The organism is Rossellomorea aquimaris, assembly GCF_000935355.1.
GTDB lineage: Bacteria > Bacillota > Bacilli > Bacillales > Bacillaceae_B > Rossellomorea > Rossellomorea aquimaris_B.
In genome coordinates this window covers 690,188-747,858 of the sequence record NZ_JXZC01000001.1, presented here as the reverse complement: position 1 = coordinate 747,858, position 57,671 = coordinate 690,188, and the positions used below count along the sequence as shown (strand labels likewise).

The window sequence follows — 57,671 nt, the reverse complement described above, 5'->3', positions numbered from 1 at the left end:
TGATCGATCAATGTCAGCGAATTGATTTGTCAGCCACCATTCATTCTCCTCGATCTGCTGCTGAACAGCTTCAATCATTCTTTCGAAATAATCCACTTTCATTTTTTCAGATTCCATTAATTTTTCTTTGGATTCTTCAAATCTAAGAATTAATTGATCCCTTTCAACCGACAGTCCTTCTAATTTTTCTGCTTTTGTCAATAAGTCCTGAAAGAGATCTTTTTTTGTTTCTTCCGAATGTGAAAGTGCTCGGTTTAATTCTTTTAGGTGTGTATCCTTAATAGCTATTTCATTTTCAAGTGAGTAGATAATCCTATCTTTTTCAACTAAATCTGCATTCAAAGTATCTATTTCGCATAGTAAAACATTTTCAGACTCTTTCAATGAATATATTTCTGTTTGAATTTCTTCCAGCTGTTTTCTGACTTCTTTGATTTTATGTTTTTCTATTAAAAGAAATTTCTCTAATTCTTTTTTTTCATTTTCAAGTGTTTGAATATGAGCCCCATTATGCATGATTATCTTGTTTGCATTTTTTAACTCGGATTCTATTTTTTCTTTCGCTTCTGTTAATGAGTTTCTATCCTTTAACAGTTCTGTTTCGTACAGATCATTTACTTTTATTTGTTCGTAGGCAAGCTCTAGTTCACGATTCTTTTGACTGATTTCTTCTTTTAAATGTTCATTCTCAGCGTAAAGGTAGCTGGTTTTTAACTTTTTTATAGTCTGTTTTAGGTTATTAATCTCCGATAGTAAAAAGAAGCTTTCTTGATTTGAAATGTTATATAGTGGATAAACCACTTTTTCCTCATCGATGGTAATCTCCTCCTGGTCAGTTTCTGATACATTAGTCTATGTAATGGTATCGACGATTGTTACAAGCACCCAGTTAATGTAAGGCTGCTAAAGAAAGATGTATACATTTTTCAACACTTAAGCGCCTCTATTGTATGTAGACCAGAAAACCTTTATACTATTATAATGTGCAAGAATGTATATCTTGTGAGATCTTTTTATAATAGAAGATAAGCGGTTTTGTTATAGAGGTAGAAAGGGGATTTTTCATGAATGAAGAACAACGAAAACATGGACAACAATCGAAGTCTGTTATTCCATCGGACCAAAAATCCGAAAAGGATTACAGTAAATACTTCGAAAGTGTCTATATCCCGCCTTCGTTGAAAGATGCAAAAAAGCGTGGGAAAGAAGAAATAAAATATCATAACGACTTTACGATTGATGATCAATTCAGGGGACTCGGAGAAGGCAAGAAATTCTATATCCGTACGTATGGTTGTCAAATGAATGAACATGATACGGAAGTAATGGCAGGGATTTTCATGGCACTTGGCTATGAAGCGACGAATTCGACAGATGACGCAGATGTCATCCTTTTAAATACATGTGCAATTCGTGAAAATGCTGAGAATAAGGTGTTCGGTGAATTAGGACATCTGAAACATCTAAAACGGGAAAAGCCAGAGCTCTTGATTGGTGTCTGCGGATGTATGTCCCAGGAAGAGTCAGTTGTAAATAAAATCCTGAAAACATATCAACAAGTCGATATGATTTTTGGAACGCATAATATCCATCGCCTTCCTAAAATCCTGTCAGATGCTTATATGTCTAAGGCGATGGTCGTAGAAGTGTGGTCTAAAGAAGGGGACGTCATTGAGAACCTTCCGAAAGTTCGCCGTGGCAATATAAAAGCATGGGTTAACATCATGTATGGCTGTGACAAGTTCTGTACCTATTGTATTGTTCCATACACACGTGGTAAGGAACGAAGCCGCCGTCCTGAAGAAATCATTCAGGAAGTACGTCATCTGGCCGCCCAGGGTTATCAAGAGATCACTCTTCTTGGTCAGAACGTGAATGCATATGGTAAAGATATTGAAGATCTTGAATATGGCTTAGGTGATTTAATGGATGACCTTCGTAAAGTGGACATCCCACGTATTCGCTTTACGACTAGCCACCCAAGAGATTTTGATGATCATTTAATCGAAGTCCTTGCGAAAAAAGGGAATCTGGTTGAGCATATTCATTTACCGGTTCAATCCGGTTCCACAGATGTTCTGAAGATTATGGCCCGTAAATACACGAGGGAGCAATTCTTAGAATTAGTACGGAAAATAAAAACAGCGATGCCAGACGTGGCTCTAACAACTGACATCATCGTTGGATATCCGAATGAGACCGACGAGCAGTTTGAAGAAACACTTTCACTATACAGAGAGGTCGGATTTGAATCTGCCTACACGTACATCTATTCTCCAAGGGAAGGTACCCCGGCGGCGAAGATGAATGACAATGTACCGATGGAAGTGAAAAAAGAGCGACTTCAACGATTAAATGCAGTTGTGAAAGAATACTCGGCTGAAGCCATGAAGAACTATACAGGACAGATCGTTGAGGTGCTGGTAGACGGGGAGAGTAAGAAAAACCCAGACATTCTTGCCGGTTATACTCGACGCAGTAAGCTTGTGAACTTCAAGGCTCCTAAAACAGCCATTGGAAAAATTGTGAAAGTTAAGATCACAGATGCTAAGTCTTGGTCACTGGATGGGGAAATGGTCGAAGAAGGCCTAATTGGATCAGAATTTCAAGAACCGGTAGAGGTGAAATAATATGGCAAAGTATACTAAAGACGATATTATGAAACGAGCGGAAGAGCTGGCAACAATGATTGCTGAAACAGAAGAAGTGGATTTCTTTAAACGTGCTGAAGCACAGATTCATGAAAATCAAAAAGTACGTGAAATGATCGCGAGTATTAAGAGTTTACAAAAGCAGGCTGTGAACTTTCAGCATTATGGAAAAATAGAAGCTCTAAAAATGGTTGAAGCAAAAATCGAAAACCTGGAAAAGGAAATCGATGCCATTCCGGTGGTACAACAATTTAAAGAGTCACAAACAGATGTAAATGATTTACTTCAAATTGTTGCGTCCGTTATTTCAAATAATGTGACAGATCATATCATCGAAACCACCGGGGGAGACTTACTACGTGGAGAAACTGGATCACAAGTGAAAAACTCGACGCCTGGAAGCTGTTCTTAATAGAAGAAAAAATAATGACATTACAAAAACGATCTCTGCTTAAAGGAATCTCCCTTTTATGCAGAGATCGTTTTTTTTGCCTGCTCTTTTGCTGATGCTGCCATTTTCGTATTCGTTGAGTTCACGATATTTTCTATGGAGGGAGATCGTGCATTCCGGAACATTCAATGGGTATTCGCATACAATACATTATCTCGCAACAATCCCATTATGTAATTAAATTTACTCGCACAAACACCTAGATAGTCGCATAAGATGAATTGAAAATGAATGAGGAGGTTCGCTCGAATGGCAGAATATAGAGAGATTATTACTAAAGCGGTCGTAGCGAAGGGACGTAAATTCACACAGTCTCATCATACGATTAGCCCGCCGCATAATCCATCGAGCATTTTAGGCTGCTGGATCATTAATCATCAGTATGAAGCACACAAAGTAGGCAAGAAGGTTGAAATTCACGGTTATTACGAGATTAACGTATGGTACTCCCACAGTGACAACACAAAGACATCCGTTGTAACAGAGAGAGTACAGTATACAGATTGCATTAAACTGAAATACCGTGATCCTGATTGCTTAGATGATATTGAAGTATGTGCTCGAGTACTGCAACAGCCGAATTGCTGCGAAGCGGTCATTTCACCAAACGGTAACAATATCATTGTTCACGTTGAACGTGAATTCCTAGTGGAAGTTATAGGAGAAACGAAAGTATGTGTCCTTGTAAATCCTGAAGGTTGTGACGATGAAGACTGGGATTGTGACTTAGATGATGAAGAATTTGAAGAGTTAGATCCAGACTTCTTAGAAGGAGACGAAGAATAGCATTTACTAGGAAGACGGCCTCTTCCTAGTTTTTTCTTCTTCACAGTCTAAGACAATTTATCTCATTATGGATGGGAAATAATACAGGGGGCATCTCTCTAGATGCTCTTTTTTTCGTAAAAAAAACCAATCACTTGTTAGGGTGATTGGTTTTTTTATTATAGAATGAGGAATAAACTGATAAAAGCACATGTAATAGAGGCAATTAAGCCGGTCAGGAGGGGCTTGAATCCTAACTGGGTGATGTCCTTTATTCTCACTTGAAGACCCACTGCTGCCATTACCATGATGATCATGAATTTTGACGAAATCTCCAAGATTGATTCAATCGCTACAGGAATTAAACCAAATGTATGGAGTAAAGAGATTCCCAGAAATAAGAAAATAAACCAAGGGAATACCTTCTTGTATTGAGATTCACCTTCTTTTCTCGTTCTCAAAATAAAAGGTAAACAAAACATGACAGGAATCAAGAATAAAGTACGGGCAAGCTTTACCGTAGTTGCAACCTCTCCCGCTTCATCCCCGAAGGCATACCCCACAGCAATTGCTGAAGATGTGTCATGTACAGCGGTGCCTGCCCATATACCAAACGATAATTCTGACATATGAAGAAGGTAGCCAATGATAGGATAGGTAATAAAAGCAATTAAATTAAAGAATACAATCGTCGATAAAGCATAGGCGGTTTCATTTTCTTTCGCCCCGATAATTCCTTTCACGGCTGAAATGGCGGTTGCCCCGCAAATACTGGTACCGATTCCTATCAACAAGCTTAACCGTTTGTCGATACGAAGCCATTTGCCAATGAAATATGTCACAGTAATTCCAACGGAAACCGAAAGAAATATAACCCATAAAGCTCTCTGTCCAATATGGAGGATATCATACAGGCTCAAACCGACACCAAGAAATACGATGGCCACTTTCAATAGTGTCTTCAGTGTGAATTGTATACCTGGATCGAATGATAAAGGAAGTCTGGTTGCATTCTGAAGAATGACTCCAATTAAAATCGCAAATAACAAACTTCCGATAAGAGGGAAGAGAGTTCCTAAACCTTTAGATAATAAACTGATTAAAACAATGATAAAGATGCCCAAAGCTTCTTTAGGAAGGAAGGAATCTTTTTGTATGTCATGATGCAATGTCCTATAACTCCTTTGTGAAAATCAACTATCCCTAAGTATAGTACAACCTTTTATAGACGTGAACTCTAAAGCACTATCGTTTTATTGTATGTTAAAATAAAAAAGATATTGAAACTTTAGCTGTGAAAGGATTTTTTACATGAAAAAAATTTTAGTCCTGGCAGAAAAACCATCTGTCGGTAGAGATATTGCCAAAGTACTTCAGTGCACGAAAAAAGGAAATGGGTTCCTCGAAGGAAACGAATATATTGTTACTTGGGCCCTGGGGCATCTAGTCACATTGGCAGAACCTGAAAGCTATGATGACCGCTACAAATCATGGAACCTTGAGGATTTACCTATGCTTCCCCCATCCCTCAATCTTGTGGTCATTAAGAAGACAGGGAAACAATTTAGTTCAGTCAAAGCACAAATGAACCGTCAGGATGTAAAAGAAATTATCATTGCCACTGATGCCGGCCGGGAAGGGGAGCTCGTTGCCCGCTGGATCATTGAAAAAGCCCGGGTAAACAAACCGTTAAAAAGATTATGGATATCCTCTGTGACCGACAAAGCAATCAAAGACGGCTTCAACAATCTGAAAGATGCAACTAAATACGAAAACCTATATGCAGCTGCCCAAGCAAGATCTGAAGCTGATTGGTATGTGGGAATGAATGCAACCAGGGCTCTGACTACCAAGCACAACGCACAATTATCCTGTGGACGTGTGCAAACTCCAACATTAAGCATCATTGCTCAGAGGGAAGAAGAAATCAAGAACTTTAAACCACAATCATATTACGGCATACAGGCCACAACAGAACGTGGTACGTTTGTTTGGTCAAACCCTAAAAATAACGATACGAAAACATTCTCTAAACAAGAAATCACGAATGTCATGAAAAAATTGAAAGACCATAAGGAAATCACTATTCATTCAGTGAAAAAATCACTAAAGAAAAATTACGCTCCTTCTTTATACGATTTAACTGAACTCCAAAGAGATGCTCACAAGGCTTTTGGATTCTCTGCTAAAGAAACGCTGTCCATCATGCAGAAATTATACGAGCAGCATAAATTAGTAACTTATCCGAGAACAGATAGTAGACATCTATCAAGCGATATGGTCTCCACGTTGAAAGACCGATTGAAAGCAGTGAACGTTCAACCTTATCGTAAGATGGCTCACAATGCGCTACAGGGCTCTATTAAGCTGTCAAAAACATATGTAGACGACCAAAAGGTGACGGATCACCATGCCATTATCCCGACAGAGGTGACACCCTTCCTCCAACGGTTACAGGACAGTGAAAGAAAGGTCTATGATTTAATCGTGAAACGATTTTTAGCCATATTCTACCCTCCATATTTGTATGAACAAACGACTGTAGAAGCCTCGATTGGTGCTGAAACCTTTCAGACGAAAGGAAAGCGGATTGTAGAAACCGGCTGGAAGGAAGTATATGATTTTAATTCAGAAACAGATCAATTGCTATTAAAAATGCAAGAAGGGGATACGTATTCGATTCTTGCAATGAAAGAAACAGAGGGACAAACAAATCCTCCAAGCCGTTTTAATGAAGGAACACTCCTATCCGCTATGGAAAACCCCAAAAAGTTCATGAAAGAAAGCAACAAAGATCTTCTCGACACCATACATGAAGCGGGTGGGCTGGGGACAGTTGCCACAAGGGCAGATATCATTGAAAAGCTTTTTAACTCAGGAGTGATTGAGCCGAAAGGAAAAGAAATCCTTATTACATCTAAAGGAAAGCAGTTATTGGAGTTGGCACCTCTTGAACTACAATCCCCGACACTTACAGCGGAGTGGGAGCAAAAACTTGAGAAAATCGCAAACGGTTCCCTTAATAAACAGGAATTTTTAAAAGAAATCAAAGACTACACGAAGAAATCAGTAAGTGAAATCAAGAATTCCACTAAGAAATTCTCTCATGATAATCTAACGGGTACGAAATGTCCAGACTGTGGAAATCTGATGCTGGAGATTAAAAACAAGCATGGAAAGAAACTGGTCTGTCAAGATCGCGAATGCGGTCATCGGAAAAATATCAGTAAAAAGACGAATGCCCGCTGCCCCAACTGCCATAAGCGCTTGGATTTAAGAGGGGAAGGAGAAGGGCAAATGTTCACATGTGTCTGTGGACATAGAGAAAAACTATCAACGTTCAATGATCGCAGGAAAAAGGAAAAGAACAGCAAAGCTACAAAAAGGGATGTAAATAAGTATTTGAAAACACAACAGAAGGAAGAGCCTGTCAATACCGCATTAGCTGATGCTTTAGCCAAATTGAAATTGGATCAGTAATTTTATGGGGAAGACTCCCTATTTTGGGAGTCTTCCCTATCTTTTTTCGGTTTTAATTGGTAGAATATTTGTAATTATGAAAAAACGGGGTGAAAGAGATGACAACCTTTACAATTGAAGAATTTTTCAAAGCAATTGAAACCGGTGATAAAGTGACAGTGGAACAGTCTTTGAGAAATGACACAAACCTTTGTAACGCAGATAATGAACATGGATTAACGGCTTTGGGAGTGGCTGCACATTATGGACATATGGAAATTGTCGAGCTTCTGTTGAATTTTGGTGCGGATATTAATTCCATATCGAATTCGAAAGTTTCCTACATACCTTCCAACACAGCTTTGCATGCAGGAATAGCTGGAAAAGCCTCTAAAGAACTGGTGGAATATTTACTAAAGCAAGGAGCGAATGTAAATCAAGCCGATTCATCTGGTCACACACCTTTACATATTGCTGCTTTCGACGGAAGTGAAGAAATCGTATCCCTATTACTGGCTCACGGAGACGGGCAAGAGATACAGTCAGGAAATGATCGTACTCCATTGGAAATTGCCAAGGAAAAGAATAATAAAGAATTTCTAAAGGCTCATGATGAATTTACAAAGGGAAAAATACAGTAGCTTCCAGTATGTGTCATGCACCTCTTTTAAGGGGTGTTTTTATTTTTGCACTTTTCAAATGGGTCTTTTCAATCATTGAATATGTATTATGGTATAAAATTTTTTTGGAATAATGTAATCCCTTACATTACTGGTTTAACAACCATAAGTGTAAAGGGTATTTTTTGTTTTATTCTAAAAAAATAATATTTTTAGAAAATTCTGTTGTTTTTTGTCGTTTATCGTATTAGAATAAACGATAAATTCATTTACTGAAGGGAGGACATCGTGATGCTAACATTTCTTGCATCCATCTGTATTCTAGTAGTAGGTTATTTCATTTATTCAAAGGTGGTAGAAAAGATTTTCGGTGTTGATGATTCCAATGTGACGCCTGCATACAAAAAGAAAGACGGCTTAGATTATATGCCCATGAGCTGGTGGAAAGCGAGCCTGGTTCAATTGTTAAACATTGCGGGGTTAGGTCCGATCTTCGGGGCGATTTTAGGAGCTTTATATGGACCTGTAGCATTTATATGGATCGTGATCGGCACTCTATTTGCTGGAGCAGTTCATGATTACTTTTCAGGAATGTTATCACTTAGGCATAATGGAGCACAGTTTCCCTCTATCGTGGGAAAATATTTAGGAAAGCCCGTGCAATCCGTTATGAACATTTTATCCATCGTGTTGATGGTTCTCGTAGCCGCTGCTTTTACGTCGGGACCTGCACAATTAATGGCTGAGGTAACACCTCTGAATTTTATGACGTCTCTTATCCTTATATTTACATACTTTCTAATTGCGACTATCTTACCGATCAATAAGATTATTGGAAAGGTTTATCCGTTCTTTGGAGCAATCCTTATCTTTATGGCAGTGGCGATCGGAATTGGCTTGTTCTTCTTTGAGCATCCAGTCCCAAATCTAACATTTGAAAATTTACATCCAAATGAACTGCCTCTATGGCCTTTACTGATGGTTACTGTATCTTGTGGAGCAATCTCTGGATTCCATTCCACTCAAAGTCCCATCTTAGCCAGAACCTTAAAAAGAGAAAGTGAAGGTCGGAAAGTATTCTATGGAGCGATGGTAGCTGAAGGGATCATCGCCTTGATTTGGGCTGCAGCAGGTATGGCATTCTTCAATGGAACGGCGGGGCTTCAAGAAGCGTTGGCCGCAGGCGGACCTGCTGGAGTGGTAAATGAGATCAGCAAAACGACGTTAGGAACTTTAGGTGGAATACTGGCTGTCCTTGGTGTAATCATCCTTCCAGTTACAACAGGCGATACCGCTTTAAGATCCTCTAGAATGATGCTTGCAGATTTACTGAAAGATCTGCGGAAGAAAGATGTAGAAGGGAAATGGTTGCCGGTCTTGTTGGTCATTCCTGTGGCAATCCCGACGTTTTTACTTACTCAAATCGACTATACCTTCCTGTGGAGATATGTAGGCTGGTCCAACCAGGTAGTAGCAACCGTCATGTTGTGGACCGCTGCCATTTATTTATTACAGCAGGCAAGGTTCCACTGGATTTGCAGCATCCCTGCATTATTTATGACAGGAGTTGTGAGTTCATATATCTTTTACGCTCCAGAAGGTTTTGGTCTGCCCTATTCAACAGCGATGGTAATCGGCTCAGTCATTTGGTTGGCTGTCTTGATTTGGTTTGTAGGACAAGTAGTAAAATACAAACCTCGCCGACAAAAATTACTAGAGATGAACTCAGTAAATTCATAACGATTATCGACAAAAACAGCCTTTTCAGTAGAGAAGGCTGTTTTTTATTTGGAAATTTCAAATGCAGTTACATAGACTCTCGGGAATAAGATTGAATGAATCCAAAGGGAAGGCTGATGTTTTTGTCGAATGAAAACTGAATTTTTAAAAGATTATAACAAATTATTCTACAAATTTCGTAAAATAAGTATGCTACCTTAAGAGAAACGGACAACAGGATCAATCTGTTTTAAGAATGTACATAGTGACAAATAACACAGGAAGTTAGTGTTACAGAATGTATAGTGCATTCTGAAAATGTACGAGTTAAAATAAAGTGAAAATATTTAAAATTCAGACTTTAATTTCAGCCAGTGAAATCTAGTAAGTGTGAAACAATGGAGCAAAAAACAATGAAAGCGCTTACTATTTTTATAAAATCTAATTGTGTAGGGGGTATTGAAGTGTCAGACTTGGTGAAAATTGGACTTATTCAAGCTTCTCATGATGTCGATGGAAGTGAAGGGGTAGACGTCCATAAAGAGCAAGCGATCAAAAAACATGTGGAACTGGTCCGTGACGCGGCAAAAAAGGGAGCTCAAATCATTTGTTTACAAGAAATCTTCTATGGTCCTTACTTTTGCTCCGAACAAAATCCAAAATGGTATGACTCTGCTGAAGAAATACCAAATGGACCCACAACAAAACAGTTCCAGGCGTTAGCCAAAGAGCTGAGTGTCGTCATCGTTCTACCAATCTATGAGAGAGAAGGAATAGCTACTTACTATAATACGGCAGCGGTCATCGATGCAGATGGATCCTATCTCGGAAAATATCGAAAGCAGCATATTCCTCATGTTGGGGTTGGAGAGGAAGGTTACGGATTCTGGGAGAAATATTACTTTAAACCCGGCAACCTTGGATATCCGGTATTCGATACTGCTTATGCAAAGGTAGGAGTGTATATTTGCTATGACCGTCACTTCCCGGAAGGTGCCCGCTTATTAGGTTTAAAAGGGGCGGAAATTGTGTTCAATCCATCTGCAACCGTGGCTGGTTTATCTGAATACTTATGGAAGCTTGAGCAGCCAGCCCATGCGGTGGCAAACGGCTACTACTTAGGAGCTATTAATCGTGTTGGTTTTGAGGGTCCTTGGAATATGGGTGAATTTTACGGACAGTCCTATTTAGTAGATCCGAGAGGCAGCTTTGTTTCCATTGGGAGCAGAGATAGTGATGAGGTCATTATTGGTGAAATGAATAAGAAGCTATTACGTGAAGTTCGGGATACATGGCAGTTCTATCGGGATCGAAGACCTGAAACTTATAACGATATGACGGCTTTACTTCCTTAATAGATTGAGGCTGACGGTGGACCATCATTGTCAGCCATGGTGTGTTTAATAGTTCATGGAAAATAATAGGAAATGGATAGGGGGAAGTCAGTTTGTCTAACACACTTTCGTTACTCAATCTTGAGAAGAATTTTCTCGAAGCCCATGAGGGATTGACAAAGAGGGAAGCAGTGGAGGAAGCGAATCGATGTTTGTATTGTTATGATGCTCCGTGCATAACGGCTTGTCCCACAAGCATTGATATACCTTCATTTATTAAAAAGATTGCATCCGGGAACTTGAAAGGATCGGCAAAAACAATCATGTCTGCAAATCCTGTGGGTGCGAGCTGCTCACGTGTCTGTCCTACAGAAGAGCTGTGTGAAGGGGCCTGTGTACTGAATCATTCTACCAAGCCAATCATGATTGGAGACCTGCAGCGATATGCAACAGATTGGGCAAGACATAACGACACTGTGCTATTTGAAGCAGGTGCGCCAAACGGGATCAGAGTAGGGATTATCGGAGGGGGGCCTGCCGGCCTATCTGCGGCAAGAGAACTCGCACGCTTCGGTTATGAAGTGACTATTTATGAAGCGGAAAAAGAAGCAGGGGGCTTGAATACTTATGGGATCGTATCTTTCCGCCTTCCCCAGAGCGTATCCTTCTGGGAAGTGGAGCAGGTAAAGAAATTGAAAGTCGATATTCGAACCAACGTGAAAGTAGGTCAAGACATATCTGCAGATGAAATCATACAGAATCATGATTTTGTCATCCTGGCAGCAGGTATGTCCCATGTTCCTGATTTAAGAATCGAAGGAGAAGATTTAAAAGGGGTTCATGACGCCATTGAATTTGTTAAGGCAACGAAAAGTGGCAAGCTGACGAAAGACTATGTAGGCAAGAAAGTGGTGGTGATCGGGGCGGGAAATACAGCCATCGATGGAGCTACCTGTTCTGTCCGCTTAGGGGCAGGAAATGTGAAAATCTTGTACCGACGAACACAAGAAGAAATGACGGCCTATGATTTTGAATACGAATTTGCAAAGCAGGATGGAGTAGAATTCCGGTGGCTGACGGCACCTCAGCGAATTATAGGAAATGAAGAGGGTAAAGTAACGGGAATCGAATGCATCAAGATGGAGTTGGGAGAGCCTGATGAGGATGGAAGAAGGCGTCCGATTCCTGTCAAAGGCTCACAGTTTGTGCTTCCGGTGGACGCAGTCATTAAGGCGATTGGCCAAACTCGTCATCTATCGCTTATTGAACAATTCGGACTGGAGCATTCAGGCGGTGTTGTACAAGTGAATCGAGACACCTTCCAAACTTCCGATCCAAAGATTTTCGCTTGTGGAGACGTTGTCTTTGGTAAGGGAGTAGGAGAGGCGATGGTCGTTACGGCAGCAGAGCAAGGCAAACTTGCCGCTTATCACCTACATGCACAATTGGCTAAGGTCCAAGTGAATTAAGATTGTCCCAGGGGGGGAAACTCATGGCAAATTTAAGCATTGATTTAGCAGGAATAAAATCACCTAATCCTTTTTGGTTAGCGTCCGCGCCACCAACGAATTCAGGTTACCAGGTCCAGAGAGCATTCGAAGCAGGTTGGGGCGGAGCGGTATGGAAGACTCTGGGGGAGCCCATAATAAACGTTTCCTCAAGGTTCGCAGCGGTAAGCTTCAACGGTCAAAGGGTAGCCGGATTTAATAATATAGAACTTATTACAGATCGTCCATTAGAAGTGAATCTGAAGGAGATATACGAAACGAAAAAACGATTTCCGAATCATGCCATCATTGCTTCTTTAATGGTAGAGCCCAAACAGGAAAAGTGGCATGAAATTGTAAAGAAGGTTGAAGATGTCGGTGTTGATGGCCTTGAGCTTAATTTCGGATGTCCACACGGAATGGCTGAACGTGGAATGGGATCTGCGTCCGGTCAGGTACCTGAACTAGTGGAGAAACAAACCTACTGGGCGAAGGAGGTGGCCAGGACACCTGTAATAGTAAAACTTACACCAAACATTACAGATATTACCGTCACAGCTGAAGCGGCTGTCCGGGGTGGAGCGGATGCAGTAAGTATGATCAATACAATCAACAGTTTAGCAGGTGTTGATTTGGACTCCTGGAATACCATTCCTCATGTAGGCGGAAAAGGTGCTCATGGAGGTTATTGCGGACCTGCAGTTAAGCCAATTTCATTGAATATGGTTGCCGAATGTGCCAGAAATCCACGTATCAACGTTCCGATCTCAGGAATGGGAGGAGTATCCAATTGGCAGGATGCCGTCGAATTTATGCTTATGGGAGCATCCGGAGTTCAGGTCTGCACTGCTGCTATGCATCACGGTTTTAGAATTGTCGAGGATATGCTTGATGGCTTAAATAATTATTTAGATGAAAAAGGAATCTCTTCAGTCCAGGACATCGTAGGGAAATCAGTACCTAAATTTTCTGATTGGGGAAATCTTGATCTTAATTATAGTGTTGTGGCAAAAATCAATACGGATGTTTGTATTAACTGTAATAAGTGTCATATTGCTTGTGAAGATACGTCTCATCAATGCATTGACATGCTGAAGGACCCCAATGGAAACAGCTATCTAAAAGTACGTGAAGAAGATTGTGTCGGGTGTAATTTATGTTCGATTGTATGTCCGGTTGATGGGGCTATTGACATGATAGAGGTTCCAAGTGGCCATATGCCAATGACATGGAATGAACGTCAAGCGGTAGTGGGGAATCTATCCGGCGCAAAAGTAAATGCGGCGAAATTTTAGGAGGTACGGAAATGAATAAAATTATTCAAAATGGAACCATTGTTACCGCAACAGACACATATAAAGCGGATGTACTTATACAAAATGGGGAGATCGCAGCCATAGGTAAAGGGTTTGATACCAGCAATGCAGAAGTAATTGACGCCATAGGAAAGTACATTTTCCCTGGAGGGATCGATCCCCATACTCATCTGGAAATGCCCTTTGGGGGAACGGTTTCAAAGGACGATTTCGAGAGTGGAACTATCGCAGCAGCATTTGGTGGAACGACGACACTCATTGATTTCTGCCTGACTAATAAGGGGGAACCCCTTCAAAGTGCAATTGATACATGGCATGCGAAGTCTAAAGATAAAGCAGTCATCGATTATAGTTTCCATTTAATGATCGGGGAAATCAATCAAGATGTTCTATCACAGCTTCCTGAGGTTATGGATAAAGAGGGGATTACATCATTCAAAGTATTTATGGCATATAAAAATGTATTCCAGGCAGACGATGAAACGCTTTTTAGAACCTTGATAGCCGCGAAGGAATTAGGGGCGCTCGTAATGGTACATGCCGAGAATGGCGACGTTATTGAGTATTTAACAGAAAAGGCTTTGGAGGAAGGGAAAACGGAACCAATTTATCACGCATTGACTAGACCTCCTGAACTGGAGGGGGAAGCGACTGGCCGGGCGGCTAAACTAACCGGATTGGCAGATTCCCAATTATATGTTGTGCATGTTTCTTGCTCTGATGCCGTTGAACAGATTTCAGCAGCAAGAAGTAAAGGATTGAATGTTTGGGGAGAAACATGTCCTCAGTACCTTGTGCTCGATCAAACCTATTTAGAACGTCCGAATTTTGAGGGAGCAAAATACGTCTGGTCGCCGCCCCTTCGTGAGAAGTGGCATCAAGATGTTCTCTGGAATGCCTTGAAAAGTGGTCAACTACAAACCTTGGGGTCTGATCAATGCTCATTTGATTTCAGGGGGCAAAAGGACCTTGGGAAAGATGATTTCACTAAAATCCCAAATGGCGGACCGATTATTGAGGACCGTGTATCCATATTATTCTCAGAAGGAGTTGAGAAAGGGCGTATCAGCTTAAACCAGTTTGTTGATATCATGTCTACGCGCAGCGCAAAGCTGTTTGGTCTTTATCCTCAGAAAGGAACCATTGCAGTAGGTTCTGATGCTGATGTAGTCATTTTCGATCCAAGTGCTGAGAGAGTGATAAGCGCTGAAACTCATCATATGGCAGCAGATTATAACCCCTTTGAAGGCATGAAGATAAAAGGTGAACCTGTTTCGGTATTATCCAGAGGTGAATATGTCATTAAAGACAAACAGTTCGTCGGTAAGCTGGGAACCGGAAAGTATATTAAGAGAGCAAAATACGGTAAGCTTCTTTCAAGTGAAGAGAGTGAAGCACTTCAATCCTCTAATTCTTAAAAACTTTAGAAAATAATGCATCTTAACTGTAGAACAACTCCTGCCCGAGGAGGAGAGACTGTCTTCCTCCGGCCACTCTTGTCAAAGATTTGGTTTTGCCATCCGATGCAAACAAATAAGGGGTGTTCAAGATGAAAAGAAGTTATTTAAAGTCTCCTGATTTATTACCGATTAAAGAGAGCGAAAGAAAAATCACCAAGCTTGGCTATTCATTTATGTGGGTTGGAATGGTTGTAGTCCTTGCAACCTTCGCCATTGGGGGAGCAGGGGTCGTATCCCTACCCCTGCCTCTTGTTGTGCTTGCCACCATTATTGGGTCTCTTGCGATCGGTCTGTTTATTACATTGACCGGAGATATCGGGATTGAGCATGGGGTATCATTTCCGGTTTATATGAGGGCACCTTTTGGAACGCTGGGAACCCATATTCCCTCTGTAGTTCGTGGTCTGGCTGCATCAATGTGGTTTGGAATAAACACTTACTTTGGTGCAACAGCGATGAATGGTATTTTAAATATTTTATTTGCTTTTGATAATTGGTTTGTGTGTTTCTTGATTTTTGCTGTCCTTCAATTAGTAAATACTGCACTTGGAATCAAAGCTGTGGAAAGATTCGCAGACCTTGCCGCACCGGTCATCATTCTAATTTCTGTATGGATGTATTCTTCCCTATCCGATTCAGCGGCTTCTCAAGGCAGAGACATTTGGAGCTGGGTTGAAAGTCCGGTAACAGGTGCTGCCACGTTTACGGCTTTTCTCGTAGTCATCTTTAGTAATATGGGATTTTGGGCCACATTATCTGCGGATATTCCGTCCATTTCCAGATTCATGAAAGCTCCAAAAAATGAGCGGAATTGGTTTAAGAGGAACAAAAGCTCGTTAATCGGGAATCTTGTAGCTCTCCCTATCACTCAATCATTTATGGTGTTAATTGGTGGGATTTCATATATTGCCGTATTAAATTATGATCCCGTAGTAGCCCTTCAGGAAGCAGCGAGTGGGTTCGTTTTAGGTGTACTCCTACTCATGATCGTCCTGGCTCAATGGTCAACTAATATTGCTGCGAATATCGTTCCGGCTGCAACAATATTCTCTAATGTCGGGGGGCCAAAATTCCCGTTCTGGGCAGGGGTCATCACTGCTGGTATTGTGGGTACGATCGTACAACCATGGAACCTTTTTGGAGTAATCATTCCAGTTCTACTTTTCGTAGGAGGCATTTTGTCAGCCATCGTAGGAATTTTGATTTCAGACTATTACTTAATCAGAAAACGAAGAGTCAATGTACCAGCATTATATGAAGACAAAGGACAATTCAAATATATGAAAGGAGTGAATCTTGCAGGGTTCTTCTCATGGATTATTGGAGGAGTTGCTTCCTATTACGTTCCAAACTTTTCATTTTTGGTCGGCTTCGGCGTTGGAGCTCTTTGCTATTATGTATTGGCTAAATTCTGGTGGTTCAAGAAATACGAGCAGGCAGAGCTGCTGGATCCCAGTGATGAGAAATATCTTGGTTTGTCTGTCGGACGTGATTGGGAAATTGAAGTGGAAGAAGAAGTTGTCATCGAAGAATCTCCAACAGGCACGAGTTTTTCTTAAAACCGCTTTTCAACAGTAATCAACGGTGCGGAAACACAAAGTCGCAAATCTTTTAGAGTAGAGAGATCAAGAAAGGGTGTCGTCATGTCTGATTATCAAGAGTTCTTAAGTGAGAGGGATAAGATTGACTTTCTCATTCAAAAAGGATTCAAAATTGAGAAAGTAACAGAAAATCTAAGTGGAGCATTTGTTCTTTTTAAACATACCGAAAACAAAAGAAGTGCCACTCTTCATGTGAAAACAGCAAATGCCCGGAAATATTTTTCAAATCTATTACTTCAAAACTAATCGTTGAAAGGGGAGCCTTGGATGAGTGACGTGAATGGTCCGCTTGAGGGAAAGGAACTGACACTCTTTCCTGGAAATCTGCAAACGTCTGATGAGTTAATCGATTGGGTGTTAGGCGTCTTGTCTTCACAACATTTATCAGAAGAGGAATTAATGAAATGGTGGAGTGAAGAGATTCAGTTTGCAATTCCCCGTATAGAAGAATAGAAGAATAGAAGAATAGAAGAAAAATGAAGGATTGGTCCCTCCAATCCTTTTTCTCCATTTTACTTAAGGCAAACCCGAAGGAGAGATGTATGAAAAGTAATTACTATTTTTCAGTAGAAGATATTCTGGAAAGAAAATACTTTGAACATGCTAAAGTGATTGCTGGGCATAATGGTCTCAGCCGCCAGGTGAAGTGGGTCCATGTAGTCGAAGTAACATCGATAAAAAATCTTCTTAACGGAAATGAACTGATTCTTTCTACAGGAATCGCTTTACAGAAGGAAGAGACCTTTCTTTCACTCCTTCAACAGTTAATCGAGAGTGAAGCAGCAGCCATTTGCATTGAACTTGATACAAATATTTCCACGATTCCGATTTCTGTATTAAAGTGTGCTGATACATTTAATTTTCCTATTATCGTGTTCGAAAGGGAAGTTCCGTTCGTTAGTATTACTCAGGATATTCACTCCGTACTCATCAATCAGCAATACGACATGATAAAAAAACTGGATTCGTATGCACAGGAGTTAAACAGAAGGCTGCTCGGCGTTAATCACTTCAGGGAGATCCTTCAGGTTTTACATAAGGAGCTTACTGTACCTGTACTATTTCAGTTGAAAGAACAAGAGGTAGAAATCTATCCACTTATGTGCTCACCGGATGAAGAGAGAATAAGAAAATGTTATCACAATCATAAAGAATCCCTTAATCACCATTTTGCCTCCTCAAAAGTTATTCTATTTGACCAGGAATACGCAGAGTTATGTATATACAGAAGCGATCATCCTTTTAGTGAATACGAGCTTCTCATACTGGACAGAACTTCAACGGCGTTAGCCCAGTATTTAATGAGAGAATTGTATTTTAACGAGCAAAAGCGGTTAGAAGACTCCAAATGGATTACCTGTTGGCTAAAAGGAGAACAGTCCTATGAGAAACTTTCCTCATTTTTAGCCGACTTAAAAGTACAGGTCAATGGTGGAGTCGTCTGTATTTGCCAGACGAATAGGCTGAACGAACAAGAGCCGATTGATTTTACTTTTTTTAACCTTGTCATCAGAAGTATTTTTGAACAACAGGGTTTTCGTGTGTTACCCGAAAGAGTAGGGAATGATCTCATTTTCATTCTTCTGGACACAAGGAGGACAGGAGATTGGAAATCGAGAGTCACCACTGCCTACGAAAAGATTCTTCAGTCTGATTTCTTTAAAGATTCTTCACAAACAGTATTTGCAACTGGCAAATACCAACTGGAGATGATGGAAATTCACAAGAGCTATGAAACTGCCAGAGATAGTCTTATGTTTCAATCAAAGGTGGATGTTTCAAAAGCGTATTTTTTCTTTGATGATTTGCATTTATACAGGCTGATTTCAATCGTTAACAACAATGTTAATCTGTGGGAGATGATCGAAGAGTACCTCACTCCGCTCCTGGAATATGATCGTAAACATGATGGCAGTCTATTGAAGACGTTGAAGGTTTTCCTTGCATGTCAGGGATCAAAACAGGAAACATCGAAACAACTATTTATTGTAAGACAAACACTCTACCATCGCCTCAAAAAAATTGAAGATTTACTTGGAGATGATTTCATGACCTCTGATAAACGTGTGGCCATCGAGTTTCTCCTTGCTGCCCATGATTATCTGCAACCCCTAAGCTCTTTGAAAAAGTCGAAGATTAAATAATTGTAAAATGTCAAATCGATAAGCCAGCTTCTTTTACACATTGTCTAATGAAAGCATTACCAATATCTTTCATAATGAAACTATAAACTATACGACAGGTTCTACACCTCTTAGAAGAATAGCGATAAAAAATAAGGAGGAACTGAATATGACGATCATTAAAAAAGATGTAGCTGTATTAAAGAATTATATTGATGGTAAATGGGTTGATTCTCTTAGCTCACATACATTAGAAGTCGTGAACCCTGCTACAAATGAAGAGATTGCAAGAGTACCAATATCTACTAAAGAAGACGTTGCGATGGCTGTGAAAGCAGCTAAACAAGCATCTCAAACCTGGAAGAAGACACCTGTTCCAAAGCGTGCCCGAATTCTATATAAATACCATTCTTTACTTTCTGATAATCATGAGGAATTAGCTAAGCTCGTTGTACAGGAAAATGGTAAATCATTTAAAGAGGCTTATGGAGAAGTACAGCGGGGGCTTGAGTGCGTGGAATTCGCTTGTGGGGCTCCGACTTTAATGATGGGTGAAACTCTGAGTGGCATTGCAGAGGATATAGATTCTGAAATGTTCCGTTATCCACTTGGTGTAGTGGGGGGGATCACTCCTTTTAACTTCCCGATGATGGTGCCACTATGGATGTTCCCGCTAGCAATTGCGTGTGGAAATACTTTCGTACTGAAACCATCTGAAAGAACCCCGATTTTAGCCAATAGGCTTGCAGAGTTATTAACAGATGCAGGAATGCCCGATGGTGTACTAAATGTCGTGCATGGTGCACATGATGTCGTAAATGGGTTGATCGAGCATAAAGATATTGCAGCCATATCCTTTGTCGGGTCTCAGCCAGTGGCTAAATATGTGTACCAACAGGCTGCCTCTCATGGAAAAAGGGTGCAGGCCTTATCCGGGGCGAAGAATCATCATGTAGTCATGCCTGATGCAGATATGAATAAAGCAGCTGAGCATATTATCAGTTCAGCGTTTGGCAGTGCGGGCCAGCGATGTATGGCGTGCAGTGCCGTAGTGGTTGTAGGGGATAATGAACCGTTCGTTAAAGCTTTAAGTAAAAAAGCAGATGAATTATGTATTGGTAATGGGATGGACGATGAAGTGCTTCTCACTCCCGTCATTCGAAAAGAACATCGAGAGAAGACACTGGGGTATATTGACAAAGGACTGCAGGAAGGTGCATCCCTCTTGCGAGATGGGCGTAAAGAAATGGATGACTTCAAGGAAGGAAACTTTTTGGGTGCAACGATCTTCGACCATGTTTCACCGGATATGACCATTGCGAAAGAAGAAATGTTTGCCCCTATCCTCAGTTTGCTGAGAGCCAGGGATTTGGATGAAGGACTTGATTATATTCGTCAATCAAGATATGGAAATGGTGCTACGATTTACACGAAAGATGCAAAGGCTGTCCGACAGTTCAGAGAAGAGGCAGACGCTGGAATGCTGGGTATTAACGTTGGTGTTCCTGCGACAATGGCGTTCTTCCCATTTTCAGGGTGGAAGGATTCTTTCTATGGGGATATGCATGTAAACGGTAAAGACGGAGTAAATTTCTATACTAAGAAGAAAATGATCACTTCTCGATTTGATTTTTAATCAGAGTTAGGGGGAACTTTCATGGTGAAAGCAGGTCAATCTCAAGATGTATGGTTAAAGAATGATGAAAAGCTCATTTGGCATTCCATGAAACCATACAATCCTGATGGAACAATGGTCGTTACAGAGGCCAGCGGATCCTGGGTCACAGATAAGGATGGTCAAAGATTCTTGGATGGCATGGCAGGGCTTTGGTGTGTAAATGTAGGGTACGGTCGACAGGAATTAGCAGATGCTGCCTATGAGCAGCTTAAGAAAATGGCTTATTTCCCACTAACACAAAGTCATCAGCCGGCCATTGAGCTTGCGGAGAAATTAAATCAATTACTTGGTGATGACTATGTCATTTTCTTTTCTAACAGTGGATCAGAAGCCAATGAAACCGCCTTTAAGATTGCAAGGCAGTATCACCAGCAAAAAGGGGAACACGGACGGTACAAAATTTTTTCCAGATATAGAGGATATCATGGAAATTCCATGGGGGCCCTTGCCGCGACAGGTCAAGCTCAGCGTAAATATAAATATGAACCGCTGGCACCGGGATTTATCCATGTTGCCCCCCCTGATGCTTATCGCGACGAAGCACTTGGGAAGGGTACACATGAACTTCCTGGGGTAAAGGCGATCGATCAAGCCATGACCTGGGAATTAAGTGAAACTGTGGCTGCGTTAATCATGGAACCGATCATCACAGGCGGGGGGATACTCGTTCCACAAGATGAATACATGAAAGCGGCGAAAGAAGTTTGTGAGAAGCATGGTGCACTCATGATTGTCGATGAAGTGATATGCGGGTTTGGACGAACGGGCAAGCCTTTTGGATTCATGAATTATGATGTAAAACCAGATATCATTACGATGGCTAAGGGGATTACCAGCGCGTATCTCCCACTGTCTGCAACAGCAGTGAAGCGTGAGATATATGAAGCATTTAAAGGGTCTGAGGAGTATGAATACTTCCGTCATATTAATACATTCGGTGGAAACCCCGCAGCATGTGCCCTTGCCTTGAAAAACATTGAAATTATGGAGCGGGAGAAGCTGTTCGAACGTTCCGCTGATTTGGGTGAAAAAGCATTAAACACCTTGAAAAATCATTTGCAGGATCATCAATATGTTGGAAATGTGAGAGGGAAAGGTCTGCTGATTGGAATAGAAATGGTAAGCAATAAAGATACAAAAGAACCTTTAGATGTTTCTATGGTCAATGGAGTGATTGGGTACTGTAAGCAAAAAGGGGTAATCATCGGGAAAAATGGTGCAACGGTTGCCGGTTACAATAATGTGCTAACATTATCACCTCCATTAAACATTGAGGAAGAAGATTTGGATCTGTTATTATCAACCGTTATGGATGGAATCCGACAGCTTAAATAATTCCAGGGAAACATCTGTTATGCAGGTGTTTCCTTTTTTTCATATATTTAAATTTAAGGTAAAATGAATGGGTAAGATTCAAAGGGGAGATGACACTTAATGAGCATCATTTATAGAGGTATTGACCATATTCAGTTTGCAGCTCCTAATGGCTGCGAAGGGGAAGCTAGAAAGTTCTTTGGTGAAATTCTTGGTCTGAAAGAAATACCCAAACCTGAAAACCTACAAGGGAGAGGCGGTTGTTGGTTCCAATATGGACCTCAAGAAATTCATGTGGGGGTACAAAATGATTTTGTACCAGCGACAAAAGCGCACCCGGGTTTACTTGTTACAGATTTAGCTGCACTTAGGCATACCCTGATGGAGAAAGGCATTAAGATAAAAGAAGATACACCGATAAACGGTAGAGATCGCTTTTTCGTCTCTGATCCATTTGGAAATCGAATTGAATTTTTAGAATACAGATAACAAGGAATGCACCTCTTGGCTTGGAGGTGCATTTTCATTAAGTACCCTATTCTTGAATAGATTTATCCACATCTTTCTCCGTAGATAATTCTTGTGAAGCGCTGGGAACTTTCCTTTTTTTCACATTGATAAGATCGGAAGAATAAATCGAAATGACGACTTGTCCACCAATTACTTTTGCACGGATGAGCAGCGGCTGATTATAAGCGTTTCTAAACGTGAAGTCAGGCCCATACCAACTAACAGTAGCATCTCTACCCTGAGGCACATAAGGAACCCTCTTTGAATGATGATACCTTTCTAATATTTTTACACCTGCCTGGTCAACCGCGTTGAATAAAGTAGAAGAAACCTGACAAATCCCTCCCCCAATATCTTCTGATAGTTCCCCTTTTACAATCACGGGAGCTTTTTTATATCCTTTTTCTTTCGTTCGTTTTCCAACCACTCCATTAAAAGAGAACACTTCTCCAGGAAACACAACCGTATTATTGATTTCTTCGGTTGCTAGGGCAATATTCTGAGAACGTTCCTCATTATGCTTATTAAAATAGGTGACGTACCTCCCAATAAGTTGCGTTCGTATTTGGGACAGGACTTCACTATCGACTTTAGGATGCAGTGTCATGAGGGGGGCTTGCGTATTAATTGACCCTTTGGAAAAAAGGAAGGAATGAACCAGGTCCCGAAATCTTCTTTCATGAAGTTTGTATCCTGCTTTTTCTGTTACAATCTGATTATTCTCATTGATATAAGCATTCTGGGGTGGATTATAAACCCTATTTTGCACTTTTGAAACTAGTTCCTCATATCTTTTTTCGTTTATTAATGGTTCATCGACCAATGGTACATTTAATGTATTTCGGTCTATAGAAATTGACGCATCGTCTTGAATTTGTATATGTAATTGATCTTGACCATTCATCGCCGGGAACATCAGAAGACCTATTGTACTAAGCTTAATCAAAAGCATCATGTATCCTCCCTTTCATATGTAGTATCGGTAGAAAGGCATCCTTTCATGTTAAATCCAAATTGCCAAAAATTGATGGTTATGTATTTGCTGGCAGGATTAAAAACTAAGAAAAAAAAGAGGTTTCGTACATGCTTTATCTAATCAGATTCATGATGGTTTTGTCATTATTCTTTCTCTGCGGTGCTAAACCTGCAGAGGCAATGCCTAGTTTTTCTATAGAAATACTTCCATGGGATCAAGTTAAAGACATCATTCCTAATCAATCCTATTTTACGATCATTGATGTAGAAACAGGTCTTTCATTCAAAGTACAAAGAAGAGCGGGAAGCAAACATGCGGATGTACAACCCGTTACAGAAAAAGACACGAAAATCATGAAATCCATATATGGAGGTAAATGGAGCTGGGACCGTCGTGCGATACTCGTTATGGTACATGATCAGTTAATATCAGCCTCGATGAACGGCATGCCACATGGAGCCGGTGCCCTCCAAAATAACTTTCCGGGACATTTCTGCGTTCATTTTTACGGGAGTACGACTCATAAGACGCCAACCCCTGATTTAGCTCATAAGGTCATGATTTTGAAAGCAGGTGGAAAACTGGATGAGTTTCTATACAAATTAGACCCCTATGAGTTGATCAGCGTTTTGGAGATTGCGATTAATCAGCATGATGAAAAGCTACTTTCACAAGTGATATTTGGAAATAATGGGACCCTAGAGGAAACCCTTGAGGGAGTGAAACATATGGATGTTACTCAGAGATCACTACTTCCTGTAGAGGATTTACCTGCACTTGTTGGGATGGAGCTTAAGGTTAGAGTGAAATGGATACGTTCGGATCAATCTCAAGAAGAAAATAACGTTCAATTCATCATTCGGAAAGATGCGATTGAGGATCAATGGAAAATAGAGGGTCATTCATTTCTTAAGGAAATGAAGTAACGATCAATTCCAATACATTATTTCCCTCCAGTGGATGAATTCTTATCCTTTATGAGCGTTTTTAAAATGCAAAATAGGGAAAAGGGTATATAAATGAATCGTGGAGGGAACACACCGATGTTTGATTTTGTAATCAGTTTAATAAAGGAGCTTGGAATGTGGGGGTTATTCGCCGGAAATGCAATTGAAGCGTCATCCTTGCCATTTCCTGGAGCTCTCGTGACGCTGACATATGGTTACCTTTTAGATCCATCTTGGGGCAAGCTGATCATTTTAGCATTCACAAGCAGTTTGATCTATACGGTATTTAGTTACATCCCTTATGGAATTGGCTATAAATTAAAAGATAAAATCAAAGAAAAAACCAACTCAAAGAAAATGGCTAAAGGTCAGAAATGGTTTCGTAAATGTGGGTTGTGGAGCATTGCCATCACGAGACCGCTTGGCATTGGTAACTATATCTCTTATGTTGCAGGTATTAGTAAAGTAAACAAATGGAAGTTTGGCGCATTAACATTCATCGGAATATTTCCAATTACCTTCACAATGTTAATAGTCGGCAAGAATGGAAACCTCAAATATGTACAGTCTTTGATGAGTAACATCCAAACCTATCTACTCATCGGAGGGGCTATACTGTTGCTTGGTTTCTTAACATATAAATACTTTTTCAATCATAAGGCTAAAAACACGGGCTGTTTGGACGATGAGCCAAGCATAGCAAAACAAGCCGAATAAACAAGACATCGATTCGCTCCTGCTCAGGGAAGCGGATTTTTTTTGTAAAGGAAATACACACAGATCTTGAGGTGACCAGTCTGGTTTCCTCAATCTACTACATGCTCCAACCCTTTTACGTGTGATATAATGAATATTCGAGATTAGTAGATTTACTTGGAAAGGTTTGAATGAAACCATGACACAATATACTCCAATGATAAAACAATACTTACAAGTAAAGGCAGAATACCAGGATGCCTTTTTATTTTTTCGTTTAGGGGATTTTTATGAAATGTTTTTTGATGATGCCATCGCTGCATCTCAGGAACTTGAAATAACGTTGACAAGTCGTGATGGGGGAGGGAAGGAACGTATTCCCATGTGTGGTGTTCCTTATCACTCTGCTCCTAACTACATAGAGCAGCTCATCGATAAAGGCTTTAAAGTAGCAATTTGTGAACAAACCGAAGATCCGAAACAAGCTAAAGGAGTTGTGCGGAGAGAAGTTGTTCAACTTATTACACCCGGTACGGTTATGGATGGAAAAGGCTTAAATGATAAAGAGAACAATTATATTGCCTCTGTGACCGATTTTAATGATCAAACTTACGGATTGTCTTACAGTGACTTAACAACAGGGGAAACAAAAGTGACTTTGGTGACAGATGGCCTTCAAGCATTGTTGAATGAGTTATCGACGATTGGTGCGAAGGAAGTGGTCATTCATCCGGACCTTAGTGAAGCGGTACAAGGGAAGATCAAAGAACGAAACGATGTTACCTTATCCCATGAGAAAGAAGCTGACGTAAAGGAAGATTTCGCTCATCTCGTTGCTCCTTTACAACAAGATAAACTAATAGAGGCTTCATCGATCCTTTTTCACTACCTCTTCCGTACACAGAAGAGAAGCCTTGATCATCTACAAGTAGTTGAGACATATCAGCTGCATCAATTTATGAAAATGGATTACTATTCAAAACGTAATCTGGAATTGACAGAGACAATCCGATCCAAAGGAAAGAAAGGTTCGCTGCTTTGGCTATTAGATGAAACGATGACGGCTATGGGAGCCCGATTACTAAAGCAATGGATAGATCGACCACTTATTCATAAACAGGATATTGAAAAGCGTCAAACGGTTGTTGAAGTGCTATTGGAGCGATTCTTCGAAAGGCAGGACCTTAGAGAACGTTTAAAGGAAGTATATGATCTTGAGAGACTGGCAGGACGGGTTGCTTTCGGTAATGTGAATGCACGTGATCTGATTCAGCTGAAAAAATCACTTCAGCAAGTACCCGTTTTAAAACATCTGGTGGAATCACTGGAAAATGAAGCAACCGCTGACCTCGTAAGCAAGCTCGATCCATGTGAAGAATTAACAGACCTTCTAGAACAAGCGCTGGTAGAAAATCCTCCTCTATCCATTAAAGAGGGAAGCTTGATCCAAGAAGGGTATCATGAGGAGCTTGATCAATTCCGTGATGCAAGTAAGAATGGGAAGTCCTGGATTGCTCAACTCGAACGGGACGAGAGGGAAAGAACGGGAATCAGATCTCTTAAAGTAGGATTTAACCGGGTCTTTGGCTATTATATCGAAGTAACGAGAGCAAACCTTCAACACCTGGAAGAAGGCCGCTATGAAAGAAAACAAACATTAACAAATGCGGAACGCTTTATTACCCCGGAGTTGAAGGAGAAAGAAGCGCTTATCCTTCAGGCTGATGAAAAAAGCGTTGATCTGGAATATGAACTGTTCATTGGGATTCGTGAAAGAGTGAAAGAATTCATTCCCCGCCTTCAGAAGCTAGCAAAGCTCGTAAGCGAATTGGACGTTCTACAATGTTTTGCAACGGTCAGTGAAAAGCGTCATTATACCCGCCCTGTTTTTAATAATGAAAGAAGAATCCTGCTGAGGGACGGACGTCATCCAGTTGTGGAGAAGGTGATGGGTGCTCAGGAATATGTTCCGAATGACTGCTATATGGATCACAAAAGGGAAGTCTTTCTTATTACAGGACCGAATATGTCGGGGAAAAGTACCTATATGAGACAGGTGGCTTTAACCAGTATTCTTGCTCAAATCGGCTGTTATGTTCCTGCAAGCGAGGCAAACCTGCCAATTTTTGATCAAGTTTTCACTCGCATCGGGGCAGCGGATGATCTTATTTCAGGTCAAAGTACTTTTATGGTTGAGATGTTAGAGGCCAGAAATGCGATCATCCACGCGACTCAGCAGAGTTTAATATTATTCGATGAAATTGGACGCGGTACCTCCACTTATGATGGAATGGCACTTGCCCAGGCGATTATTGAATACATTCATGATCATATAGGGGCTAAAACTTTATTCTCTACTCACTATCATGAATTGACAGTCCTTGAAGAAGAACTTCAAAAAGTGAAAAATGTGCATGTAAGTGCCATGGAACAGAATGGAAAGCTCGTTTTCCTTCATAAAATCAAGGAGGGTGCAGCAGACAAAAGTTACGGAATTCATGTTGCCGAGCTTGCAGAGCTGCCTAAAGTCCTGATAGAGAGAGCGAACGAAATCCTTCTTGAGCTCGAGCGAAAGGAAGAACCATCCTTCTCTAATGAGGTGGCTGCAGCAAGGGAAACCGCTATTGAAAAACAAGGACCAAATGAAGATGAGCTTTCCCAGCTATCTTTCTTTACAACAGAGAAAAAGGAGAAAAGAGAAAATTTTTCATCTAAAGAGAAGAAATGCTTAGATGAGCTTAAAAAGCTGGATATTCTGGAGATGACTCCATTAGATGCAATGAACACCCTTTACGGAATCCAAAAAAAATTAAAAAACTAAAGGAGGTGAAACTGTGGTAAAAATATTTCAGCTTGATGATTCCCTTTCAAATAAAATAGCTGCCGGTGAAGTTGTGGAAAGACCGGCTTCTGTGGTGAAAGAACTCCTTGAAAACAGCATAGATGCAGGCGGATCCGTGATAGAAATTCATATTGAAGAAGCAGGCTTACATTCGATACGAATCATTGATAATGGTGATGGTATCGAAGAGGACGATGTGAAAACAGCCTTCAAACGCCACGCAACGAGTAAAATCAAAGACGAAAATGATTTATTCCGTATCCGGACTTTGGGATTTAGAGGAGAAGCCCTGCCGAGTATTGCTTCTGTTTCCCATTTTGTCCTGAAAACGAGCACGGGAGATGGTCCTGGTACGTATATAGAACTTGAAGGTGGTGAAATCAACACACTTGAAAATACATCGTCAAGAAAAGGGACAGATATCACAGTTTCCCAACTGTTTTTCAATACACCCGCACGGTTGAAATACATGAAAACCATTCATACTGAACTGGGAAACATTACAGATGTGGTGAACCGGATTGCCCTGGCTCATCCAAACGTTTCAATCAAGCTTCTGCACAACGGTAAAACGTTATTACACACCAATGGTAATGGAGATGTCCTGCAAGTTCTGGCTTCTATCTATGGGATTGGAATAGCCAAGAAGATGGTGCCGATCGAAGTGAACTCACTTGATTTCAAGGTGAAGGGCTATATATCCCTGCCGGAGGTTACCCGCGCCTCCAGGAATTATATTTCAACGATGATCAATGGGCGGTTTATAAAGAACTATGCTTTGGCGAAAGCGATCGGCGAGGGGTATCACACACTTCTCCCTATTGGGCGTCACCCCATTGTACTTCTTAACATAGAAATGGACCCGATACTGGTCGATGTAAATGTACACCCTTCCAAGATGGAGGTCCGCATCAGTAAAGAAAGTGAATTGAATACATTAGTTACTGAAGGGATCAAAAGGGTGTTTAAAGGAAAAGAATTGATTCCTTCGGGCGCCGTGGCACCGAGGATTGCACAGCCGAAATCAGAGCAAACGTTCATGAATCTGGATCGTTCCCCGATACCTCAACTGAAAGAGGAAAGGTCAGTATTTACAGGTGGGATCCATGAACGATTGCTTCCTAAAGAAGAGCTGGAAAAGCTTTATGAGCCAGAAACACCAAGGAACGAAACACCTGAAGCAAAAATTCCTGTTTCAGATATACCGGCAGTTCCGGACTTAACTGACACAATTGAGGAAGAAGCGGAATTACAGGATACAAATGTGGAAGAAGGGTTCGATGAGGAACGGCACTCTCCCCGGGTTCCTCCACTTTACCCTGTTGGCCAAATGCACGGTACGTATATCTTCGCCCAAAATGATCGCGGCTTATATATAATTGACCAACATGCAGCTCAGGAACGGATAAAATATGAGTTTTTTAAAGAAAAAGTGGGGGAGGTTGCGAAAGAGCTGCAAGAACTTCTGGTCCCACTTACCCTTGAGTTTTCCACAGATGAGTATATTAAGATAAACGAATACCGCCATCTTCTGGAAGAAGTCGGCGTGTTTCTTGAAGAATTCGGCTACAATAGCTTTATCGTCCGGGCTCATCCTCAATGGTTTCCAAAAGGGGAAGAACAGCAAACCATCGAAGATATGATCGAACAGGTGTTAAAGATGAACCGGGTTGATATCAAAAAACTCCGGGAAGAAGCGGCTATTATGATGAGTTGCAAAGGTTCCATCAAGGCGAACCATCATTTGCGCAAGGAAGACATGCAAGCTTTACTGGACGAACTGAGAAGAACCAGTGACCCTTTTACCTGTCCACACGGGCGACCTATCATCATCCACTATTCAACTTATGAAATGGAAAAGATGTTTAAACGCATAATGTAGTACCAAAACAAGGGGATGGACCAGCAGCGGTCCATCCCTGTTCTGATTTTCCTTAACCATAATGGGTCTGGTGCTCTTTTTTTAGATGAAGGTAGTCTTCATCCTCTCTGGCAAGCTTCCACTTTGTTTCAAATATTGCTGCAGCCGCCGCCTTTTCTTCGTCTATTTTTCTTTTCTTTAAATCTCCATCTTTACTATACTTTTTCCCTCCTGGATAGTTGGCGTACCGTCGAGCTCTTGTATACCCCATTTGCAGAAACTTCCTCGCCATGTCCATACCTACAAAATCATTTTCCAATTTATATTGGATAAACATCTCATAGATTTTATTTGAAGATTCTTTCGCAATATCAATGGTTTTAAAGCGCCAGTGGGGAAGGATTTCACTCTTATATGGTTCGACAAGTAAAACACCTTGTTCCCCGCGTCCTACCCGGTATCTTTCAGGCTGCTCCCGAAAATCAATCGACTCGAAATCAAGTTCGTAATCAAATGGCATGTTCTAAACCTCCTTCCTGTACTGTACCCAATATGAGCAAATCCTCAAACGGAATGTATTGTCAATTAATTGTCGATAATAATATTATGTTGACTAATATTTTTATTTAATTAGAGGTATTTTTATTTTTATCGTTAATTTATATAGTATTGAATTGTGAGCGTTTTAATTAGGAGGAGAAAAAGAAAATGATAGAACTGGAAAAATCTATTAATAACGAAGTAGTCAGTGCAGAGACATACCTCCAGCCATCTTATCGAGTAGATAAGAGACAGTTCACAGAAAAGGAATATAATAAATTTGTAAGGTTAAAAGGTGTAAGGGATTGGTCGACACTATCATGGAAAGATGTAGGAAAGCCTTACGAAGTAACAACTTTCGCTAAAGAAAAAAACGAATGGGAAGCAGAGAACGGTAAAGCTCTTCCCGTTCATACTTCATGGGAAATGTTTAATCGCTCCTTTCATGAGTGGTTTGTGAAGGATGTTCCCACTGAGTTGAACCATAGTAGAAAACGATTTATCAGCAATGCGTTAAAATTGAATGCGAAAGAAACGACTGCTGCATTAGGTGAGCATCTTCGTCTTCATTTATGGAATTATGTTCACCGGATACAAGATGGGGTGTGGGATCCCAGAGGGAAGAGGGCTTTATTTGGGGGTCTTGAGGTTATAAAGCCTAGAATCTTATTCCTCGGTGCTGCCGAAGGCTATGAAGCCATGCAGCTTGCGGCGATGTATCCGGGAAGTGAAATTGTTCTTGTCGATTATGACCCATTCTGTAGAGATACCCGTTACAGGGATTTTCCGGACACCTATCCTTTCTTGGGACCGAATCCAGCTACGGGGGCTGATAAAATCTACTATAAAGGTGATTTTCCAACAACGTATATTGTAGATGATATAAGAAACCTATCTTTTGGAAAGGAGTTTGATATTGTACTCAGTGTCGGGCTTCTTGAACATTTCCCTGATGAATATAAATCAGAAGTCGTCGAGTGGCATCGTAAATTTTTGAAGCCAAATGGATACATGGTCCTTACTACTCCCAGAGCTCAGCTCAAATCCAAAATTTATTATGAAGTAATGTCTGATGTGATGAACCACACATATAGGGAACTCATGACCGTTGAACAAATGGGTCTTTATTTATATGAAAATGGAGTGGATATTTTGCAGCATGGTTATATAAAGGTTCATAATGGAATTATTGCAAAAGCCCGGTAAGGAAAGAAAGCTTTTGATTGAAATGATCATCAATCAAAAGCTTTTTATAATTGACTCTACTGTTCTATAAAATATCTAAGACCACTAATTAGGAGAAGGAATTCTTCACTTAAAGAGCTAATAACTAGATATAATAAATAATTTCAGAAAATTTAAATAAATAGGGGGAGGAAAAGGAATGAACGGGGGCATAGAGCTTCAACGGGAGAAAAAGAATAAACGATTAAGGATCACTTTGTGGACGGCAGGGTCACTTATGTTTATCCTGCTTGGAATATTAATATTTGTAAACTATTATATTGACAGATCCTTACCCATTACATCAGGTACAATATCATTAGAGGGGCTATCTGAGGATGTGGAAGTAACAAGGGACAAGGACGGTGTCCCTCATATTCTAGCTCAAAATGAAAAAGATTTATATATGGCGCAAGGATATGTACAGGCGCAGGATCGTCTATTCCAAATGGACCTAAGCAGAAGACAGGCTTCAGGTCGATTGAGTGAAGTGGTCGGTGAGAAAGCAATTGAACGGGACAAATTCTTCCGGACATTTGGTTTGAGGAGGGCAGCGGAGGTTTCATTTACTGCATATCCCGATGAAGCCAAGCAGCTTCTCGGATGGTATGCAGATGGGGTCAACGCTTATATTCAAGAAGCCAAAGATGAAGGAAGGCTCCCAATAGAATTCACCCTGCTTGGTTACAAACCTGAAAAATGGACTCCCATCGATTCATTAACCATCGGGAAGTATATGGCATTTGATTTAGGGGGTCACTGGCAAGGTCAGGCTTTCCGGTACTGGGCATTAAAAAACCTGCCAAAGGACAAAGCGTATGATTTGTTTCCGTCATACCCGGAAGACGCTCCTGCAATACTATCAGATATAGGAGAAGTTCAGGTTGATATGGAGCAGTCATTTGCCAGTGCAGTCATTCCACCTGAGTTCAATGGGAGCAACAACTGGGTGGTAAGCGGAGAGAAAACAGCCAGTGGTAAACCCCTTTTGGCAGACGACCCACATCTCTCATTGGGGACTCCTTCCATATGGTATCAGATGCACCTGGAATCACCACAGGTCAATGTGAGTGGAGTGATTTTTGCAGGTATCCCAGGGATCATCCTTGGTCATAATGAGCAAATTGCTTGGGGGGTAACAAATACAGGACCTGATGTTCAGGACTTATATGTTGAAAAACAAAACGAAGAAGATCCATCGCTGTTTTTATATGATGAAAAATGGGAAAAGGCAACGATCATAGATGAGCCCATTAAAGTAAAAGATGGTGACACCATTCCTTATGAAGTCACGATCACAAGACATGGACCGGTCATTTCAGAGTTCTCTCATCATAATGAGAGTGGAAAGGTGCTTTCAATGAGATGGACCGCACTTGATCCAAGTCTGGAACTTCTTGCAATCCTTAATATCAATAAGGCGAAGGATTGGGATGAATTTGAAGAAGCCTTAAAGGACTTCCATGTTCCTACGCAAAATTTCGTATTTGCCTCAGCTGATGGAACGATTGCCTACAAGGCAAATGGTAAAATTCCCATCAGGAAAAAAGGAGATGGGCTACTTCCTGTACCTGGGTGGGACCCTGAATATGAATGGCAGGGCTATATACCATTCGAAGACCTTCCAACAGTGATCAATCCTCAGTCAGGCTTTGTGGCAACAGCGAATAATAAAGTGACATCAGATGACTATCCATATCATATTAGTCATCATTGGGCACAGCCCTACCGATATATGAGGATTTCGGAATATTTAGAGGGGAACGATGAGCTGACAATTTCCGATATGAAAGAACTGCAGATGGATCATTCGAATTTGCATGCTCGGGAATTCATCCCGATTCTTATTAATGATATGGAAAATGGTTCTTTAACTGATAAGGAAAAGGAAGCCATTGAGTTGCTAAAGTCATGGAACTATAAAGATGATAAACGTCTGGCAGCACCTCTTATTTTCCACCAATGGATGAACGAAATTTCCACTGGGCTTTTTAAGAAGGAAGTGTCAGGGGATATGATGAAGTTATTTGAAGGCCGTCAAAGCGTCGTAGATGAACTTATTCGAAAAGCTCATAACGGAGAAGAGTCTAAGTGGTTTGTGGACAGGGGAGGATACAAGACTTTCATAAAAGCTTCACTTACCCGGGCTTTAGAAGAGCTTGGAGAGGCTTATGGTTCTTCAATGAACGAGTGGGAGTGGGGACTGTATCATAGAGTATACTTTGAACATCCTCTATCTGGAGCATCACCAGTGTTGGAATGGTTCTTAAATGACAGAGATCCTGTCCCAGTGGGAGGAAGTAGAGTGACGGTGGGAGCTGCAAGCTATAATGAGAGTGGAATCGTCAATCATGGTGCTTCATGGAGATTTGTCATGGACACAAATAACATGAACAAAGGCTATCATATTGTAGGGCCTGGACAAGCCGGTCATTATAAGAGTGAATGGTACCATAATCAGATTAATGCATGGATCAATGGAGACTATCATGAAACCACAATCTCCAACCCAAGTGGAGACAGGTTAAAATTAAAAGCAGAATAACTAACTGGGAACTGCTTGAAGAATGCCTTCAAGCAGTTTTATACATTCTATAAACGGGTACATAACATCATTGAAGAGGGGAGACAAAAAAGGTTTATTTCTGTGAATAATCATAAAAGAAATGGGCACACTAGCAAGATGTGATTTAACAACGTCTATCATTATGGTACGATAATATGTAAAGAATCATTTACATAGAAAGCAGTGAATGTATGACAAGATATGAGAAAGAGAAAGTGATTGTTCTTATTGGTCCGACTGCTGTAGGGAAAACCAATACAAGTATAGAGCTTGCAAAGAGGTTCAAAGGGGAAATCATTAGTGGTGACTCCATGCAAATCTATAAAAGAATGGATATTGGAACCGCTAAAATCACGCCTGAAGAAATGGAAGGCGTCCCCCATCATTTGCTTGATATTAGAGATCCTGATGAATCCTTCTCTGTAGCTGACTTTCAGCAGCTGGTTCGAAAGAAAATATCAGAAATCCACTCTCGTGGGAAAATTCCTCTCATAGTAGGGGGGACAGGACTTTATATTCAGTCGGTCCTATACGATTATCAATTCACTGAAACTCCAGGTGATGAACACTATCGTGAGGAACTGGAAGCAAGGCTTGAGAAGAATGGTTCCGAGTGGCTTCACGAACAATTATTATCAGTGGATCCATTTACAGCAGGGAATATTCACCGGAACAATACCCGCCGTGTTATTCGAGCATTGGAAATCTATCATTGCACTGGAAAGACAATGTCTGAGTATCAAGAAGCACAATCCCAAGAGCTGCAGTACGATGTAGCTTTAATTGGATTATCGATGGAACGGGAAAAACTTTATAAAAGAATCAATCTTCGTGTTGACTTAATGTTGAATGAAGGGCTATTAGAAGAAGTAAAAGAACTATACGATGAAGGTATCAGAAATGTTCAGTCTGTTCAGGCCATTGGCTACAAGGAGCTTTACGATTATTTTGATGGTACAGTCAGCTTGGAACGGGCAATCGAAAACCTAAAGCAAAATTCCAGAAGGTATGCAAAGCGCCAGCTAACATGGTTCAGAAATAAAATGGATGTGGCCTGGTTCGATATGACAGATGAGCGTCAGCACCCCAAAATTATTGAGGATATTTCAGAATTTATTGCAGGAAAGCTTCAATTAAAGTCGAATAAGTAATGTAGAGATAGAAGAGGAGGACTAACCATGAAACAATCCATTAATATCCAAGATCAATTCCTTAATCAATTGAGAAAAGAGAGCTCACTATGTACGGTATTTTTATTGAATGGCTTCCAAATCCGTGGCCAAGTGAAAGGTTTTGATAACTTTACAGTGCTGTTTGAATGCGATGGAAAACAGCAGCTTGTATATAAACATGCCATTTCAACATTCGCTCCACAGCGTAATGTCCAAATAAATTTTGATGAAACAACCAATTAATTGTGAAAAAAGTTTTCGAAAGCTGCCTCTAAGGGCAGCTTTTTTTGTGGCCATGAGCAGGATGTTCTTGCATGCCCATAATGAATCTGAAAAAGGATTAACAGAATTGGTTAATGAAAAGAAAAGTAATTGAATAGGATGATAAGAGAGGCTATTTTACGTCCCTCACTTACAATGCTACAGGCTGGTTTTTAACAGTTGAATAATGATTGGACCTGTATAGAACATTAACGAAGCAAAACACTCCGTATTTCTTTTTATTTCTCGGGAAAGCGCAGGAATAGACAGAATTCTTCTTATTTGTCGAAAAAAATAGGTGAAATATAGGCGTTTGTCACCCTAAAATCCTCAGGAGCGTATACTGTCTTTAGAATGGTGAGGTGAAACCTTTGGATCAACCAATGAGAATGAAAAATAATGGTCAAATCAGCATTGTATTGAATTCTCAGAAACGGAGTTCAGTACGAGATACTTTGAGGCATGAATCCCTTCCTCAGTCTCTCCCTCAAGAGCATGTCGCATTAAAAGAAATAGAAGAAGAACTCGGATCTCTTGTGGGAATGGAAGAAATGAAAAAAATGGTGAAAGAAATTTATGCATGGATATATGTCAATAAGAAACGTGAAGCTATGGGTTTGAAAGCAGGAAAACAAGCACTTCATATGATGTTCAAAGGAAATCCCGGCACTGGTAAGACGACCGTAGCAAGAATCATTGGAAAACTGTTCTTGAAAATGAATGTACTTTCTAAAGGACATTTAATAGAAGCAGAGAGAGCTGATCTGGTTGGAGAATATATAGGTCACACGGCTCAGAAAACAAGAGACCTTGTCAAAAAAGCTTTAGGAGGCATTTTGTTTATTGATGAAGCATATTCTCTCGGCAGAGGAGGCGAAAAGGATTTCGGGAAAGAAGCGATCGATACACTTGTCAAACATATGGAAGATAAGCAGCATGAATTTATCCTGATCCTGGCAGGATATTCAAGGGAAATGGATCACTTTCTCACATTGAATCCAGGTCTGCAATCACGATTTCCACTCGTATTTCATTTTCCTGATTATTCAGTTGATCAGCTGATGGAAATTGGCAGAAGGATGCTAGAAGAAAAGCAATACTTATTAAGTCACGATGCCGAAAGAAAGATAAAGGAGCATCTTCACTCAGCTAAAAATACCCTATCTCCAATGGCATTTTCAAATGGAAGATATGTACGAAATGTATTAGAAAAGTCCATACGTGCTCAGGCAATGCGCCTCTTAATGGAAAATTGCTATGATCGACACGATTTATTAACCATTCGAAGCAATGATCTGGTGTTTAATAAGGGTTCTTCTGAATGACTATACTTAGTAAACAATAGGAATATAAGAATCTATGAAAAAAATGCATTCGTAAACGAATGCATTTTTTTATTAAACATGTGCTCTTAAGCTCCTATTCGGCAACCTCCATTTGTATAAGTAGGAAAGTACACGCAGTGTGGTGGTAATGATGAATAAAGAGTACAATTCAAAGGCAGATTGGACAATTCCGAGTCCGATAGCCGCTCCACAAAGTACCGCCCACACAGCATAAATCTCTGATCGAAGCACTAACGGTTTACGGCCGGCAAGAAGATCGCGAATGATTCCACCGCCGCTTCCCGTTAATACGGCTGCCACAATGACAGCACTTATCGGGTGATTCATTTCAGAAGCATACAGTGCTCCTTGGATGGCGAAGGCTGATAGACCAATTGCATCAAAAAAGTTCCCCCATTTTCTCCAATGCTTAAGGAGATTATTCGGGAAAAGAAAGACGGCTGTTATAGAAAGAAGGGCTATCTGAAATAACATGCCCTGCTCCCAAAGAGCGGAAACCGGAACGCCGATCAATAAATTCCGGATGGCACCTCCACCAAATGCTGTGACAATCCCTAATATATAAACACCGAGAATATCGTATTCCTCTTCCATGGCAATGATAGCTCCTGAAATGGCAAAAGCAATGGTACCTATAATACTTAATACTTCCCACGTCATACACATTCCTCCTAACCCTATTACAATATGCTACATGCCAGTATGTAGAATGTGATCGTTGTTATGTTTCTTCAAACATACTGATTTTAACACGTATGCACTTAATTGCAACCATTTTTCATACCTTTTTACATAGAGTTTACGAGGGGAATTTGGTATGATGAAAATAATAATGAATTGTAAAGAAAGTAGGATGTTTATTGAAGCATGAAGTAAAAGAAAAAGTCATATTGGTTGGATGTCAACTGGAAGAAGATGACTTGCGCTTTCAGTATAGTTTAAACGAGCTTGAAGAGTTGACGGAAACGGCTCAAGGTCAAGTTATGGCTGTACTAACTCAAAAACGGGATAGCGTTCATCCTGGTACATATATAGGAAAAGGAAAAGTGGAAGAGCTTGTCCTTTTGGAAGAACAACTTGAACCGGATATTATCATTTTTAATGATGAGCTATCTCCGAGTCAGATTAGGAATTTATCAAGAGATTTAAATGCAAGGGTGATTGACCGAACTCAACTGATCCTGGATATCTTTGCCGGGCGTGCCCGTTCAAGAGAAGGGAAGTTACAAGTAGAGCTTGCTCAGCTTCAATACTTGCTTCCTCGATTAATCGGTCAGGGAGCCTCTCTCTCAAGGTTGGGAGGAGGAATCGGGACAAGAGGGCCGGGTGAAACAAAGCTCGAAAGTGACCGTCGTCATATTCATCGCAGAATTGATGATATTAAGAAACAACTACAAATCATCGTTGAACACAGAGAAAGGTATCGTGAACGAAGAAAGCGAAACAAAGCCTTTCAAATAGCACTGGTCGGTTATACAAACGCAGGAAAATCGACTTTGTTTAATCGAATCTCATTAGCAGATTCTTATGCAGAGAATCAACTCTTCGCTACACTGGACCCGATGACAAGAAAGATGCCCTTGCCAAGCGGATATTCGACTTTACTTACGGATACTGTTGGATTTATCCAAGATCTTCCGACTACATTAGTAGCGGCATTTCGCTCTACGCTGGAAGAGGTGAGGGAAGCGGACCTTCTTCTCCATGTAGTGGATAGTTCAAATCCGGATTACAGTCAGCATGAGAAGACTGTTCAATCTTTATTGCAAGACCTGGACATGTCTGGACTGCCTCAGTTAACGGTATACAACAAGAAAGATGTGATGCACCCTGACTTTGTGCCGGGCAGTGAAGGGGATCGGATCATGATCAGTGCCTTAAACGAACTCGATCGCGGGCAGCTTTTATTAAAAATAGAAGAGATCGTGAAGAAACATATGACAACGTATCATGTGTTCATTCCAGCGAGTGAAGGGAAGGTCCTTTCGCAATTAAAGAATGAAACCATCTTAAGAAAACTGGAATTTATAGAAGAAAGCCAGGTTTATGAATTGACAGGCTATCACCTGGAAGATCACCCAATCTCAGGAAACATCAAGAAATTTCAAAGGTAGAAGGGAAACAAAGACCTCATGTTTGAACAATTAGCGCACGGAACCATACTAAAACCACTCGTTACAAAGATTGAATCAAGCATTAAAGATATACATAAACATATAGAAGAAAGAGCGGAAAGCAACCAATTTAAGGTACTCAGATCTTTTCAAAAGCATCGTGTAAGTGATTCTCATTTTATTCCTTCCACAGGGTACGGGTATGATGATGCCGGGAGAGACACATTGGAAAGTATTTATGCAGACGTATTTGGAGGAGAAGCAGGACTGGTTCGACCCCAGATCATTTCAGGTACCCATGCAATCTCAATCGCCTTATTTGGTGTACTCCGACCTGGGGACGAACTGGTATATATAACAGGAAAACCTTATGATACGTTAGAAGAAATTGTTGGTATTCGCGGAGAAGGCACCGGTTCTCTGAAAGACTTCCAGATTGGCTATCAAAGTGTCGATTTACTAGAGTCAGGAAAGGTCGATTTTGAAGAAGTGGCCAAAACGATTTCTTCCAAGACAAAAATGGTGGGGATTCAGCGTTCTAAAGGGTATGCCAATAGACCTTCCTTTACTATAGAAGAAATCAAAGAAATGATTGACTTCGTTAAAGAAATTAACCCAGAAATTGTCGTCTTTGTAGATAACTGCTACGGAGAATTTGTAGAAGAAAGAGAGCCTTGTCACGTAGGTGCAGACCTAATGGCCGGTTCCCTTATTAAAAATCCTGGTGGTGGCCTTGCTAAAACAGGAGGATATATTGTTGGGAAAAAAGGATACGTAGATGCATGTTCGTATCGAATGACCTCACCTGGGATAGGTTCAGAGGCCGGGGCATCTCTTTACAGTTTGCAGGAAATGTATCAAGGCTTCTTTTTGGCGCCACATGTGGTGGCACAATCATTAAAGGGTGCCGTTTTCACATCAGCGTTCTTAACAGAGCTCAGCATGAATACAAACCCAAGTCCTTATGCAAAACGAACAGATTTAATTCAGTCTGTACAATTCAATGACAAAGATAAAATGATTGCATTTTGTCAGGCAATCCAGTTTGCATCACCTATAAATTCTCATTTTACTCCATATCCGAACTATATGCCTGGCTATGAAGATGATGTCATTATGGCTGCTGGAACATTCATTCAAGGTTCCAGCATTGAATTATCTGCAGACGGACCGATAAGACCACCTTATGTGGCATACGTTCAGGGAGGGTTAACTTACGCCCATGTAAAAATTGCCGTATGCACAGCGGTAGATAATTTAATTGGAAAAGGTTTAATCACTGTTGGGAAAGGATAATAAAGAAGTAATTGGATAGTCTAAATCTGACTATCCTTTTCTTTTGATTTCTTATGTAAGAAATTCTAACATTTCATTGACAGAACTCCTTACATTACATATAATAATGTCAAGAAGGAAAACAAAAGGAGGAATCAAGATGAGCGGAAGTGAAATTCGTAGAACGATGGCATTATTTCCAATAAGTATTGTCATGCAGCTTACGGACCTAACGGCTCGTCAGATTCGATACTATGAAGAGCACCAACTGATCAGCCCTGCACGTACTGAGGGGAATCGCAGGCTCTTTTCCTTGAATGACATCGATAAGTTATTGGAAGTAAAGGATCTGTTGGATCAAGGCATCAACATGGCAGGGATAAAGAAGATATTTGCTGTATCCAGCCATAATGATAGTAAAGTAGTATCTGACGTAAGTAATGAAAAGGAAGAAAAAGCACGACAGGATTTATCCGATGACGAGCTGCGTAAATTACTTCGAAATGAATTGATGCATTCTGGTCGATTTACTAAAGCATCTTTGCGTCAAGGTGACATGTCTCGCTTTTTTCATTAAATAATACCTTTAATAAACTTGAGGAGGAAATACGTAAATGGCAAAGTATACTCGAGAAGATGTTTTAAGATTAGCGAATGAAGAAGGTGTCAAGTTCATTCGACTGCAATTCACCGACATTCTGGGGACGATCAAGAACGTAGAAATCCCTCTGAGCCAACTTGAGAAGGCTTTAGATAACAAGATGATGTTTGACGGATCTTCAATTGAAGGATTTGTTCGTATTGAAGAATCAGATATGTACCTTTTCCCTGATTTAGATACATGGTTAGTATTCCCATGGACAGCTGAAAAAGGAAAAGTAGCCCGTCTGATCTGTGATATCTACAATCCAGATGGCACTCCATTCGAAGGAGATCCGCGTAACAACTTAAAGCGAATCTTAAGTCAAATGGAAGAGCTAGGGTTTACTGACTTCAATCTTGGACCTGAGCCGGAATTCTTCCTCTTTAAATTAGACGTAAACGGTGAGCCGACATTAGAATTAAACGATAACGGTGGATATTTCGATTTAGCTCCCACAGATTTAGGGGAGAACTGCCGTCGTGATATCGCATTAGAACTGGAAGAAATGGGCTTTGAAATCGAAGCATCCCACCATGAAGTAGCACCTGGTCAACATGAGATCGACTTCAAATATGCAAATGCATTAAAAGCCTGTGACGATATTCAGACGTTCAAACTAGTGGTAAAAACGATTGCACGTAAACATGGTTTACATGCAACATTCATGCCGAAACCATTATTCGGTGTGAACGGTTCAGGAATGCACTGTAATATGTCATTATTCAAAAATGGAGTGAACTCTTTCTTTGATGAAAAAGGTGACTTACAACTAAGTGATACTGCCCGTCAATTCCTTGCTGGTATCATTAAGCATGCTACTGCTTTTACAGCGATCACGAATCCTACTGTAAACTCATACAAGCGTTTAGTTCCAGGGTACGAAGCACCTTGTTATGTTGCTTGGTCTGCACGTAATCGAAGCCCATTAATCCGTATCCCTGCTTCTCGTGGATTAAGCACACGTGTTGAAGTACGCAGTGTCGATCCGGCGGCTAACCCTTACCTGGCAATGGCTGTATTATTGGCAGCAGGATTAGATGGTGTTAAGAATAACCTGCAAGCTCCTAAGCCGATTGACCGCAACATTTATGTTATGGACAAAAAAGAGCGTGAAGAAGCGGGTATCGTAGATCTTCCTGCAACATTACATGCTGCATTAGAAATCCTTAAAACAAATGAAGTAATCGTTAAATCTCTTGGAGAACACATTTTCGAACATTTCGTGGAAGCAAAAGAGATCGAATGGGATATGTTCCGTACACAAGTGCACCCTTGGGAGCGTGAGCAATACATTCAAATGTATTAATCCTTAAAAGCAAAGCAGTGGGTCGTAGTGAAAACTCTACGACCCACTGCTTATTTTTTTTACAAAAGTCTTTCAAATTACAGAAAAAATAAAGCCGCTATTAAACATAGCGGCTTAAACGTACTAATGTACCTGACGATAAACTCCGACGACTTTACCTAAAATGGATACATTCCGTAAGATGATCGGATCCATTGTTGAATTCTCTGGCTGTAATCGAACATAATCCTTTTCTTTAAAGAAGCGTTTTACAGTCGCTTCATCTTCTTCTGTCATTGCTACGACGATGTCTCCATTATTCGCTGTTTGCTGCTGACGCACGATAACAAAATCCCCATCCAAAATCCCGGCTTCTATCATACTATCACCCATGATTTCGAGCATGAACACCTGTTCATCTGAAGGTGCCATACGCTCAGGCAGGGGAAAGAATTCTTCGACATTCTCCACAGCCGTGATGGGTTGACCTGCTGTAACTTTACCGATTAAAGGAACGTTAACAACCCGCTGGCGTGGAATCGTATCCTCTTCAAGATTCAAGATTTCGATGGCTCTTGGTTTGGTGGGATCTCTACGAATAAGACCTTTACTCTCTAACCTGGCCAGATGTCCGTGTACGGTGGAACTAGAAGCAAGACCAACGGCTTCCCCGATTTCCCGTACGGAAGGTGGGTACCCTTTTTCTCTAACTGCAATTTTAATATATTCTAGTATGTCCTGCTGTCTTTTAGATAATTTTGTCATGTTCACGCACCTCTATTATAGATCTTATGTTCCCATTATAGCATGTCTTTCCAGCCGATACAAACATAAGTTCGAATTTCTGTTGACACCAAACGAATGTTCGTATTACAATGAGTATATCAAAAAACAGAACAAACATTCGTATGGAGGTATTTTTTATGTTAACACACATTTGGAATCGTTTCTCTTACATTATTATATTATTTATTTTAGCACTTTTATCTGCAGCCTATTTGCTAGTGGTTATGGCAAACCAGCCGTCATATCAAAGCATCACCGTTCAGGATGGAGACACGCTTTGGACTATTGCCAAACAGTATAATGAAGAATATTCTATGACAGTGGAAGAATTTATCGCTTGGGTCGGAGAGGAAAATAATCTTACATCATTCTCAATCAAACCCGGTGAATCACTTGTGTTGCCTATAGAAAATCCAACATTATCCACCCATTCAGATTATGAATTGGTAATGAACGAAGAATAGAGGGATAGAAAATGAAGGCAGTAATTTACTGCAGAGTAAGTACAAAGAAAGACACACAGGAAACATCTTTGGAGCGTCAAGAAGAGGAATTAGTGAAATTAGCACAAGAACGCCAATACGAAGTGACTGCTATCATAAAAGATCAAGCAAGCGGTTTTGAATTAGATCGTCCTGGTGTACTGGAACTTCTTGATTTGATTAAAGATGACTCGATTGCGGCAGTTCTCATACAGGACGAAACGAGGATTGGCAGAGGAAATGCAAAAATTGCACTCATTCATTGTTTATTAAAAGAAGAAGTCAAGATTATCAGTCAAACACATAGTGGTGAGCTTCACTTATCTGAATCAGATTCTATGGTCATAAATATCGTGAGCATGGTTGAGGAGTACCAAAGGAAAATCCATAATTTAAAAATCAGACGAGGTATGAAGAGGGCAGTGGAAAATGGCTTTCAACCCCATAAAAATCTTAAAAACAAAGGGAATGTAGATGGGAGAGAGCGGATTGAAGTACCTGTCGAGGAAATTGTCAGGTTAAGAAAGAACGAATTGACTTTTGCTGAAATTGCAGCGACTTTAAGAGGGTTTGGATATGATGTTTCCAAAGCTACCGTACATAGGCGTTTTAAAGAATATATGGATTCATTGGAAAATGCGTAACTCTTGTTTTATCTCCTTTAATCTAGTAATATGGCGATAGTATGTCGCTTAACTTTGAGTTGTGTTTTAGATTTTGCTGATTATGCAATAAAGGAGTTTTTATAGATGCTTTCAAAAACAAAAATGAATCGAATCAATGAACTTGCGAAAAAGTCTAAAAGTAATGGACTTACAGAACAAGAAGCAAAAGAGCAGTCCAAACTGAGAAAAGAATACCTTGAAACGTTTCGTCAGTCGATGAAAGGTACAATAGAAAATACAAGAATCTTTGATCCGGAAGGTAATGAAGTGACCCCTAAAAAGATTCAGGATATCCAGAGCAAAAAGAAAATGCATTAAAGTGAATGAGCTGCCAGGCTTGAGAAGAGCCTTGGCAGTTTTTTAGTATTCCGAAATAAAGGAAAACATTCCCTTTTTAGGTAATCCACGCTTATGCTATTAGGGGCTGTGCAAATCCCCTCCGCTTTTGTTTTTGCAAGGGTTTTTATTTTTCAAGGATGATAAAGTCATGTTATCATTCAAGATAGTTGTATAAACTACCAAAGAAGATTAATATTAATAAGGTACATTAAAAGGAAGGATGTCTGACAAATGTTTGATAAAACAGATCAATTAGCAATTAATACAATCCGTACATTATCTATTGACGCAATAGAAAAAGCAGGTTCAGGACACCCTGGAATGCCTATGGGAGCTGCTCCGATGGCGTATGCTCTTTGGACAAAATTTATGAATCATAACCCGAAAAATCCTGAGTGGTTCAACCGCGATCGCTTCGTTTTATCCGCTGGTCATGGTTCTATGCTATTATATAGCCTTCTTCATTTATCTGGTTATGATGTTTCAATGGATGATCTTAAAGAATTCCGTCAATGGGGAAGTAAAACTCCAGGACACCCTGAATACAAACATACTCCAGGAGTAGAAGCAACCACTGGGCCACTCGGTCAAGGAATTGGTATGGCGGTTGGTATGGCATTGGCTGAAAGACATTTAGCGTCTACATACAATAAAGATCAATACGATATTGTAGATCATTTTACATATTCTATCTGTGGAGATGGAGACTTGATGGAGGGGGTATCCTCTGAAGCAGCTTCATTAGCAGCACATTTAAAATTAGGACGTCTTGTGGTTCTTTATGATTCAAATGATATTTCTCTTGATGGGGATTTAGATAAATCTTTCTCTGAAAGTGTGAAAGGTCGCTTTGAATCTTATGGTTGGCAATATATTCGCGTTGAAGACGGTAATGACCTTGAGGAAATTTCTAAAGCGATCGAAGAGGCTCAAGGTGATACAACTCGTCCTGCAATGATCGAAGTTAAGACTGTCATCGGGTATGGTGCTCCTAATAAATCAGGTAAATCAGACGTTCACGGTGCTCCACTGGGTGAAGACGAAATGAAGCTCACGAAAGAAGCTTACCAATGGACATTTGAGCAAGATTTCCATGTTCCAGATGAAGTATACAGCCGCTTCGAGGAAAAAATCCAACAAGCAGGTTCTCAAAAAGAAGAAGAGTGGGCTAACCTATTCATTAAGTACCAAGAAGAACATCCAGAACTTGCTGCACAATTAGAAGCTGCCATTAAAGGCGATCTACCACAAGGATGGGATCGTGACATTCCTGTCTATGAAGAAGGTAAAGCATTAGCAAGCAGAGCTTCTTCCGGTGAAGTCTTGAATGCGATCGCTAAGAATCTTCCTTCATTCATTGGTGGATCAGCAGACTTAGCGGGATCCAACAAAACGATGATCAAAGATGAAGCAGATTTTATGCCTGAATCTTATGAAGGACGTAATATCTGGTTTGGAGTTCGTGAATTTGGTATGGGTGCTGCCATGAATGGTATGGCTCTCCATGGTGGACTGCACGTATTCGGGGGAACATTCTTCGTATTCAGTGATTATTTAAGACCTGCTATCCGTTTAGCCGCATTAATGGGCTTACCGGTAACGTATGTTTTCACTCATGATAGTATCGCTGTCGGAGAAGATGGACCGACACATGAACCTGTAGAACAGCTTGCTTCATTACGTGCAATGCCTAACCTTTGTGTCATCCGACCTGGTGATGGAAATGAAGTAGCTGCAGCATGGAAGTTATCTTTAGAATCCAAGGATCAGCCAACGATGTTGGTTCTATCCCGTCAAGATCTTCCAACTCTTAAAGGTACAGCAGATAAAGCATATAACGGAGTAGATAAAGGAGCATATGTGGTATCTGCTTCTGGCAAAGATCAGCCTGATGCAATACTGATTGCGACTGGATCTGAAGTGCATTTAGCGGTAGAGGCTCAAAATGCACTGGAAAAAGACGGAATCAGCGTTTCCGTCGTAAGTATGCCATCTTGGGACCGCTTCGAGAAACAGTCAAAAGAATATAAAGAATCAATCTTACCTAAGAGTGTGAAAAAACGCCTTGCTATTGAGATGGGATCTCCAATGGGCTGGGATCGCTATGTTGGAGACGAAGGCGACATCCTAGCGATTGATGGATATGGCGCATCAGCTCCTGGGGCAAGAGTCATGGAAGAGTATGGCTTTACTTCAGACAATGTAGTGTCAAGAATCAAGGCATTGCTTCAGAAATAAATAATGATTTGAGAGGTCAACTCCTTAATACTCTTTAAGGAGTTGACCTTTTTTAAATGTTAAAAATAATTATGGTAAAAATAATTATGGATTAAAAGGACTATGTATGGAAGAGACTGGGTAAAGGGAGGATAGACCATTTCATATAGTAACTTAGGAGAATCCTTCGACAAAACTAGTGTAGATTTTCAACAATTTCTGACAATGACTCCCTTCTAGTTGATTTATACTATATGAAAGAAAGGCAGGAGGGAGAAAAGGTGCGAAACTATCAAATCTATTTGATTGAAGAAAAGTTTGTCCAGCACTATTATGGTCGAGAAAGAATGTTCTATCAATTGTTTTCCGATTGGGAAGCAAGTTCAGGAGATCTTCATGATATCATCTCTAAGCAAGTAGAATATATTACTAAGCCTATCCCTTACCTTCCTACACAGAGACTCCTCCAGCATGGATTAATAAAGGTTGAAGGAGCGGCCTGGGTTGACTCTGTACCGACAATCGATAGAGGGGCTTCAGGGGCTACCCTCGTTCTAAATGAAAAGTGGATGACGCTTAGCACCTGGGGGCCGGATGAATCAGAATATATTTTCTTTGAGATTTTACGGAAAAATATGGGGCAGCTTCTGGCAATCGATATAAAAAATGAACGTTTTGGCTGGTTAAAACCTATAAAACAAAGAAAATTTATATATTAATAAGAAATTATGACTGAAATATTGTATAATGTTTCATGGTTTAGTACACTTTTATAAGGACAACATGAAGGAGGAAGTAAGAATATGTCAACGACTGGGTTACTTATTCTAGTTGGAGTTCTAGCATTACTTGCTGGAGTTGCACTAGGATTTTTCATTGCTCGTAAATATATGATGAGCTATCTTAAGAAAAATCCACCAATTAACGAGCAAATGTTACGCATGATGATGATGCAAATGGGTCAAAAACCATCCCAAAAGAAAATCAATCAAATGATGAATGCAATGAATAAAAACATGAAGTAATAGGTAGAAGCACTCAGGTGATGGGTGCTTTTTCTATTTTTGATAGATACGATTTGTGGAGATGTTTGGGAGGACGCATTCCTTTAGTAATGCAGGATAAATTGATTATTTTCATGTATTCATAAAAACTTGAGAATTATCATTCAGTTTGAAATTGAATTTATGATAGAATATAGTCCGGAGGGAGTCATATGAAAAAATGGATGATTGCTTCACTGTCTCTCATGATTCTTGTTGCCGGATGCAGCAATAAGCCTCAAGAAGTGATGGATGAAGAAACACTTGAAATTCAAAATAGTGCAGCTGGAGACGCTCGCGAATATTTAAATTATAAAGTGAACGAAGAGAAGAAGTCGGTCAATCGTGGACTAATTACGATGATGATCAATAATCGAAGTGATATGGATGAAATCGAGACAGGCCTTATGTCTTTATCCACAGAGCATTTTTCTCCTGAGGATTATGTATACGAAGAAGGCCAATACCTTAAAGATCTGAATTCATGGTTGCGAAGAAAGTCTGACTCAAATAAATTGGGGCTTAATCCTGCTCTGAAGATTACGGATGATATGGGCTGGGAACAGCAGATGGAGCTTGAAAAAAAGAATCCGATGTATCTCGCTTATATCCATGAGCAGAACTACGTAGATTCAAAAGGGAAAATTAAAGGAATCTCCCTGGGTCTTGCCATGAATACGGTAGATTATATTCGAGTCGAGGATGAAAATAAGCTCATGCATTTCGATGAGGCGAAGATCGATGACCAACAGTTAGAGGAATACGGAAAGAAAATAGCTAACACCGTTGTCAGTCGAGTGAAAGCCAATAAAGAACTTAAAGATGTTCCCATCATGATTTCCCTGTATAAACTTCAACCATTAAATAGTGTCGTTTCAGGAAACTACATTTCATCTGGTTATGTAGACGGAAATGATAAAAGTGTAAAAAGATGGACTGATGTTACTGATAAATATTATTATTTTCCTAGTGACGAAGGGGAAGAGAAAGACCGTGATCTACATAATCGGATTCGTGATCTAGAAGATTATGTTTCGAAATATTTCTCTCATCAAGATATAGAGTTTGTCGGAAAAGGCTTATACAAAAAGGATACGTTGAATAAACTTGTGATCGATGTACATACAGGTATGGTGAAAGAAACAGAACTAATTGGCTTTGCTCAGGCAATTGGCCCCGAAATCGTTGATTATTTCCCTCATACGCCCGTTTACCTTTATGTTAAGACGCCAAAGGGTCTTAAAGCAACCATCGTAAAAGAAGTGGACCAAGAACCCTTTGTTCAAATCCATTAGTATAATACAAACAATAAGAGCATTTCTTTAGAAATAAAGGGGTGTTCTTTTTTTAGTTTGTATCTTATCAAAAAAAGATTTCTCATTTTTTTGAAATTTGGTAAAATAAAGAGTCGATTTATTAGGATGCGGGGGAGAGAGAATGAAAGTCTTTTTAGATTTAAAGTGGTTTTTTCTGCAAGAGAAAAAATCTTATATCACAGGAACCATTCTACTTTTATTTGTAGCATTTCTCCAATTGATCCCACCCAAGATTGTAGGGATTATTGTAGATAGCATTAAAGAAAATTCATTAACACGGGAAGATATGATGAAATGGGTTCTAATTCTGATCATTACAGCCCTATCGATGTATGGACTGAGATTTGTATGGAGAATCATGATTTTTGGTTCGGCAACCAAGCTTTCCCTCTTGCTCCGGAATCGTTTGTACCATCATTTTACGAAGATGTCTCCATCCTTTTACCAAAAGAGGCGGGTAGGTGATTTGATGGCGCATGCCACAAATGATCTTCAAGCGATACAACAAACGGCCGGGGTAGGAGTATTAACGTTTGTGGATTCCATATCTACAGGAGGCTTTGTGGTACTGGCCATGGCTTTTACAATCAGTTGGAAGCTTACCCTTATTGCTTTGATCCCGATGCCATTCATGGCAATCCTGACAAGTTATTATGGAACTCTTCTACATAAACGATTTCATAAAGCCCAGGAAGCTTTCTCATCCTTAAATGATAAAACGCAAGAGAGTGTAACGGGGATAAAGGTTCTTAAAACCTTTGGACAAGAGAAAGAGGATATCGAATCATTTAGAAAACAATCTGAAGAGGTGGTGCAAAAGAATATAGCTGTTGCAAAAGTGGATTCCTTATTTGATCCCACCATTTCCATAATAGTAGGAATTTCTTTCTTTTTATCGATTGTATTTGGTTCAAGGTTTGTGGTTAGAGGAGAACTTACGATAGGAGAACTGATCTCATTTACTACCTATCTCGGGCTTCTCATTTGGCCGATGCTCGCATTCGGATGGTTATTCAACATTGTGGAGAGAGGGCGTGCGTCTTACGAACGTGTATCTCAACTTTTGAATGAAAGGGTGGACATCAAAGATCATGAAGGAGCGCTGGATGTATGCCCTTCCGGAGATATTGATTATAAGATTGAGTCCTTTTCTTATCCGAATGAAAAGGTTCATGCTTTAGAAAATATTCAATTTACCTTAAGAAAAGGTCAAACGATAGGAATTGTTGGGAAAACGGGAGCAGGTAAAACAACCCTCTTAAAACTATTGCTCAGGGAATTTGAAGGGTATGAAGGAGAGATAAAGTTTGGGGGGCATATGATCCAAGATTATAAATTAACCCGTCTTCGTGAAAGTATTGGATATGTGCCTCAAGATCATTTTCTTTTTTCAGCGACAATTTATGAGAATATAGCTTTCACACATCCCCTCACTACGAAAGAAAAAGTTGAGGAAGCGGCAGCACTTGCACATATCCATGATGATATTGTCCATTTCAGCGACGGATACAATACTGTGGTCGGTGAAAGAGGGGTTTCCTTGTCTGGTGGACAAAAGCAAAGGATATCGATTGCAAGGGCTCTTTTAATGAATTCTGAGGTGCTTATTCTTGATGACTCCTTGTCAGCCGTTGATGCGAGGACGGAGGAATCCATCTTGACTTCCTTAAAGGAAAATAGAGCCGGAAAAACGACCATGATTACTTCTCACCGATTAAGCGCCATACAACATGCAGATTTGATCCTCGTGCTCGAAGAAGGGAAGGTCGTTGATAGAGGCACTCATAATGATTTGATGAAAAATAAAGGATGGTACCGGGATATGTATCTGCGTCAACAGTTAGAAGAATTAGTGGAGTATGGAGGTTGAGATATGGATACTATACCGACTTTAACACCGAGAGAACAGAGGAACATTTTTTTTCGTCTTATGAAATATACAAAGCCTCATACAAAAACAATTTTATATGCATTTTCATTATTGTTACTGACCACGATCGGTGATGTCTTTGGACCGATCATTATTAAGGTGTTTATAGACGATTATTTAACTCCAAGAGAGTTTCCATATGGGCCGCTTATAGGGCTCTCAGCAACGTATTTATTCATTCAGATTGGAAATGTATTGATCTCCTACTTTCAATTGCTGAAGTTTCAGGAAATCGCCCTGAAGATCATTCAGCAACTGCGTGTAGATGTTTTTACCAAGGTTCAAGGTTTAGGTATGAAGTATTTTGATAAGACCCCGGCGGGAAGTATTGTCTCCCGGGTTACGAATGATACGGAAGCAATTAAAGATATGTTTGTGAGTGTGTTAGTATCATTCATTCAAGGCGCATTCCTATTAACGGGTATCTTTATTGCCATGTTTGCACTCAATAGCAAGTTAGCCTTTTTCTGTTTATTCATTTTGCCAGTCATTTTTATGATAATGAAGCTTTATCGCAAATTTAGTGCCATCTTCTATCAGGATATGCGTGAGAGATTAAGTCAGCTTAATGCTAAGCTTAGTGAGTCACTCCAGGGGATGTCCATCATTCAAGTGTTCAGGCAGGAAAAAAGACTACGGGAAGAATTCGGCGATATTAATAAAAAACACTATTTGGCAGGCATGAAGAATATTAAAGTGGATGGATTACTATTAAGACCGGCCATTGACCTGGTGTATGTTGCTGCCTTGATTGTTGTGTTAAGCTATTTTGGCGTAACCTCATTGAATCAACCAATTGAAATAGGGGTTTTATATGCCTTCGTTAATTATCTGGACCGATTTTTTGAGCCGGTCAATCAAATCATGATGAGGCTTTCCATGTTTCAACAGGCAATCATCGCCTCTTCCCGTGTTTTTAAGCTACTGGATGAAGATGAGGTTTCACCTGCACAGAAATTGGATAGTCGTTTAAAAGAAACAATCAGTGAAGGGGAAATAACATTTGACAATGTTTCATTCTCCTATGATGGAGAGAGAGATGTTCTTAAGAATATTTCATTTACTGCAAAGCCCGGAGAGACGGTTGCTCTTGTCGGACATACCGGAAGCGGAAAGAGTTCAATCATCAATTTACTCATGAGGTTCTATGAATTCGAACGTGGCAGAATTCTGATAGACGGTCAAAACATTAAAGCTTTCCCACTAGAAGAGCTTCGTAGGAAAATGGGGCTTGTCCTGCAGGATCCATTCCTTTTCTTCGGAACAATAAGGGATAATATTAAACTTCACTGCGAAGCCATGACCGATGAGGAAGTGGAGGAAGCTGCCGCATTCGTTCAAGCCGATACATTTATTGAAAAACTGCCGGAAAGATATGGGCATGCAGTGGTTGAGAGGGGATCGACGTTTTCGAGTGGACAAAGACAACTAATCGCTTTTGCGCGTACCATTGCGACCAGACCAAAACTTCTAATACTGGATGAAGCAACTGCCAATATTGATACGGAAACGGAAGAAGCCATTCAAGGGGCATTGTCAAGGATGAGAAAAGGAAGAACAACGATTGCCATTGCTCACAGGCTTTCTACCATTCAAGATGCAGACCTGATCCTGGTCCTTCATCAAGGGGAAATTGTAGAGAGAGGAAGCCATCAGGAACTACTTGTTCAAAAAGGCATTTATCATAAAATGTATCTTCTTCAGAATGGTTTAGTGGATGGTATGGAAGATGTGGTATCAGGTTCTTAAACGCAAACGTATGAAAGGCAGACTCTTTAGATGAAGAGTCCGCCTTTTGTCGTTGTCATTTATATTAAAATGGGATAAATGTATTCAAAACGGTCTCAGCTCATTTGAGGGGAACGCTTTTTTATGTATAAGGAGTTGTAGCTATTTAACAGACGATCAAGTTCCTGACTAAATTGAATAGCTTGAGGTGACGTGAGTCCATTTTCAGCAACTATATCGATTAATTGAGCACGCTGTTTTTCAATTCGTTCGAGAAGCTCTTTTTTAGACACGGCTGTTTCCTTTCTTTTGTATGTCCTTACAGATGGAATACAAAACTAGTAATAACTGTAACTTTTTATTAGTATAACGAAAATAGGACTAATTTTCAAAGCAAAATTAATGGTTTTTTTAAAAAGAAAAGAGAGTTTAATACATTTGAAAAAGTAAAATATTCATGTAATATGACGGTCACAAATCTTTCACACAATCATTCCTCATAGAATTGGGTTTTGTTTGATAGAATAGAGATATAATGAAATGTAGGAGTTGTAAAAATGTCTGATATTAATATTTTCTTAGCATTTGGAGCGGGTTTCCTAAGCTTTATATCGCCATGCTGCCTGCCATTATATCCCGCTTTTCTTTCTTATATAACAGGAATGAGTGTCAATGAGCTCAAAACGGATAATGCAATGCTCCAAAGGAGAAGTTTATTACATACTTTATTTTTCTTAGTCGGCTTCTCTGCAATCTTCATCGCCATCGGTTTTGGGACTTCCCTTATCGGAAACTTCTTTTTGGATTATAAGGACCTCATTCGTCAACTTGGAGCTATCTTCATTGTCATATTTGGATTGGTAGTCATTGGCATATTTACCCCTGAAACATTGATGAAGGACCGTCGTTTTGAGTTCAAGAATAGACCGGCCGGGTTTTTTGGTTCGGTGTTAATCGGAATGGCATTCGCTGCAGGCTGGACACCTTGTACCGGACCGATTCTTGCTTCCGTTCTTGCCCTTGCCGCCTCTAATCCAGGTTCGGGGGTAATATATATGACAGCTTACGTGTTAGGATTTGCCATTCCATTTTTCATTCTGTCATTCTTTATTGGAAGAATGCGATGGATCAGAAAAAATAGTGGAAAGATCGTAAAGGCAGGAGGATATGTAATGATTGCAGTAGGAATCATGCTATTCTTTGATTGGATGACAGTCATTCTTGCCTATCTTACTTCCGTATTTGGGGGATTCACGGGATTTTAACCCCATCAAATGAGGATAGACCATACAGAATAAATTGAATGCATATTACGTTTTATGGTATAGTTTAAATGGATGAATTAGGAAATGTGGTTCAATAGACAATGGGTAGCGTATACGAGGAGGAAACATCTGTGGCAACGATACTTGTAGTGGATGATGCGAAATTTATGAGGATGACTCTTGGAAGCATGCTTTCCTCCGGCGGTCACGAAGTCGTAGGGGAAGCTGAGAATGGACTCACAGCCGTAAAAAAGTATCGTGAGCTTCAGCCGGATTTAGTGACCATGGACATCACGATGCCTGAGCTAGACGGAATTGAAGCGGTTAGAAGAATTTTATCCGAGTTTCCTCAAGCTAAAGTAATCATGTGTTCAGCCATGGGACAACAAAAGGTAGTGGTGGAAGCCATTGAAGCGGGAGCGAAGGACTTTATAGTGAAACCCTTTGACGATGTGCGTGTGGAGGAAGCCATAAAAAGAGTTTTAGGATGATCAAATAGAAAGGGAGATTGAAGCTTCGATTCATTCTCTCTTTTTTTGTGTTTTCGTTTTTCATTCTTTTGGGCTATAATAGGGAAAGGTATGAAAGTAGAAAATAAAAGGATGATGATGGTTTATGATGATTGCTTCATCCATTGTTGCGATTTGCATGGGATTTATGGTGATATTTATTAGAATGAAGGCTCAGAAAAGGCCTGTAAGCGGTAAGAAGATTATTTTACCACCTTTGTTTATGAGTACGGGTGCCTTAATGTTCTTATTCCCTGTCTTTCGAGTCACTTTAGGGGAATTTCTAGAAGCGATTACGGTAGGAATGATTTTTTCTATATTGTTAATCAAGACTTCCAAATTCGAAATTCGTGAGAATGATATTTATTTAAAACGATCAAAGGCGTTCGCATTTATTTTGATTGGACTTTTGTTAATACGTATTGTGGCCAAGTCAGTCCTCAGTGCATCGATTGATTATGGTGAACTTAGCGGGATGTTCTGGATACTTGCCTTTGGAATGATCGTACCGTGGAGGATCACCATGTACCTTCAATATAGAAAGCTCCACCAACAGCAACAAGATTTAACGACGAATTCAATTTGATTCAGTGGAAAAATAGCAGGGTGATTCCTATCACCCTGCTATTTTTTATTTGGAAACTTCTTCATCTCAGATTACGATTTCTTTACAAAGGAGACCAATACGCTTAATGATTACTCATTTAGGGCAAAGAGTGAGATGAAGAAAGAAAATAAAGAGAGATATTGGTGGGATAAGTATTGTTTACGCTAGCAGATATATGGACATTTTTTCTGGCATTCTTTTTAACACTGCCTTTGGTCACCATCGTCCATGAAGCAGGTCATATCCTAATTGCTCGCATATTTGGTGCTAAGATAAAATTCTGCATTGGCACGGGTAAGCATTTAATGAACATTGGTCCATTGGAAGTGAAGAGAATGTATTTTATGGAAGGTTGGTGCCAATATACAGAATTGAAGTATAACAAGGTGTGGGTTCATGTCCTTATTTATTTTTCCGGAAGTTTATTTAACCTGATTGCGATTTTAGCTATTAATTTCCTGATTTATGAAGGGGTCATTCCCGTTCATATCTTTTTCTATCAATTTGTATATTTCTCCGTTTACTTTATTTTCTTTTCATTGTTTCCGTTTCGGAATGGAGAAGGAAAACCAAGTGATGGACAAGCGATACTTGACGTCATCAGATATGGTAAGGCAGAGGATCCCATTGATTAATCATATAAATAGTGAAAGAAAAAAGGTAAACGACTATCGTTTACCTTTTTTTGCTTTCTTCCATTTAATAAACATAAATGCTGCACCTATAACAAAAATCAAGTATAGCACAATCGGAATAATTAGTATCGATCCCATTCTATTTCCTTCCTGTCACCTAGAATAAATGTTCGTAAGGGGTTACATCTATTTGCATTTCGTTTAGTTTTTTTCGAAGAAATTTATGATCCCGTTTCGGTGTCGCCAAAATATACCCTCTTATGACTAATTCCTGGGTAATGGAAGAGGCTCTGTCCTTTAAAGCCAATTCCCCAATTTTCCCTGCAATTTTTTGCTTCGCTACGTCCCTGAATAATTCGGGGACGGGTGTGACCAGCTCATTGAGCATTTGCTTTTCTTCATCACCCCATAAATGGATGGTTTCTTGCACATAATGTTCTTCCCAGTCCAAATCGGATTTTCCATCTTCCTTAGGAAATCTCTTTAAGAATTTCCTGAACATAAAGAATCCACCAATAGCAAATGAAGCCACTAAAAAAACGACCCAAAATAGTATGAAATATAAGAACCAACCTTCAAGCATGCTTTCACCTCAATTTTTCAAAAAGCGATTGTATCGTATTCATTATAGACAAGGGAAAAGCTTGTGACAAGAATATCGGCGTTTTTACAAAAGAAGTCTATACTGTTCTTAATTAGAAATGATATACTAATAAATAACAAATATCGTGAAAATTCTTTCTATTTCGATTCGATTCTCAAGTTTGGATGGATAGGGGGGCTCATAGGATGAAATATAGGGGGAGAATAGTATCAGTGCTCTTTGGACTTTTACTAGTCTTAACGTGGGATTTTATTTATTACTTTGTTCTGCATTATCCAGTGGATTTAAAAGTGGATTTGGTGTTCACTCTATTGATTCTCTTTATCAGCTATTATATGGGGAAAAATCATGACACCAGCCATAAAACATTAGCTGCCTTACGAAAGAGTGAAGAGAGAGTAAAGCGTCTCAACGAAGAGATGCAGCATGTGCTTCAGAGTATCGATGAAGTTGTCTTCCATACCAATTCCAAAGGAGAGTTTCAATTTTTGAATCAATCCTGGGAAGACTATACGGGTTATACGGTTAAAGAAAGTTTACATAAGAATGCACTTCATTTTATATCCCTTCATGAACGTCATGAAATACTTAGGATGGTGAGGCAAAGCATCAGCTTGAAAAAGGAGAAAATGAAAATGGACTTCTCTTATCAAAAGAGGGAGGGTCAATTTCGTTGGGGTGAAGTGAATGTTAAGTTAAATTACAACGAAAATGGTGAGCTTCTTGGCACGGTAGGCACCATCTCAGACATTACCGAAAGAGTACATAATGAAGAAGAATTGATTGAAATGAATGAAACGTTGGCCATCGAGTCTCAAAAACTTTCTGTCGCCGGGCAATTAGCAGCCGGGATTGCACATGAGGTTCGCAATCCTCTGACGTCTATTAACGGCTTTCTGCAGTTATTAAGAGATGATGCCGATGAGAAGACCAAGGAATACTTAGGGATTGTCTTTTCTGAAATTAAGAGGATTGAACTTGTGCTGAGTGAGTTATTGATACTCGCAAAGCCGCAATCTGTTACATACAGACGAATTAATATCATAGAGACCCTCGATCATGTCGCGAAACTGTTAAATACGAATGCCATTTTATATAATATTGAAATTCAAACCGATTTTCATGAAAGGGAGCTTCATATTCGAGGAGATGAAAATCAGCTAAAACAAGTATTCATTAACTTACTTAAAAACGCCATAGAAGCGATGCCTCATGGAGGAACGATTACGATAACTGCAGACGTGTCCCCTAATAACAAGGTTCAATTAACCTTCAAAGATGAGGGGGTAGGCATGAAAAAAGACACACT

52 protein-coding genes (2 of these 52 running past the window's edge) are annotated in these 57,671 nt (G+C 40.1%); 44 read left to right on the top strand and 8 right to left on the bottom strand.

Features of this window, described 5'->3' with window-relative positions; all coding sequences use genetic code 11:
- On the bottom strand, window positions 1-801 hold the 5' portion of the coding sequence (locus tag TV75_RS03795) for a hypothetical protein (protein ID WP_044337326.1). 312 nt of this gene lie to the left of the window's left edge; only the first 801 of its 1,113 coding nucleotides appear in the window; it begins with the start codon at window positions 799-801; the stop codon falls past the left edge of the window.
- 263 nt (window positions 802-1,064) lie between these two features.
- On the opposite strand from TV75_RS03795, the gene miaB reads away from it, so the two are divergent.
- The 3 genes from miaB (at window position 1,065) to TV75_RS03780 (ending at window position 3,888) form a co-directional block, all read left to right on the top strand.
- The gene (gene miaB / locus TV75_RS03790; RefSeq protein ID WP_044337325.1) at window positions 1,065-2,630 is read left to right on the top strand and encodes a tRNA (N6-isopentenyl adenosine(37)-C2)-methylthiotransferase MiaB; all 1,566 of its coding nucleotides are present in this window, start codon (window positions 1,065-1,067) and stop codon (window positions 2,628-2,630) included.
- Between the two features lies 1 nt (window position 2,631).
- Complete coding sequence (locus tag TV75_RS03785) at window positions 2,632-3,063, top strand: RicAFT regulatory complex protein RicA family protein (protein WP_044337324.1); 432 nt, start codon at window positions 2,632-2,634, stop codon at window positions 3,061-3,063.
- A 288-nt stretch (window positions 3,064-3,351) separates the two neighbouring features.
- Window positions 3,352-3,888, top strand: coding sequence for an outer spore coat protein CotE (locus TV75_RS03780; RefSeq protein ID WP_044337322.1), 537 nt, complete (start codon window positions 3,352-3,354; stop codon window positions 3,886-3,888).
- A 158-nt stretch (window positions 3,889-4,046) separates the two neighbouring features.
- Here TV75_RS03780 and TV75_RS03775 read toward each other — a convergent pair whose 3' ends face one another.
- Window positions 4,047-5,036, bottom strand: a complete 990-nt coding sequence (locus tag TV75_RS03775; RefSeq protein WP_052504416.1) for a YeiH family protein — start codon at window positions 5,034-5,036, stop codon at window positions 4,047-4,049.
- Window positions 5,037-5,178: 142 nt separating this feature from the next.
- On the opposite strand from TV75_RS03775, the gene TV75_RS03770 reads away from it, so the two are divergent.
- The 14 genes from TV75_RS03770 to TV75_RS03705 all read left to right on the top strand — a co-directional run bounded on the left by TV75_RS03770 (window position 5,179) and on the right by TV75_RS03705 (window position 22,467).
- Window positions 5,179-7,347 carry a DNA topoisomerase III gene (locus tag TV75_RS03770; RefSeq protein WP_044337321.1) on the top strand — a complete coding sequence of 723 codons (2,169 nt, stop codon included), beginning with the start codon at window positions 5,179-5,181 and terminating at the stop codon, window positions 7,345-7,347.
- A 98-nt stretch (window positions 7,348-7,445) separates the two neighbouring features.
- Window positions 7,446-7,967: an ankyrin repeat domain-containing protein gene (locus tag TV75_RS03765; protein WP_044337320.1), complete on the top strand. Its 522-nt coding sequence runs from the start codon at window positions 7,446-7,448 to the stop codon at window positions 7,965-7,967.
- 270 nt (window positions 7,968-8,237) lie between these two features.
- Window positions 8,238-9,686 (top strand): carbon starvation CstA family protein, encoded by a 1,449-nt coding sequence (locus tag TV75_RS03760; RefSeq protein WP_044337318.1) that lies wholly within the window; start codon window positions 8,238-8,240, stop codon window positions 9,684-9,686.
- 443 nt (window positions 9,687-10,129) lie between these two features.
- A complete protein-coding gene (locus TV75_RS03755) occupies window positions 10,130-11,020 on the top strand; it encodes a nitrilase-related carbon-nitrogen hydrolase (protein WP_044337317.1) in 891 nt (296 codons plus the stop codon).
- A gap of 92 nt (window positions 11,021-11,112) precedes the next feature.
- Window positions 11,113-12,468: an NAD(P)-dependent oxidoreductase gene (locus TV75_RS03750; RefSeq protein WP_044337316.1), complete on the top strand. Its 1,356-nt coding sequence runs from the start codon at window positions 11,113-11,115 to the stop codon at window positions 12,466-12,468.
- Between the two features lie 23 nt (window positions 12,469-12,491).
- Window positions 12,492-13,781: an NAD-dependent dihydropyrimidine dehydrogenase subunit PreA gene (gene preA, locus TV75_RS03745; RefSeq protein WP_044337315.1), complete on the top strand. Its 1,290-nt coding sequence runs from the start codon at window positions 12,492-12,494 to the stop codon at window positions 13,779-13,781.
- 11 nt (window positions 13,782-13,792) lie between these two features.
- Window positions 13,793-15,220 carry a dihydropyrimidinase gene (gene hydA / locus TV75_RS03740; protein ID WP_044337314.1) on the top strand — a complete coding sequence of 476 codons (1,428 nt, stop codon included), beginning with the start codon at window positions 13,793-13,795 and terminating at the stop codon, window positions 15,218-15,220.
- A 131-nt stretch (window positions 15,221-15,351) separates the two neighbouring features.
- Complete coding sequence (locus TV75_RS03735) at window positions 15,352-16,821, top strand: NCS1 family transporter (RefSeq protein WP_044337313.1); 1,470 nt, start codon at window positions 15,352-15,354, stop codon at window positions 16,819-16,821.
- Between the two features lie 84 nt (window positions 16,822-16,905).
- Window positions 16,906-17,109 carry a hypothetical protein gene (locus tag TV75_RS03730; RefSeq protein WP_044337312.1) on the top strand — a complete coding sequence of 68 codons (204 nt, stop codon included), beginning with the start codon at window positions 16,906-16,908 and terminating at the stop codon, window positions 17,107-17,109.
- Between the two features lie 21 nt (window positions 17,110-17,130).
- Window positions 17,131-17,316 (top strand): hypothetical protein, encoded by a 186-nt coding sequence (locus tag TV75_RS03725; RefSeq protein ID WP_044337311.1) that lies wholly within the window; start codon window positions 17,131-17,133, stop codon window positions 17,314-17,316.
- 89 nt (window positions 17,317-17,405) lie between these two features.
- Window positions 17,406-19,007 carry a PucR family transcriptional regulator gene (locus tag TV75_RS03720; protein WP_044337310.1) on the top strand — a complete coding sequence of 534 codons (1,602 nt, stop codon included), beginning with the start codon at window positions 17,406-17,408 and terminating at the stop codon, window positions 19,005-19,007.
- Window positions 19,008-19,155: 148 nt separating this feature from the next.
- On the top strand, window positions 19,156-20,622 hold the full coding sequence (locus tag TV75_RS03715; protein WP_044337308.1) for a CoA-acylating methylmalonate-semialdehyde dehydrogenase: 1,467 nt from the start codon (window positions 19,156-19,158) through the stop codon (window positions 20,620-20,622).
- Between the two features lie 21 nt (window positions 20,623-20,643).
- Window positions 20,644-21,999 (top strand): aspartate aminotransferase family protein, encoded by a 1,356-nt coding sequence (locus TV75_RS03710; protein ID WP_044337307.1) that lies wholly within the window; start codon window positions 20,644-20,646, stop codon window positions 21,997-21,999.
- A 99-nt stretch (window positions 22,000-22,098) separates the two neighbouring features.
- Window positions 22,099-22,467, top strand: a complete 369-nt coding sequence (locus TV75_RS03705; RefSeq protein ID WP_044337306.1) for a VOC family protein — start codon at window positions 22,099-22,101, stop codon at window positions 22,465-22,467.
- 46 nt (window positions 22,468-22,513) lie between these two features.
- On the opposite strand, the gene TV75_RS03700 is transcribed toward TV75_RS03705, so the two are convergent.
- Window positions 22,514-23,440, bottom strand: coding sequence for a VanW family protein (locus TV75_RS03700; RefSeq protein ID WP_052504415.1), 927 nt, complete (start codon window positions 23,438-23,440; stop codon window positions 22,514-22,516).
- A gap of 131 nt (window positions 23,441-23,571) precedes the next feature.
- On the opposite strand from TV75_RS03700, the gene TV75_RS03695 reads away from it, so the two are divergent.
- From TV75_RS03695 to mutL, 4 genes are all read left to right on the top strand, one after another.
- Window positions 23,572-24,390 (top strand): hypothetical protein, encoded by an 819-nt coding sequence (locus TV75_RS03695; RefSeq protein WP_052504414.1) that lies wholly within the window; start codon window positions 23,572-23,574, stop codon window positions 24,388-24,390.
- Between the two features lie 117 nt (window positions 24,391-24,507).
- Window positions 24,508-25,128 carry a DedA family protein gene (locus tag TV75_RS03690; protein WP_044337305.1) on the top strand — a complete coding sequence of 207 codons (621 nt, stop codon included), beginning with the start codon at window positions 24,508-24,510 and terminating at the stop codon, window positions 25,126-25,128.
- 178 nt (window positions 25,129-25,306) lie between these two features.
- Window positions 25,307-27,928, top strand: a complete 2,622-nt coding sequence (mutS, locus tag TV75_RS03685) for a DNA mismatch repair protein MutS (RefSeq protein ID WP_044337304.1) — start codon at window positions 25,307-25,309, stop codon at window positions 27,926-27,928.
- 13 nt (window positions 27,929-27,941) lie between these two features.
- Window positions 27,942-29,831, top strand: coding sequence for a DNA mismatch repair endonuclease MutL (gene mutL, locus TV75_RS03680; protein ID WP_044337303.1), 1,890 nt, complete (start codon window positions 27,942-27,944; stop codon window positions 29,829-29,831).
- A 52-nt stretch (window positions 29,832-29,883) separates the two neighbouring features.
- Here mutL and TV75_RS03675 read toward each other — a convergent pair whose 3' ends face one another.
- A complete protein-coding gene (locus TV75_RS03675) occupies window positions 29,884-30,330 on the bottom strand; it encodes a DUF4385 domain-containing protein (protein ID WP_044337302.1) in 447 nt (148 codons plus the stop codon).
- A gap of 188 nt (window positions 30,331-30,518) precedes the next feature.
- Between TV75_RS03675 and TV75_RS03670 the strand changes: the two genes are divergently transcribed.
- The 5 genes from TV75_RS03670 to spoVK all read left to right on the top strand — a co-directional run bounded on the left by TV75_RS03670 (window position 30,519) and on the right by spoVK (window position 36,898).
- Window positions 30,519-31,556, top strand: a complete 1,038-nt coding sequence (locus TV75_RS03670) for a class I SAM-dependent methyltransferase (RefSeq protein WP_044337301.1) — start codon at window positions 30,519-30,521, stop codon at window positions 31,554-31,556.
- A gap of 178 nt (window positions 31,557-31,734) precedes the next feature.
- Window positions 31,735-34,119, top strand: a complete 2,385-nt coding sequence (locus TV75_RS03665; protein ID WP_437176694.1) for a penicillin acylase family protein — start codon at window positions 31,735-31,737, stop codon at window positions 34,117-34,119.
- 212 nt (window positions 34,120-34,331) lie between these two features.
- Window positions 34,332-35,291, top strand: a complete 960-nt coding sequence (gene miaA / locus TV75_RS03660; RefSeq protein WP_044337300.1) for a tRNA (adenosine(37)-N6)-dimethylallyltransferase MiaA — start codon at window positions 34,332-34,334, stop codon at window positions 35,289-35,291.
- A gap of 27 nt (window positions 35,292-35,318) precedes the next feature.
- A complete protein-coding gene (hfq, locus tag TV75_RS03655) occupies window positions 35,319-35,555 on the top strand; it encodes an RNA chaperone Hfq (protein WP_044337299.1) in 237 nt (78 codons plus the stop codon).
- A 389-nt stretch (window positions 35,556-35,944) separates the two neighbouring features.
- A complete protein-coding gene (gene spoVK, locus TV75_RS03650; RefSeq protein ID WP_044337298.1) occupies window positions 35,945-36,898 on the top strand; it encodes a stage V sporulation protein K in 954 nt (317 codons plus the stop codon).
- A gap of 72 nt (window positions 36,899-36,970) precedes the next feature.
- Here spoVK and TV75_RS03645 read toward each other — a convergent pair whose 3' ends face one another.
- Window positions 36,971-37,579, bottom strand: a complete 609-nt coding sequence (locus TV75_RS03645) for a trimeric intracellular cation channel family protein (protein WP_044337297.1) — start codon at window positions 37,577-37,579, stop codon at window positions 36,971-36,973.
- 200 nt (window positions 37,580-37,779) lie between these two features.
- Here TV75_RS03645 and hflX point away from each other — a divergent pair, with 200 nt between their 5' ends.
- The 4 genes from hflX (at window position 37,780) to glnA (ending at window position 42,257) form a co-directional block, all read left to right on the top strand.
- Window positions 37,780-39,033, top strand: coding sequence for a GTPase HflX (hflX, locus tag TV75_RS03640; protein WP_044337296.1), 1,254 nt, complete (start codon window positions 37,780-37,782; stop codon window positions 39,031-39,033).
- A gap of 18 nt (window positions 39,034-39,051) precedes the next feature.
- Window positions 39,052-40,329, top strand: coding sequence for an aminotransferase class I/II-fold pyridoxal phosphate-dependent enzyme (locus TV75_RS03635; protein WP_044337295.1), 1,278 nt, complete (start codon window positions 39,052-39,054; stop codon window positions 40,327-40,329).
- Between the two features lie 139 nt (window positions 40,330-40,468).
- Window positions 40,469-40,885: a MerR family transcriptional regulator gene (locus TV75_RS03630; protein WP_044337294.1), complete on the top strand. Its 417-nt coding sequence runs from the start codon at window positions 40,469-40,471 to the stop codon at window positions 40,883-40,885.
- A 37-nt stretch (window positions 40,886-40,922) separates the two neighbouring features.
- On the top strand, window positions 40,923-42,257 hold the full coding sequence (gene glnA / locus TV75_RS03625) for a type I glutamate--ammonia ligase (protein WP_044337293.1): 1,335 nt from the start codon (window positions 40,923-40,925) through the stop codon (window positions 42,255-42,257).
- Between the two features lie 123 nt (window positions 42,258-42,380).
- Here the strand turns inward: glnA and lexA are convergent, their stop codons facing one another.
- Window positions 42,381-43,001, bottom strand: a complete 621-nt coding sequence (gene lexA / locus TV75_RS03620) for a transcriptional repressor LexA (RefSeq protein ID WP_044337292.1) — start codon at window positions 42,999-43,001, stop codon at window positions 42,381-42,383.
- A 158-nt stretch (window positions 43,002-43,159) separates the two neighbouring features.
- On the opposite strand from lexA, the gene yneA reads away from it, so the two are divergent.
- The 9 genes from yneA to TV75_RS03570 all read left to right on the top strand — a co-directional run bounded on the left by yneA (window position 43,160) and on the right by TV75_RS03570 (window position 52,763).
- Window positions 43,160-43,486, top strand: coding sequence for a cell division suppressor protein YneA (gene yneA / locus TV75_RS03610; RefSeq protein WP_044337290.1), 327 nt, complete (start codon window positions 43,160-43,162; stop codon window positions 43,484-43,486).
- Between the two features lie 11 nt (window positions 43,487-43,497).
- The gene (locus TV75_RS03605; protein WP_044337289.1) at window positions 43,498-44,148 is read left to right on the top strand and encodes a YneB family resolvase-like protein; all 651 of its coding nucleotides are present in this window, start codon (window positions 43,498-43,500) and stop codon (window positions 44,146-44,148) included.
- A gap of 105 nt (window positions 44,149-44,253) precedes the next feature.
- Complete coding sequence (locus tag TV75_RS03600; RefSeq protein WP_044337288.1) at window positions 44,254-44,487, top strand: DUF896 domain-containing protein; 234 nt, start codon at window positions 44,254-44,256, stop codon at window positions 44,485-44,487.
- 252 nt (window positions 44,488-44,739) lie between these two features.
- Window positions 44,740-46,746 (top strand): transketolase, encoded by a 2,007-nt coding sequence (tkt, locus tag TV75_RS03595; protein ID WP_044337287.1) that lies wholly within the window; start codon window positions 44,740-44,742, stop codon window positions 46,744-46,746.
- A 260-nt stretch (window positions 46,747-47,006) separates the two neighbouring features.
- Window positions 47,007-47,444 carry a sporulation inhibitor of replication protein SirA gene (sirA, locus tag TV75_RS03590; RefSeq protein WP_044337286.1) on the top strand — a complete coding sequence of 146 codons (438 nt, stop codon included), beginning with the start codon at window positions 47,007-47,009 and terminating at the stop codon, window positions 47,442-47,444.
- Between the two features lie 84 nt (window positions 47,445-47,528).
- Complete coding sequence (locus TV75_RS03585; protein ID WP_044337285.1) at window positions 47,529-47,750, top strand: YneF family protein; 222 nt, start codon at window positions 47,529-47,531, stop codon at window positions 47,748-47,750.
- A gap of 191 nt (window positions 47,751-47,941) precedes the next feature.
- Window positions 47,942-49,063 carry a CamS family sex pheromone protein gene (locus tag TV75_RS03580; RefSeq protein ID WP_044337284.1) on the top strand — a complete coding sequence of 374 codons (1,122 nt, stop codon included), beginning with the start codon at window positions 47,942-47,944 and terminating at the stop codon, window positions 49,061-49,063.
- Window positions 49,064-49,205: 142 nt separating this feature from the next.
- Complete coding sequence (locus TV75_RS03575) at window positions 49,206-50,954, top strand: ABC transporter transmembrane domain-containing protein (protein ID WP_044337283.1); 1,749 nt, start codon at window positions 49,206-49,208, stop codon at window positions 50,952-50,954.
- Between the two features lie 3 nt (window positions 50,955-50,957).
- Window positions 50,958-52,763 carry an ABC transporter ATP-binding protein gene (locus TV75_RS03570; RefSeq protein ID WP_044337282.1) on the top strand — a complete coding sequence of 602 codons (1,806 nt, stop codon included), beginning with the start codon at window positions 50,958-50,960 and terminating at the stop codon, window positions 52,761-52,763.
- Between the two features lie 95 nt (window positions 52,764-52,858).
- On the opposite strand, the gene TV75_RS21365 is transcribed toward TV75_RS03570, so the two are convergent.
- Window positions 52,859-53,035 carry an aspartyl-phosphate phosphatase Spo0E family protein gene (locus tag TV75_RS21365; RefSeq protein ID WP_082051130.1) on the bottom strand — a complete coding sequence of 59 codons (177 nt, stop codon included), beginning with the start codon at window positions 53,033-53,035 and terminating at the stop codon, window positions 52,859-52,861.
- Between the two features lie 264 nt (window positions 53,036-53,299).
- On the opposite strand from TV75_RS21365, the gene TV75_RS03565 reads away from it, so the two are divergent.
- From TV75_RS03565 to TV75_RS03550, 4 genes are all read left to right on the top strand, one after another.
- Window positions 53,300-54,007 carry a cytochrome c biogenesis CcdA family protein gene (locus tag TV75_RS03565; RefSeq protein ID WP_044337281.1) on the top strand — a complete coding sequence of 236 codons (708 nt, stop codon included), beginning with the start codon at window positions 53,300-53,302 and terminating at the stop codon, window positions 54,005-54,007.
- 131 nt (window positions 54,008-54,138) lie between these two features.
- Window positions 54,139-54,498: a response regulator gene (locus TV75_RS03560; RefSeq protein WP_044337280.1), complete on the top strand. Its 360-nt coding sequence runs from the start codon at window positions 54,139-54,141 to the stop codon at window positions 54,496-54,498.
- 124 nt (window positions 54,499-54,622) lie between these two features.
- Window positions 54,623-55,102 carry a CcdC family protein gene (locus tag TV75_RS03555; protein ID WP_044337279.1) on the top strand — a complete coding sequence of 160 codons (480 nt, stop codon included), beginning with the start codon at window positions 54,623-54,625 and terminating at the stop codon, window positions 55,100-55,102.
- Between the two features lie 176 nt (window positions 55,103-55,278).
- The gene (locus TV75_RS03550) at window positions 55,279-55,758 is read left to right on the top strand and encodes a site-2 protease family protein (RefSeq protein ID WP_044337278.1); all 480 of its coding nucleotides are present in this window, start codon (window positions 55,279-55,281) and stop codon (window positions 55,756-55,758) included.
- Between the two features lie 157 nt (window positions 55,759-55,915).
- On the opposite strand, the gene TV75_RS03545 is transcribed toward TV75_RS03550, so the two are convergent.
- Window positions 55,916-56,341 carry a DUF2621 domain-containing protein gene (locus TV75_RS03545; RefSeq protein WP_044337277.1) on the bottom strand — a complete coding sequence of 142 codons (426 nt, stop codon included), beginning with the start codon at window positions 56,339-56,341 and terminating at the stop codon, window positions 55,916-55,918.
- 206 nt (window positions 56,342-56,547) lie between these two features.
- Between TV75_RS03545 and TV75_RS03540 the strand changes: the two genes are divergently transcribed.
- Window positions 56,548-57,671, top strand: partial view of an ATP-binding protein gene (locus tag TV75_RS03540; protein ID WP_044337276.1) — the 5' portion only. The gene runs 202 nt beyond the window's last position; 1,124 of the gene's 1,326 nt are visible here — the first part of the coding sequence; the start codon lies at window positions 56,548-56,550; the stop codon falls past the right edge of the window.

Coding starts and splice junctions, on each gene's coding strand:
- miaB (WP_044337325.1), top strand. CDS start 1,065: ATGAATGAAGAACAACGAAAACATGGACAACAATCGAAGTCTGTTATT.
- TV75_RS03785 (WP_044337324.1), top strand. CDS start 2,632: ATGGCAAAGTATACTAAAGACGATATTATGAAACGAGCGGAAGAGCTG.
- TV75_RS03780 (WP_044337322.1), top strand. CDS start 3,352: ATGGCAGAATATAGAGAGATTATTACTAAAGCGGTCGTAGCGAAGGGA.
- TV75_RS03770 (WP_044337321.1), top strand. CDS start 5,179: ATGAAAAAAATTTTAGTCCTGGCAGAAAAACCATCTGTCGGTAGAGAT.
- TV75_RS03765 (WP_044337320.1), top strand. CDS start 7,446: ATGACAACCTTTACAATTGAAGAATTTTTCAAAGCAATTGAAACCGGT.
- TV75_RS03760 (WP_044337318.1), top strand. CDS start 8,238: ATGCTAACATTTCTTGCATCCATCTGTATTCTAGTAGTAGGTTATTTC.
- preA (WP_044337315.1), top strand. CDS start 12,492: ATGGCAAATTTAAGCATTGATTTAGCAGGAATAAAATCACCTAATCCT.
- hydA (WP_044337314.1), top strand. CDS start 13,793: ATGAATAAAATTATTCAAAATGGAACCATTGTTACCGCAACAGACACA.
- TV75_RS03735 (WP_044337313.1), top strand. CDS start 15,352: ATGAAAAGAAGTTATTTAAAGTCTCCTGATTTATTACCGATTAAAGAG.
- TV75_RS03730 (WP_044337312.1), top strand. CDS start 16,906: ATGTCTGATTATCAAGAGTTCTTAAGTGAGAGGGATAAGATTGACTTT.
- TV75_RS03725 (WP_044337311.1), top strand. CDS start 17,131: ATGAGTGACGTGAATGGTCCGCTTGAGGGAAAGGAACTGACACTCTTT.
- TV75_RS03720 (WP_044337310.1), top strand. CDS start 17,406: ATGAAAAGTAATTACTATTTTTCAGTAGAAGATATTCTGGAAAGAAAA.
- TV75_RS03715 (WP_044337308.1), top strand. CDS start 19,156: ATGACGATCATTAAAAAAGATGTAGCTGTATTAAAGAATTATATTGAT.
- TV75_RS03710 (WP_044337307.1), top strand. CDS start 20,644: ATGGTGAAAGCAGGTCAATCTCAAGATGTATGGTTAAAGAATGATGAA.
- TV75_RS03705 (WP_044337306.1), top strand. CDS start 22,099: ATGAGCATCATTTATAGAGGTATTGACCATATTCAGTTTGCAGCTCCT.
- TV75_RS03700 (WP_052504415.1), bottom strand. CDS start 23,440: ATGCTTTTGATTAAGCTTAGTACAATAGGTCTTCTGATGTTCCCGGCG.
- TV75_RS03695 (WP_052504414.1), top strand. CDS start 23,572: ATGCTTTATCTAATCAGATTCATGATGGTTTTGTCATTATTCTTTCTC.
- TV75_RS03690 (WP_044337305.1), top strand. CDS start 24,508: ATGTTTGATTTTGTAATCAGTTTAATAAAGGAGCTTGGAATGTGGGGG.
- mutS (WP_044337304.1), top strand. CDS start 25,307: ATGACACAATATACTCCAATGATAAAACAATACTTACAAGTAAAGGCA.
- TV75_RS03675 (WP_044337302.1), bottom strand. CDS start 30,330: ATGCCATTTGATTACGAACTTGATTTCGAGTCGATTGATTTTCGGGAG.
- TV75_RS03670 (WP_044337301.1), top strand. CDS start 30,519: ATGATAGAACTGGAAAAATCTATTAATAACGAAGTAGTCAGTGCAGAG.
- TV75_RS03665 (WP_437176694.1), top strand. CDS start 31,735: ATGAACGGGGGCATAGAGCTTCAACGGGAGAAAAAGAATAAACGATTA.
- miaA (WP_044337300.1), top strand. CDS start 34,332: ATGACAAGATATGAGAAAGAGAAAGTGATTGTTCTTATTGGTCCGACT.
- hfq (WP_044337299.1), top strand. CDS start 35,319: ATGAAACAATCCATTAATATCCAAGATCAATTCCTTAATCAATTGAGA.
- TV75_RS03645 (WP_044337297.1), bottom strand. CDS start 37,579: ATGACGTGGGAAGTATTAAGTATTATAGGTACCATTGCTTTTGCCATT.
- TV75_RS03635 (WP_044337295.1), top strand. CDS start 39,052: ATGTTTGAACAATTAGCGCACGGAACCATACTAAAACCACTCGTTACA.
- TV75_RS03630 (WP_044337294.1), top strand. CDS start 40,469: ATGAGCGGAAGTGAAATTCGTAGAACGATGGCATTATTTCCAATAAGT.
- glnA (WP_044337293.1), top strand. CDS start 40,923: ATGGCAAAGTATACTCGAGAAGATGTTTTAAGATTAGCGAATGAAGAA.
- lexA (WP_044337292.1), bottom strand. CDS start 43,001: ATGACAAAATTATCTAAAAGACAGCAGGACATACTAGAATATATTAAA.
- yneA (WP_044337290.1), top strand. CDS start 43,160: ATGTTAACACACATTTGGAATCGTTTCTCTTACATTATTATATTATTT.
- TV75_RS03605 (WP_044337289.1), top strand. CDS start 43,498: ATGAAGGCAGTAATTTACTGCAGAGTAAGTACAAAGAAAGACACACAG.
- TV75_RS03600 (WP_044337288.1), top strand. CDS start 44,254: ATGCTTTCAAAAACAAAAATGAATCGAATCAATGAACTTGCGAAAAAG.
- tkt (WP_044337287.1), top strand. CDS start 44,740: ATGTTTGATAAAACAGATCAATTAGCAATTAATACAATCCGTACATTA.
- TV75_RS03585 (WP_044337285.1), top strand. CDS start 47,529: ATGTCAACGACTGGGTTACTTATTCTAGTTGGAGTTCTAGCATTACTT.
- TV75_RS03580 (WP_044337284.1), top strand. CDS start 47,942: ATGAAAAAATGGATGATTGCTTCACTGTCTCTCATGATTCTTGTTGCC.
- TV75_RS03575 (WP_044337283.1), top strand. CDS start 49,206: ATGAAAGTCTTTTTAGATTTAAAGTGGTTTTTTCTGCAAGAGAAAAAA.
- TV75_RS03570 (WP_044337282.1), top strand. CDS start 50,958: ATGGATACTATACCGACTTTAACACCGAGAGAACAGAGGAACATTTTT.
- TV75_RS03565 (WP_044337281.1), top strand. CDS start 53,300: ATGTCTGATATTAATATTTTCTTAGCATTTGGAGCGGGTTTCCTAAGC.
- TV75_RS03555 (WP_044337279.1), top strand. CDS start 54,623: ATGATGATTGCTTCATCCATTGTTGCGATTTGCATGGGATTTATGGTG.
- TV75_RS03545 (WP_044337277.1), bottom strand. CDS start 56,341: ATGCTTGAAGGTTGGTTCTTATATTTCATACTATTTTGGGTCGTTTTT.